Raw genomic sequence first — 57,671 nt, forward strand, 5'->3', positions numbered from 1 at the left:
TCCCCGGCCGCTGCTGCGGCGACCGCGCTCACGCGAGCATCCGTCCGACCCTGCGGTCTGGGTACTCGAGATCGACCGGACCCTCTTGGCGTCCTGAGGGTGCGGTCGCCTGGCGCCAGAGCCTCGATGATCCCGGCGTGTACGCGCTGCTCGCTGAGTTCCGGGCGGATCGCGTACTCCCTGGCACTCATCCCGCCGGACCGCGTGCCTCCTGGCGCTCATCCCGCCGGGTGGTCCGGTTCGCGCAGGTACGGCGGGCGGGCAGGACGCCGGGCTGGGGGCCGCCGGCGGGCCGCGGGCGGTATAGGCGGCGCCGAGGCCGACGCCGAGCGGTGCCGGTGTGACCTCGCGGATCTCCGCATCGGACGCGGAACAGAGGGCACATGTCCCACACGCCGCCGTTCCCCCTGGAGCCGTCCGGCGCGCCGCCCCGGGCGCACGCCCGTACGGCGTCGCGGACGTCGGCCGGACAGGCAGGAAAGGCCGGACAGGCGGGAAAGGTCGGACCGGTAGGAAAGGTCGGACCGGTAGGAAAGGCCGGACCGGTACGAGAGGGAGGGGCGGCAGGAGAGGGAGGGGCGCCATGAAAGTGGGACTCGGTCTGCCCATCGGGGACCCCGGCTCGCTGTCGGCCTGGGCGCGCCGTGCTGAGGACGGTCCGTTCACGACCCTGGCGATGCTCGACCGCCTCGTGTACGACAACCCCGAGCCGCTGGTCACCCTGGCCGCCGTCGCCGGAGCCACCGCGCGGATCCGCGTGATGACCGAGGTGCTGATCGCCCCGGCACGCGAGACGCCTCTGCTGGCCAAGCAGGCCGCGACACTCGACCGGATCTCCGGCGGCCGGTTCACGCTCGGCATAGGGGTGGGCGTGAGGGAGGACGACTTCCGGGCGGCGGGCGTCGATTACCGGCGTCGCGGTCGCCGTCTCGACGAGCAGATGGCGGTTCTGCGGCGGGTGTGGTCGGGCGAGCCGTACGGCCGGGACATCGGTCCCATCGGGCCCGCGCCCGTGCGGCCCGGTGGGCCGGAGGTGCTGTTCGGCGGGTTCGTCCCGGCCACCGCCGAGCGCGTCGCCCGATGGGGAGACGGGTTTCTGGGTGCGATGTTCTCGCCGGAGGAGATGGGCCGGTTCTTCCGCACCGTCGAGAGATCGTGGCAGGAGGCGGGACGTTCCGGCGGTCCTCGGCTGGTGGCCCAGGCCAACGTGGCGCTCGGTCCGGATCGGGTGGTGGATGAGGCCCGGCGGGCCGTCCAGGCGTACTACGCCTTCGCCGAGTACCGGGACCGCGTCGCCGAAGGGATGTTGACCACCCCGGAGGCGGTCCTGCGAGCCGTGGCCGCGTTCGGTGACATCGGCGCGGACGAGGTCATGTTGTACTGCTGGTCCGCCGACACGGACCAGGTCGACCGCATCGCCGAGGTGCTCCACCGCTGATGCGACCGGCGTTCACGGGGCCGGTCGCCGCGCCTGGCGCCGTCGGATCGACCTGGTGGAAAGGTTCGTGGTCGGTCCAGCGGACGAAAGCGCACGCACCAGCGGCAACCAGACACCGAATCTGCCCGATCAGCCGACTGGGCGGGGCGGCGGCGGTGCGTGGGGAAGCCTGGCCACGCCAGTAGCCCAACGGACGGGATCACGGCGACGAACGTGGTCGAAGCGCTCCTGGTGGAGTCGATCGGGAGCCGTCGCCGTCTGCCAGAATCGGGATCATGCTGAGGTTCGGATCCGTCGTGCTGGGTGTCTCGGATGTGCCGCGTGCGGCGGCGTTCTGGATGGAGGCGCTGGGATACGTCCCGCGTGAGGAGATGAAGGACGACTGGGTGGTGCTCGTCCCGGCGGACGGGGCGGGGCCGCACCTGTCGCTCGGGCTCAGTGAGACGCCCGTCCAGGACCAGCCGCGGGTCCACCTGGACCTGTACGCCGGGGACGCGGCCGACCAGGCCGCCGAGGTCGAGCGCCTGGTGGCCTTGGGTGCGCAGCGCGTCGATTGGGACCTCTATCCGGACGACCCCGATTTCGTGGTGCTCGCGGACCCCGACGGCAACCGCTTCTGCGTCATCGACACCAGCCGCGGCTGACCGTACGGGCCGCCGACAGGGGATTTGTCCGGAAATACCCCCGGGGGTAACTTGAGGTCATGGAGATGAACGAGTCGATGGTCGGCGACGCGGTGACGCGACTCCGGCGGGCGCACGGCCAGCTCGCCGGCGTGATCGCGATGATCGAGGCGGGGGAGGACTGCACCAAGGTGCTCACCCAGCTCGCCGCCGTCTCCAAGGCGCTCGACCGGGCGGGGTTCAAGATCGTCGCGAGCGGCCTGCGGTGCTGTCAGGCCGCCCAGGAGCGGGGCGAGCAGCCGCCGATGAGCGTCGCCGAGTTGGAGAAGCTGTTCCTGGCCCTGGCCTGAACCTCGGGGCACGAGCCGCCCCCGGTCCGGCCAGGACCTTTTTCGGACACGCACATACCCCGGGGCGTATGCAAGTGCCGCGCGGGGCGACATGCCCCGGTATGCGCTCAGGTATGGACGCCGTCGCGCAGCTGCGCGAACGCCCGGTCGGCGGCGGAGACGGCCGAGGGGTAGGCGTCGTCCGCGCTCGTGCCCTCGGCGAGCGCCGACCAGTTGCGGCGGGCGAGCACGCGCTGGACCGCGATCACCTGAGCGGCCAGCAGTCGCGCCGCGAGGTCGTCCGCGTCCTCGCCGAGCGCGACCGCGAGGGCCTCCTCGTCGGCGGCCATGTGATGGAACAGACGGGCCACCAGCGAGGGGGTGGAGAAGACCATCCGGTGGTATCCGATGACCTCGGGATCGTCGTTCAGTCCGGTGACCGGGTCGCGCCGCGCGAGGCCGTCGAGGAAGTGCGTGTGGAGCGCGTCCAGCGGGTCGCCCCCGGGCGTGCGGTGCCGTACGACCCGGGCGGCCTCGCCCCTGTGGTCGGCGATGCGGTGCAGGACGAGGTCTTCCTTTGTCGCGAAGTATTTGAACAGCGTGGGCTTGGACACCTCCGCCGCCGCGGCGACCTCGGCGACGGACACCTCGTCGAAGCCGCGCTCCAGGAACAACGAGATCGCCGCCGCGGAGATCGCGTCGTGGGTCCGCTGTCGCTTCAGCCGCCGAAGTCCTGTCACGCCGCCAGCATAGCAACGTGTTAACCGGGTTAATGTATTAACTCGGTTAACCTAGGGTGGTGTGATGAACGGACTCGACGAGGAGAAGGCGTACGCCGAGCGCTGCGACGAGGCGCTGCGCGCGATGCTGGACGGCGCCCGGCTGAACGTCGTCATCGGTGAACAGGTGGCGGGCGACCGGTACAGCGCGGAGCGGCTCGGGCGCCACCTGAAGAGCCTGGCCAAGGAGCTGGCCGAGGAGCCCGGCGGGCCGCCGTTCTTCGGCCGGCTGGACTTCGGCTCGGACGCGGACGCGGGCGACCACCGGGGCCGGCGGTACTACATGGGCCGCCGGCACATCTCCGGCGGGCCGGGCGAGCCGCCCATGGTCATCGACTGGCGGGCGCCGGTGGCGCGGGCGTTCTACCGGGCCGGCGCGGGCGCCACCCACGGCATCGCCGTACGCCGCAGGTTCGGGTGGGCGGAGCGCGAGCTGACCGGATACGAGGACGAGCACCTCGACCGGGGCGAGGACGTGGGAGCCGCGAGCCGGATCGTCGCGGCGGAGATCGAACGCCCCCGCGTCGGTCCCATGCGCGACATCGTGGCCACCATCCAGCCCGAGCAGGACGAACTGGTACGGGCCGAGCTGGAGGAGTCGATCTGCGTCCAGGGCGCGCCGGGCACCGGCAAGACCGCCGTCGGCCTGCACCGCGCCGCGTACCTGCTGTACGCGCACCGGCAGCGGCTCTCCCGGTCGGGGGTCCTCGTGCTCGGGCCGAACCCCGCGTTCCTCCACTACATCTCGGCGGTGTTGCCCGTGCTCGGCGAGGTGGACGTCGCGCAGACCACCATGGAGCGCCTGCTGGCCCGCGAGGCGGCGCCGGCCCGCGCCCGGACGGGAGCCGGGGAGGCTCAGAAGGACGACGTCGCGGCGGCCGCCGTCAAGCACGACGTCCGCATGGCGACCGTCCTGCGCCGGGCCCTGTACGCGCGGGTGCGCCGGCCCGAGGGACCGGTCACCGTGACCGACGGCTCCTACCGGTGGCGGGTGCCGGAGGAGGAGCTGCGCCGCATCGTGGACGACACCCGCCGTGAGGCCGCGCCGTACGCGGTGGGGCGCGAGCGTGTCATCGCCCGGGTCGTCTCCGCGCTGGGACGGCAGGCCGAGGCGCGCGGCCGGAACCTCGACGGGGTGTGGACGCGCCGGACGTCCCGCGCCGCGACGCCGTTCGTCGACGCGGTGTGGCCGGACGTGCGGCCCGAGGAGGTGGTCGCCGAGGTGCTCGGCGACCCGGAGGCGCTGGCACGGGCCGCGGACGGCGTCCTGACGCCGGAGGAGCAGGCGGCGATCCGGTGGGCGCGGCCGCCGCGTACGTACCGGAGCGCCCGGTGGTCGGCCGCCGACCTGGTGCTCCTCGACGAGGTCGCCGGCCTGCTGCGGCGCGCGCCCGGGTACGGCCACGTCATCGTGGACGAGGCGCAGGACCTGTCGGCGATGCAGTGCCGCGTCATCGCGCGCAGGAGCGAGTACGGCTCGATCACGGTGCTCGGCGACCTCGCGCAGGGGACGACACCGTGGGCGGCCCGCGACTGGCGCGACCTGCTCGCGCATCTGGGCAAGCCGGAGGCGCGGGTGATCGCGCTGACGACCGGCTTCCGCGTCCCCGGCGCGGTCGCCCGGCTCGCCAACCACCTGCTGGACGTCCTGGACGTGGACGTGCCGCCGACCCGCTCCTTCCGCGCCGACGGCCGGGTCCGCGTCACGCGGACGCCCGACCTGCCGCGCGCGACGCTGGACGCCGTAGGCGAGGCGCTGCGGCACGACGGGTCGATCGCGGTGATCGCACCGGCCGGAGCGGTGGACGCGCTCACCGCCGGCTTGCGGGAGGGCCTGCCCGGCGAGGCCGTCGGCACGCTGACCCCCGGTGAGCCCACGGACGGCCCTGCCCGGGTCACGGTGCTGCCCGCGTCGCTGGCCAAGGGCTTGGAGTACGACCACGTGATCGTGGCCGAGCCCGCCGACATCGTCGAGGGCGAGGAGCGCGGGCTCAACCGGCTCTACGTCGTGCTGACGCGCGCCGTGTCGCGCCTGGACGTGCTGCACGCGCGGCCGTTGCCGGCCGGCTTCCCCGAGCGGGCCGACCGCTGACCCGCGACTCGCGTCCCGGAATCGCGGCGGTTGGAAATCCGGCGGCGGTTGCGCCATCGTGGACAGGCTCGCGATCATCGGCACCGCACCCGGGGGAACGACGTGAAGAGGCTCATCGCCCGCCTGTGGCGGGCCATCCACGGCCCGATGCAGTGGCGCCTGCTGTGGCTCGTGCACGCCACGTTCATGGTCGGCGTCACCGGGATCGTCCGCGACTCCGAGGGGCGGGTGCTGCTGCTCAAGCACCGCCTGTGGCCGGAGGGCCGCCAGTGGGGCCTGCCGTCCGGGTACGCGAAGCGGTCGGAGACGTTCGAGGACACGGTCGCCCGCGAGGTGCGCGAGGAGACGGGGCTGGAGGTCCGCGCGCACCGGCTCGTCCTGCTCAAGAGTGGCTTCCGGCTGCGGGTGGAGGTGGTCTACGAGGCCGAGTTCCTCGGCGGCACGCTCAGGACCGACGGCTTCGAGATCCTGGAGGCCGGGTGGTTCTCACCCGACGACCTCCCCGAAGGGCTGCAGGAGGGGCACCGCCTGCTGATCAGGGGTGAGACCACCCGGCCCGCCACACCGTGAGGGCCGGTCCCGGACGCGAGGTCCGGTCCCGGCCGAGGTGATCGTCACGGAGCGGCGGCGGGCGTCAGTACTCGACCTTCACCGAGGCCCCGGAGAAGCCCTGGGTGGCGTACAGGCTGACGTAGTGGTAGCCGGTCGCCGGGTTGGTCACCGTCAGGGTCTCGTCGTTGCCGGACCCCGCCGACCGCTGCGTGTACGCCGACGTCGTGGCCCACGAGCCGGCGCTGTAGTAGAGGTCGGCGTTCCCGGTGCCGCCCGACGACGTGATGACGAGCCTGGCCGTTCCAGCCGGGACGTACAGGTAGAAATAGGCGTAGTTGCCGGTGGTCGCGGACACGCCGCTCCGCCGGCAGTTCTTGCCCAGCTCTCGCGTGTCGGCGGAGGTGCACTCCGGCACGGACTGCCCGGAGGTCACGGTCACCTGCCGGGTGGTCGTGCCGGTCGCGCCGCCGTTGTCGGTGACGGTCAGCGTCACCGTGTACGTGCCGGTCGCGCCGTACGTGTGCGAGGGGTTCGCCGAGGTGGACGACGAGCCGTCGCCGAAGTCCCAGCGGCGCGCGGCGATCGTGCCGTCGGGGTCGGTGGAGGCGTCGGTGAAGTTCACGGCGAGGCCGTTCGCGGTGAACGTGAACGCGGCCTGCGGCGCGCGGTTGCCGCCGTTCCCGCCGCCCGCGCAGGCCCCGGACGCGCACGCGGCCAGCCACGTCCACCAGTCGGCGTCGTAGCGGGCGCCGATCGTGCTCGTCAGGAAGGTGCGCGCGCTGTTCCAGCTCCCGGACCGATAGTGGCCGAGGACGGTCGCGACGTCGGCGGCGTGCTTCTCGAACATGTACCGCACCGCGAGGTAGCCCCAGCGGTAGATACGCGTGGTGTCGTGGGAGTAGCTGGTGTCCCACAGCGTGCTCAGCGCGTACGTCCGCTTCGCCGCCTCGGCGATCGCGGCATCGTAGGCGACGTTCCGGTAGGAGTAGGAGACGTATTCGGCGAAGCCCTCGATCCACCAGATGGTCGGGGTGGTGACGCCCGCCTCGAAGTCGCCGTACATGTCGAACCGGCCGTCGAGGTAGTGGGTGTACTCGTGGTTGAGGTTCCAGATCTGGAACGCGGGACGCACCCACTCGGCCTCGTAGGCGATGAAGCGGGGCTGGTTGCCGGCGGCGGCCGGGTCGCCCTCCAGGTACATCCCGCCGTTGTCGGTGTCGATGCCGAAGATCGCCCCCGCGTAGGTCTGGTAGTCGGTGCTCGAGTCGAACACGCAGACCTCGATCGTCGTGTTGTTGTCGTTCGCGACCGGGCGGCCACCGTCCTTGACGAGGTTGTGGAAGTACGCGTCCTGGTTGGTGAGGCTGGCGCAGGAGTCGGCGAGCTGTGCCGCGGTCATGTCCTGGGCGCGGATCCTGATGCTCGGCCCGCAGTCGTGGGTGATGGCGAGGACGGTCGCCGCGAGGCGGGCCTGCAGGTCGCAGGTGCCGTAGGAGGAGCAGTCGCCCTTGTCGTAGCTGTCGGCCATCTCGGCCACGCCCACCCACAGGGGTGCCGTCGGCCCGGTCATGGAGCTGCGCTGGAGGAGGTTCCTGACCAGGGGCCGCACCGTTGCCCGCAGCGGCGCGTGCTGGAGGAAGCGGCCCAGTTCACGGCCCGCGTTCGAGGTCAGGTACGCGCGGTCGGTGCCGAGCAGGTCGAGATGGTTCGTCGCGAAGGCGTTCAGGGTGTCGAGCACGCCGGGGTCCGCCTGAACGGCGGTCACGAACGCCGGGACCTGGTGGCCGCGGAAGAGCACCGTGTAGACGTTGTTGACCGCGGTCAGCATCCACCAGTACGCGTCGTAGGCGCTGGTGTAGCCGTTCAGCAGCCGCTTGACCACATAGAGGTAGCGGTCGTTCTCCTCGGCGCTGTCGATCAGCGTGACGGCCTCGGCGAGCACCTCGCCGTTGGCGTCGCCGACCGTCGAGGACCGGGAGTTCGCGAAGAACGCGTCCAGCCCCGACTGGATCGCCGTCTTCAGCGCGGGCCCGTACGCGCCCACGGTCGAGGGGTTGTACCAGTGCACGTAGTAGCCCGCGCGCAGATAGAGCACGAGTTGGGCGGTGCCGGTGCTGTTGTCGCCGGGATAGGTGGCCGCGTTGTCGCGCAGGCCGTAGGCGACGCTCGTCATCTGCGATTCCCGGAACGCGGCGGCAGCGTCGGAGCCGGTCAGGGTGAAGAGCGTGTTGACGCACTCCGTGGTGGACGACCTGATCTGCTGGACGAGGGCGTTTCCGGTCCGGCCGGTGAAGTCGCTCACGTTGCACGCGGCGGCCGCCTTGGCCTGCGCGGCGGACGTCGCCTTCTCTTTCAGGGACGGGCGCGGGTGCGCCGGGGCGGGCTGGGGCGAGTCGTAGTCACGCCGCAGCCGCTCGGAGGAGGAGGGGAGCGGCGGCCGGTCGCTGACCGGGAGTGGCGAGCGCCGGACGTGGTCGGCGCCGTCGCCTCCGAGCAGCGCCGGCGCGGGGGGCGGGTTTTCGCCCGCCGACACGGTCGTCGCCGGTGCTTCGGCGACGGCGACGGCCGCCGGTTGGAGGGCGAGCCCCAGACCGAGGACGGGGGCGAGGGCGAGTGCGGCCAGTGACAGCCTTCTGCGTGCGCGCAGGGGTGGGGTGACTCCCACGTGCGACCTCCGGGGGGTGTCGAGGAACGAGCGTGAGGTTGGATGTGACGGGGGATGTCGCGGCGGCCCGGAACGCGCCGGGGCGCGGCGGGACGCGGCGGGGCTCCGCTGTGGGCGGGCCAGGTGGCTCCGGGGGATTCGCCGCCGGAGAATCGAAGGGGTGTGCCGCCCGTAGTTTGATGACGAAATCGCGCCGGCGGCCATAAGCGGGCACATAAGTCTTCGTTATGGCCGAGGTATGGCCGGGGGTATGGCCCGGGGCATGGCCGAGGTATGGCCCGGGGCATGGCCGCTACCACGCGCGCCGCGGCCTGACCTGTGGCGGGAGCGGATCGGGGTGGCCCGTTCCAGATGGGGGGCCGCCCGGTCCGCGCGGCGTACCTCCCGGCGCTACATCGGGCCGATGAGGCGGTGCTCCCAGGCCCAGGCGGCGATCTCGACCCGGTTGCGTACCTTGAGCTTGGCCTGGACGGCGGACACGTGGCTCTTGACCGTGCTGAGCGAGATGAACAGCTCGGCGGCGATCTCCTGGTTCGTACGGCCCCGGGCGATCGCCCGGACGACCTCGACCTCCCGGCCGGACAGCGGCCGGTCGGGCGCCGCGCCGGCGGTCAGGTCGGCCTTCAGGTCGGCGGTCAGGTCGGCGGTCAGATGGCGCAGCAACCGGACGGTGACCGACGGGGAGACCAGGGCGTCGCCGGCGTGCGCCGCCCGCACGGCCTCGACCAGCAGCGCGGGGCCCGCGTCCTTCAGGAGGAAGCCGACCGCGCCGCCGCGCAGCGCGCCGTAGACGTACTCGTCGAGGTCGAAGGTGGTGACCACGACGACGCGGAGCGGGTCGGCGACGCCGGGGCCGGCCAGCGCGCGGGTGACGTCGATGCCGTCGAGACGAGGCATCCGTATGTCCACCAGGCACACGTCCGGGCGCAGCCGCCGGGCCAGCTCGACCGCCTCGGCGCCGTCCGCGGCCTCCGCGACCACGCTGATGTCGGGCTGGTCCTCCAGGATGAGCCGCAGCCCGCCGCGGACCATCGCCTGGTCGTCCGCCAGCAGGACCCTGATGGTCATCGCCGCTCCCGCGCCGGGACGGGCAGGGTGGCGAGCACGGACCAGCCGGCGTCCTCGCGCGGTCCGGCGCGCAGCGTCCCGCCGAGCACCTCGAGGCGCTCCCGCATCCCGACGAGGCCGTACCCGCGGCGACGGGGGTACCGGCCGGGTGGGCGCGGCGCGTCGTCGGTGACCTCGACGGTCACGGCGTCCCGAGCCTGTGTGACGCCGACGGTGACGGTACGGGCCTGCGGGGCGTGGCGGGCGATGTTGGTCAGCGACTCCCGCACGACCCGGTAGACGGTGCTCGCCACCTCGGGCGGCCACGTCGCCGCCTCGTCGTCGTCCGGCAGCCGCAGGCGTACCGTCCTGCCGTCGCCGCCGAAGCGGCCGACCAGATCCTCCAGACGCTCGGGGGAGTACGTCGCGGGGGCGGCGCCGTCGGCGTCCCGCAGCAGGCCGACGACGCGGCGCATCGCGGCGAGCGCCTCGGAGCCGGCGGCCTCGATGCCCGCGAGCGAGGCGTCCACCTTCTCGGGACGCTTGCGCGCCACGAGCTGGGCCGCCTGCGCCTGGAGCACGATGCCGGTGACGTGGTGGGCGACCAGGTCGTGCAGCTCCCTGGCCAGCGCCAGGCGCTCGTCGCGGCGTACCTTCTCCGCCGCCGCCCTCCGGCGGGCGCCGAGCAGCCGCGGCGTCAGCCCGGCCGCGACGGCGGCGAGCCATCCCGCGCCGTTCAGCATCGTGACCGCCGGGACACCGAGCGCGAGCGTACGGGCGCTGAGCAGGCTCGCGGCGACCACCGCCAGCCCGCCGGCCGCGACCGCGCCTGCCGATCGGGCCGGGAGCGTCCTGACCGCGGAACCGACGAGCACGGACAGGCCGAGGGCCATCGCGGGGCCGGGCTCGGCGGGCAGCCCGCCGAACAGGGCGGCCGGGATCGCGACCGCCGCGACAGCCAGCCCGGCGATCGCCGCCCACGCGCGCTCGCGCCGGCGCAGCAGGGCGATCAGGCACACCACCGCCCCGGCGGCGCAGTCGAACTGCCAGTAGCCGCCTCCCCAGCTCTCCGCGATCCGGGACGCCCAGAACGCGAGCACCGCGGCGAACACGACGGCGAGCCCGATGTCGGACGCGTTCCTGGCCCGCCCGGCCAGCCACTCGGGAACGTTCACAAGCGTCGAGGCTACGAGATGACCACCGGCGGGCCGTACCGGCCGAAAGTACGATCCCGCGGCGGAGAACCCTGCTTTCGGCCGGTCCCGCCGCCGGGCGGCGGCACTCAGGATGAACGCCATGTCAGATGCAGATCGTTCTCCGGCCATCCGGATCGAAGGTGGTGCGTACAGCGGCGGACGTCCGGCGGACCCCGCCCGCGCCGACGCACAGGACGGCCCCGCGACCGCCTCTCCCAGTACTTCTCCTGGGCGTCCCCGCATCGCCGCGCTCGACGTCGTGCGCGGGTTCGCCCTGTGCGGGATCCTGCTCGCCAACGTCCAGCCGATCGCGAGCGTCGTCGACCTCCTCGCGCCGGGGTCGGCGGGCGGCCCGGTGGAGGAGTGGATGGGCCTGCTCGTCGAGCAGCGCTTCTATCCGATCTTCTCCCTGCTGTTCGGGATCGGGTTCTCGCTGCTGCTGGAGTCCGCCGCGGGTCGCGCCGCCCATCCGCGCGTGCTCCTGCTCCGTCGGCTCCTGGTCCTGCTCGTGATGGGCGTGGCGCACTTCCTGCTGCTGTGGCGGGGCGACATCCTGAGCACCTACGCCGTGCTCGGCCTGCTGGTGCTGCTGCCCTCGACCTGGCTGCCCCGATGGGCGGTGGCCGCCCTCTCTCCCGTGCTCGTCGTGGCGTCGTGGTTCATGCACGGCGACCGATTCCTGCTGATCGCCGGGCTGTTCCTGCTGGGCTCGGCACTGGCCCGATATGGAGTGATCGACCGGATCGAGCGGTCGACCCGGGTGCCCGCCGTGCTCGGCCTGGTCTTCGCTGTCGCGGCGGCGCCCGCCCTCTGGTGGCAGGTCACGTCGCGGCTCGAGGACATGGACCTGTGGGCCCCCTCCTCCCTCGCCGTGTCCGGGACGCTGCTCGCGGGCGTGTACGTGTGCGCGATGCTCGTCCTGCTCAGGACGCCGCTGCGGGCCGCGCTGCAGGTCGTCTTCGCGCCGCTCGGCCGGATGGCGCTGACCAACTACCTGACCGCCACGGTCCTCGTCCTGGTGGCCGCGCGGCTGCTCGGCGTGCCGGTCGGCCGGTCGTGGACCGCGATGCTCCTGACCGCCGGCGCCATCCTCGCGCTCCAGTGGTTGTGGTCCACCCTCTGGCTGCGCCGGTACCGCTTCGGCCCGCTTGAGTGGCTCTGGCGGTGGGCCACCTGGGGGCGCCGCCCGGCCCTGCGCGTCCGTTGATTCTCTCGCGGGGCCCGCGGCGGGTCTGTCACAGGGAGCAGACCGCCGGGATTTCCTCGGTGTGCCGGACGATCCGCTCGACGACCTCGATCACGTCCGAGGCGGGAAGCCGGACGGCCTCGCCGTCGAGCAGCCGGTAGGAGATCCACTCCTCGCGCACCCACACCTGCCACGCGCCGCGCTCCTGCCGCAGGCTCCCGTCGCAGGACAGGTGCGCGCGCAGGCCGCGGGCGGCGAGCAGCGCCTGGATCCGCTCGGCGCACCGGCGGCGCGACCACGGCCGGGGCCGTTCCGAGGGGAGGCGCGGGGCGTACTCCGGGACCGGGAGGGGGACCGGGGCGGCGAGCGGGACGGGGAGCGGGACGGGGAGCGGCACGGGGAGAGGCACGGGGAGAGGCACGGTGAAGAACACCGCCTTCCCCGGCGCAGGCGACGCTCCGAGGCGGCCGCGGGTCGGGTGGACGCCCCAGCGGCCGCCGTGCTCGGTGGTCAGCACGTCCACCAGATGCAGGCCGCGCCCGCCGGCGGAGTCCGTGGGCGGCGACTGTGGCGGGCGGCGCAGCGGCCCCTTCCACGTCACGGGGTCGAACACCTTGAACACGATCTCCGGCCCGGCGTGCCGCCGCAGGTAGGCCCACATCTCCGGGCGACCTCCGCCGGGAGGCGTGGTCCGGTACGCGTGCAGGAGGGCGTTGGTGGCGAGCTCCGAGGCCATCAGCGTGACGTCGCAGGTGACGTCGCGCGGCAGGCGGAACTCGCGGCACAGGGCGCGCGCGATCGACCGGGCGAACTCGGCGCAGGTCGCGTCCAGCGGCAACGGCCAGGCGGGGAAGCCGCCGTCGCTCAGCCTCGTCGAGATGTCCATGGCACGTTTCCGGTACGGACGTCACCCCTGATCGGCATCATGTCGGGCTCCTTGGTGCTGTTCGGGGCGAAACGGTGGTGGGCAAAACGGTGGTGGGCAATGGGAGAGACAGCCGGAAGTTTCTCCCGAGAATCAGGCCGCCGGTTATTCATTGCCGCATAATTTCCCGTTATGGATCTCGATATCCGGCATCTCCGTATGATCTGTGCCATAGCGGAGTCGGGCAGCCTGACCAGGGCCGCGGCCCAGGTGGGGCTCTCCCAGCCGGCCATGACGAACCTGCTGCGCCGGGTCGAGACCCTCATCGGGGGCGAACTTTTCGTCCGCAGCCGCACCGGGGTGGAGCCGACGCCGCTCGGCGACCAGGTCATCGCCCGCGCCCGGATCGTCCTTTCCGAGGTCGACGTGCTGTTCGGCGACCTGCGCGGGCCGTCCGAGACCGGATCGCTGCGGCTGGGCTCGGTCCACGTCGGCTGCGTGGGCAGCATCGTCAACCAGGTCGGCGACGTCCTGCCCGGACGCGAGATCTCACTGCGCATCGAGCCCTCCGCGGTGCTGCTGGCCGAGGCGCTCACACACGGGCGGCTCGACGCGGCGCTGCTCGGCGTCATCGAGGGGTTCGGCGTCACGCTGGCGCCGCCGGTCGCCAGCCGGACACTGGTCCCCAGGTATCCGATTTTCGTCGCGCTGTCGGCGGCGCACCCGCTCGCCGGAAACGAGGAGATCCGGCTGGCCGACCTCAGGGACGAGGCGTGGATCAGCCCGCCGGGGGCCGACGACGGTTCCCTCGCCGCGCTGCGGGCCTCGTGCCGGGCGGCCGGCTTCGAGCCCGACGTGCGCTTCGAGGCGCCGAGCGGGGCCGCCCGCCCCCTGGTGGCGGACGGCCACGGCGTGCGGCTCGTCGATCCCTGCTGGCCCGCGCCGGAGGGCACCGCCGTACGGCCGCTCGCGGGGGAGCCGCAAGTGGCACGGCTGCTCGTCGCGTGGCGCAGGGACCGCCTGGGCGACGCGACCGCCGGGGCGCTCTATCGCGGCCTGGCCGCGGCGTTCATCGACCATGTGCACGACAACCCTGTCTTCGGACGCTGGTGGGAGGCGCACCCCGAGGTGCATCCGCTGGTGTGAGACCGCTCGCCGGCCGGGTCTCCGTGACCGCGTTCAGCGCCGTTCCACCCGGAGGGAAATGATCGTGCCCGGAGGGATGTAGGCCGAGGAGACGACCCCGGCGGGCTCCCAGGGGCCGACGTTGTAGGCGTAGCCGACGGCCGGGTTGACGTGCAGCACGGTCACGGCCACGCGGTGCTCGCCGGTGCCGCTCGTGCAGTAGCTCGACGCCGTCGATCCGCTGACGGAGGTCGTGCAGTTGTCGGGAAGGGCGTTGGCCGCGGGCGCGGTACCGGCGAGCAACGCCGACGTGAGGAGCGCCGCCGCGGGGAGAGTTAAAGCCCACTTCCTAGATGTCACGTTCCGCCTCCGGATCCTGTGAACAGCGGGAAAGCAGTTTTCCATTAGGAAACTTTCCTAATCAAAACGCCATTGGAGGTCCGCCGTCAAGAGCCCGCGGCATCTCGTCCCGCTCGTCTCGGGTCCGGAGCGGTGGATGATCGTAGGGTTCCAACCGAGCGGTGATGCGGGGTGCGCCGATGCGGGCCAGGTTGCGGAAGCTGTGGATCGGCGGGCGGGCGTTCCTGTGGCGCGCCCGGATCCGCTGCGTGCGCGGCGAGGGCGACTGCCATCGGTGCATCCGGGTGCGGATCTGGGGCGCGGGCAAGAACAGCCGGGCGCTGCAGGCCGACCTGTTGTCGAAAAGCTGGCCTGCGCCCTGGGGCGCATGTGCCGCCGACGGCGCGTACCCGACCTCACAGGACGTGCGGGCACTCGTCGTGTATGCCATGGAGCACGGTTGGGAGCCCGATGTCCGTGGTGGCACGCACATCCTGACCGAGAGCGAGCATGCGTCCACGCTGGAGCTGTCCGGCTTCCTGATCACCGATCGTCTCCGCCTGCCGGAGGCGCCGGATCCGACCGCGCGGGTGATCCGCGCCTTCGTCGATGACCAAGGCGCGGCACACCCGTCTCACCGCGATGGAAGGCGTCGGGAATCACGCGTCGACGGCGGAGATCGTCGTGGCGGTGGCTCCGAAACCGGCCCGGCTCCTACCGGCTGATCTGACGTGGCGCCGCCAGTGCGAGGAGTTTGTCCGGATTGCGGATGGCGTAGAAGTGGGTGATCTTCCCGCCGGCGACGTCGGCCAGGAAGATCCCCTCCAGGTGGTCGCCGCTGTAGGCGACGAGCGCGGGCGTGTTGTTGCAGTTCACCGACTCGATCCGCGTGTCCGCGCGGAAGATGCCCAGGAGGAGCGCGGCCACCTTCTCCGCGCCCACCACACGGACCGTCGCCAGGTCCACGTCCGCCCACCGGAGATAGCTGGTCCTGCGGCCGACGGGGGAACCTCAACCAATGTCGAGGTCGGTCGGTAGGCTTCCGGCATGCCGAAGCTTCCCCTGGACATCAAGGAGCTCACCGTCGGGCAGCTCGCCGAGCGGTCGGGCGTCGCGGTGAGCGCGCTGCACTTCTACGAGGCGAAGGGGCTCATCCGCAGCCGCAGGACCTCCGGAAACCAGCGCCGCTACCCCCGCGAGACCCTGCGCCGGGTCGCCGTCATCCGCGTGGCGCAACGCGTCGGCATCCCGCTGCGCGTCGTCGCCGAGGCGCTGGACACCCTTCCGGAGGGCCGTACGCCGACGATGGAGGACTGGGCGCGGCTGTCCACCGAGTGGCGGGCCGAGCTGGACGCCCGCATCGACCAGCTCACCCGCCTGCGCGACCGGCTGTCCGACTGCATCGGATGCGGCTGCCTGTCACTGGACCGGTGCGTGCTGCGCAACTTCGACGACCGGCTGGGCGACGCCGGCCCCGGCCCGCGCCGCCTGCTCAGCCGGCGCGTCGCGCACGAGGACCCGTTCACCTCGTCCTGACGCTCACTGGGGAGCGGTGACCGGCCGCCACGGCACCGGGCTGGACAGGACCATGGTGCTGGACGGCCTGCCGTACTGGGCGAGCAGGTCGATCAGCCCCTCGAACTCCTCCATCGACGGCACCGCGACCAGGAGCAGGCAGCAGGTGTCGCCGGTGACCCGGTACACCTGGAGGATCTCCGGCCGGGTCAGTGCCTCCTCGTCGCGGAGCACGCACCGGGGGCCGTAGCAGGACATGCGGATCAGCGCCCGCACCGTACGCCCGGCGAGCCCCAGGTCCACGTGGGCGTGGTAGCCCGAGATCACCCCGGACTCCTCCAGCCGCCGGACCCGCTCCGCCACGGCGGGCGCCGACATGTGCACCCGGCGGGACAGCTCGCTGTACGACAGCCGCGCGTCCGCCTGCAACTCGGCCAGGATCGCCCAGTCCATCGCGTCCACGACCGCGCCTCCCGATCACTCCGCGCCGCAGCGCCCGACGATGTGCGAACCGCCGAGCGGCTACGCAAAGCGAACCGCCGATCTGGCTTCCGAACGGAAGGTCCAAACGGCATATCGCCTTTGTCATGTTATTTCATGCTTTGCCGGGGAGGCGGATCATTGGAGGTGGAACGAGGAGGGAGCCATGAGAACGCCCACGGTGGACTTCTCTCACCGCACGCCGTATGACGAGTACGTCGGCACCGACGTCTTGCACGCGCTCCTCAGACCGCGGACCGACGTGCCCGAGGAGCCCGCGTTCCTGGTGACCACGCAGGTCATGGAGCTGTACTTCGGACTGATCAGAACCGAGCTGCGGTTGGCCGTGCGACGGCTGGACGAGGACGACGCGGTCGGGGCGACCGCCGTCCTGCGCCGGGTCACGCGCTATGTGGACGTGCTGAACGCGGCCTGGTCGGCGCTGGGCACGCTCACCCCGCCCCGGTTCAACGCCTTCCGCGAGAGCCTCGGCGAGGCGTCCGGGTTCCAGTCGGCGATGTACCGCCATGTGGAGTTCCTTCTCGGGAACAAGTCCGAGCCGCTGACCCGCCCGCACCGGGGGAGCCCGGAGGCCTACCGGGAGCTGCTGGCCGCCCTGCGCGCGCCGAGCCTGTACGACGCCGTGCTGGCCCTGCTGTCCCGGAACGGCCACCCGATCCCTTCGGCGACCCTCGCCCGCGACCCGGCCGAGCCGTACGAGCCGAGCCCGGTGGTGGAGGCGGCGTGGGTGCGTGTCTACACCGAGCTCGGGCCGGGCGACGCCCTGTGGGAGCTGGCCGAGGCGCTCACCGACGTGGCCGAGCGGTTCTCGGAGTGGCGGCACCGCCATCTGATGGCGGTGCGGCGCACGATGGGCGCCAAGATCGGCACCGGCGGCTCCAGCGGCGCGGGCTGGCTGGAGCGCTCGATGGGGCGGGACGTCTTCCCCGAGCTGTGGTCCGCCCGCACCGCCATGTGACACAGCCGCAGAGCACGCACCGGGCCCGGGCCGCCTCGGAAGGGGAGGCGACCCGGGCCCGGTGTCCGGTCACCGCGCCAGCGCGTGCCGGTCGGCCTCGTCCTGCAGCTCGTCGAGGTCGGTGCTGATCGTCGCCGTCGGCAGCGCGTCGGGCAGCTCGTCCTCGATGTAGCGGAGCCGCCTCATCCGGAGCCCGGCGACGCCCCACAGCGTGAGCAGCACGCCCGACACGGCCATCATCGCCCCGATCGCCGGGCCCGTCGCCGCCCCGGTCAGCGACTCCGACCACGAGGTGAGCGGCGCCGCCGTCAGGTAGCCGATCGGGGTCATCGCGGTGGCCAGCATCTGGTTGGTGGCCAGCACCCGGCCCTGCAGCTCGCCCCTGACCTTGAGCTGGATGATCGACAGCCAGTGGGCGTTGATCACGCTGGTCGAGCCCCAGCGGAACGCCAGGCCGACCGCGATCAGCGGGACCACCGCCAGCCAGCCGGTCACGCCGACGAGCACGGTCGCCAGGCCCGCGAGGGCCACGAAGCCGACCATGCCGTCGGCGAGGCGGCGGGTGCCGCCCCAGACCATCATCACGACGCTGCCGAGCACCGCGCCGAGACCACCGGCCGCCGTCACCACGCCCAGGTCGGCCGCGTCCCCGAGCGACAGCACCATGGGCGAGACCACCGCGAGCGTGAGCGCGGTGAAGTAGTTGACGGCCATGAAGTACCCGGCCATCACCATCAGCGGGGGCCGCCGCGTGAAGAACCGCCAGCCGCCGGCCACCGCCGCACGGAACGACTCCTCCCTGCGCCGGAACATCCGGTTCGGGATCCGTACGGCGAGCAGTGAGAGGAACGCGATCGCGAACGTCACCACGTCGGCGCCGACCACGACCGGCAGCCCGGCGAGCGCGACGAGCGCGCCGCCCGCCAGCGGGGCGACGAGGTTGCCCAGGCCGAGCCCGGCCTGCGCCAGCGCGTTCGCCTGTGGCAGGTACGGCTTGGGCACGAGCTGGGCGATGGCGGCCAGATAGGCGGGCCGGTGGAACGCCGTGACCACCGAGGTCAGCGTCACGACCGCGCAGACCATGACGAAGTCGAGCCGGTCCAGCCACAGCAGCGCGGCCACCGCCGCCATGGCGAGGCCGTTGACCGCGTCGCAGGCCAGCATGATCCGCCGCCGGTCGTACCGGTCGGCGATCGCGCCGCCCATCGGGCCGACGAGCACGGTCGGCAGCAGCGCCAGCATCGTGACCAGGGCGAAGTCGAAGACCGCGCCGCTGCGCTGGAAGGTCCACACGCCCAGGCCGAACGAGCTGAGCGAGCTGCCGACCATCGACACGAGCTGGCCGATCGCCACGGTGTAGAAACCGCCCAGGCCGCGCGGTCCCGGTCCGGCCGCGCGCTCCGGCGTGCTCGCGGGTTCGGCGTCCGGCGCGCCCTCGGCGGGCCGCTCGTCCGGATCCGTCCAGCGGCGCAGCGCCTCGGTCAGGTGGTCGCCGAGCTGGTCGGGCTGGTGGCGCAGGAAGTAGTGACCGGCGTTCGGGATCACGGCGAGCTCGACGCGGTCCGCGAACGCCGTCCACTCCCGGTAGCGCTCCTCGTACAGCTCCGTGGCGCGGTCGGAGCCGCCGATGACGACGAGCACCGGAGCCCGCAGCCTGGGGCTCTCCGGCTCCGCCAGCCGCCGGGTGAACCACGCCTGCGCCTGGCGGGCGTCGTGCCTGAGCGCCTTGACGGCGGTCTCGACCGCCGGGCCCTCCAGGTCCTCGGGCAGGCCGCCCATCGCCCGCAGCACGTCGCGGTAGGCGCGGTCCGACAGCCACCGGTCGGCCGGCAGGCGCCGGTTGAACCACGCGGACAGCTTTCCGGGGAGCCGTGCGGTCGGGAAGCTCCCGCCGAGGAAGACGCCGGTGACCGCCACCCCCGTCTCCTCCAGCCGCAGGGCCAGGGCGGTCGCGAGCGCCGTGCCCACGCAGTGGCCGTAGACCGCGATCGGCCCGTTCTCCCTGGCGGCGAGCTCGGCCACGCAGCGCTCGACCACCTCCTCCACCGGCTGCGGCTCCTCGTCGGGACGGGCCGGGTCGTGGCCGGGCAGTTCGAGCGCCAGCACCTCGACGCCCTCCGGCAGCGCCTCCGCGAGCGGGCGGTAGACCGCCGCCGAGCCGCCGCCGTACGGCACGCAGACCACGGTCGCGGTCGCCGTGGCGCCCGCCTTCGGGCCGCGGAGCCGGTGCAGCAGGCCGCCCCCGCCGCCCTCACCGGAGGCGCGGCCGTCGAGGAGGGCGGCCAGCTCGCGCACGGTCGGGTTGGTGAACAGGTCGATGACCCGCAGCCCGGCGTCGATCTCGTGGACGGCCTTGACCGCCACGAAGGAGTCGCCGCCCAGCGCGAAGAAGTCGTCGGTCGCGCCGACGGCCTCCACACCGAGCAGCCGCGCCCAGACCTCCGCGACGCGCCGCTCGGTGTCCGTGGCGGGCGCCACCTGCTCGCCCGCGCTCGCCGCGCCCAGTTCGGCGACCAGCCGCGTACGGTCCACCTTGCCGTTGGGGTTGAGCGGGAAGGCGTCCAGCAGCGTGATGACCGAGGGCACCATGTAGTCGGGCAGCGCGTCGCGCAGCGCCGCGCGGACGCCGTCCACCGTCGGCCCGTCCGGAGCGGCGGGGACCACCCAGGCGGCGAGCCGCCGTCCGGTGCCCTCGCCCACCGGGAGGACCACGGCGTCCGCGACCCCCGGGAGCGCACGGCAGACCGAGGCGACCTCACCCGGTTCGACCCGGTATCCCCGGATCTTCACCTGGTCGTCGATCCGGCCGAGGAACTCCACGTACCCCTCGGAGGTCACCCGGGCTTGGTCTCCCGACCGGTACCACCGGCCGTCGTCCCGGGTGACATAGCGCGGGTCCTCCGGGTGCCCCAGATAGCCCCGCGCCACCTGCGGGCCGCCGATCCACAGCTCGCCCGCCACGCCGTACGGCAGGGCCCGCCCGGCCCGGTCGGCCACGAAGCAGCGCGCCTCCGGCAGCGGCAGGCCCAGCGGGACGTTCGCGGTCGCCCGGGTGGCGTCCCGGACCGAGCAGCCGAGCACGGCCACGGTCGTCTCGGTCGGGCCGTAGTGGACCTGGACCTCCAGGTCGGGCCGTACCTCGGCGATCCGGTCCACCAGCGTCCACGGCACGGCCTCGCCCGCGAGGACGAGCACCCGGCGCGGCAGCACCGCCGACAGGTCGCCGTGCGAGGCGAGCAGCTCCAGATGGCTCGGCACGCACTTGAGGAAGTCGACGCCGTGCTTCGCCATGTGGGCGGCGAAGGCGGGCGGGTCGGTCGCCGTGTCCCGGTCCAGCAGGTGCAGCGCCGCGCCGGTGGTCAGCGCGCCGAACACGTTGAGGATGCCGAGGTCGGCCGCGGCCGTGGACGCCAGCGCCCACGACGCGAGCGGCCCGGCCGGGGCGAGCCGGGACAGGATCCCGTCCAGGTAGGCCGTGATGTTCCGGTGCTCGACCGCCACCCCCTTGGGCGTGCCGGTCGAGCCGGACGTGAAGATCACGTACGCGAGGTCCTCGGGGCCGGCCTCGACGTCCGGCTCCTCGGCGCCGGCGGCCGTCCCGTCCGGGGAGTAGGGCGGGACGGCGGTGACGTCCTCGGGCACGCGGGCCGCGAGGTCCGGGGCGCAGACCACCACGCGGGCCCCGGCGGTGGACAGCACCGCCGCGATCCGGTCGGCCGGCGCGGCGTCGTCGATCGGGACGTAACCCGCGCCCGCCTTGAGTGCGCCGAGCATGGCCACCGGCAGGTCCCGGGTCCGCTCCATCAGGACCGCCACCCGGTCCCCGCGTGCCACCCCGGCCGCGCGCAGCCGGCGGGTGAGCAGCCGGGCCCGCTCCTCCAGCTCCGCGTAGGTGAGGGCGCCGTCCGCCGCCACGACCGCGGTCGCCTCCGGGGTCCGCGCCGCGTGCGCGGAGATCCGGCCGTGCAGGGTCGGCCCGCCGAGCGGCGACCGCTGCGGCCCCGTCAGCAGCGCGTCCGCGCCGGGGTCGAGGTCGAGGTCGCCGATCCGGCGGCCGGGATCCGCGGTCATCTGGTCCAGGACCGCCACGAAGAACCCGGCGAGCCGCCGCGCCGTCGCCTCGTCGAACAGCTCGGGCCGGTACGCCAGGCCGCCCCACAGGCCCGCGCCGGTGTCCTGGACCGTCCAGCTCAGGTCGAACTTCGCGGTGACCGGCCGCATCTCCACCGCCTCGGCGGCGAGGCCGGGGAAGCCGGTGATCGGGCCGGCCGCGTCGTACACGTTGAGCAGCACCGGGGGCAGGACCTGCGACCCGCCCGGGCCGAGCGACTCGTCCGCGTGCGCGAAGGCGTCCAGCGTCTCCGCGCGGGCCCGCTCGACGAGGTCCCCGCCGGTCAGGCCGTCCTCCACCGAGGTGCGGATCACCAGGGTCTGCAGGAAGCAGCCGATGAGCCGCTCGGTCTCGGGGTGCCGCCGGCCGGACTCGGGCACCGCCACGCCGATGTCGGAGCCGCCCGACACCCGCGCGAGCATCGCCTGCAGGCCCGCGAGCAGAACCATGAACACCGTGGCGCCGTGCGCGGAGGCGAGACCCCGCACCCGGGCGGCCAGGTCGTCCGGCAGCTCCAGGTCCAGCAGGCCGACGCCGGTTCCGGGGGCGGCGGGCCGCACCCGGTCGGCGGGGAGCGCGATCTCGGCGGGCATGCCGTCGAGTTGGGTCGCCCACCAGCCGGATTCCGCCGACTCGGCGGCCATCCGCTGCCACTCCGCGATATCCGCGAACTGGCGGTCGAGGGGAGCGGGCGCGGGCCCGGCCCCCGTACGCGCCGCGTAGAGGTCGGCGAGGTCCCGGAGGAGGACGCCGCGCGACCAGGCGTCGCTCGCGATGTGGTGGAGCACCAGAGAGAGCACGTGCTCGCGCGGACCGAGCACCAGGATCGCCGCGCGCAGCGGGTACTCCTCGGCCAGCCGGAACGGCCGCCGGGCCAGCTCGTCCAGGCGCGCCGCCACCGCGGGATCCGGCAGGGAGCGGCCGTCCAGGTCGGCGACCGCCTCCACCACGACCCGCGACGCCGGGCCGGTCACCGCGTACGGCTCCGCGTCGCGGACCTCGACGGTCGAGCGCAGCACCTCGTGCCGCTCGGCCAGGTCCACGACGGCGAGCCGGAGCGCCTCCACGTCCAGCTCACCCTCGAACCGGATCACGACCGGCACGTTGTAGGCCGCGCTGTCCGGGTCCACCTCGCCGGCCAGCCACATCTGGCGCTGCAAGGGGGAGAGCGGGACCGGGCCGTCGCCCGCGCGCCGGGGGATCCCGGCGGGCGCGGGGGCCGCCTCGCTCCGGGGCAGGGCGTCCAGCGCGGCGGCCAGGTCGGCGAGCACCGGGTGCTCGAAGATCAGCCGCAGCGGGACCGTGACCCCGAGCCCGACGCCGAGCCGGCCGGCCACGCGTACGGCGGTGAAGGAGTCGCCGCCCAGCGCGAAGAAGTCGGCGTTCACTCCGATGGCGTCGCCGTCCGCGCCGTTGCCGGCGGCGGCCTTGGACGCGAGCAGCTCCGCCCAGACGCGGGCGATCAGCCGTTCGGTCTCCGTCGCGGGCGCGGGGCCCGATCCGTCCGAGGCCGGCGGGTCGGACCGGTCGGCCGCGAGCGCGTCGAGCAGGCGGGCGCGGTCCACCTTGCCGTTCGCGTTGAGCGGCAGCGCGTCCACCAGCGTGATCGCCGAGGGCACCATGTAGTCCGGCAGCACGCGCCGCAGGGCCGCGCGGATCTCGTCCACCGTGGGCCCGTCCGGAGCCGCGGGGACCAGCCAGGCGGCCAGCCGCCGTCCGGCGCCCTCGCCCGCGGGCAGGACCACCGCCTCCGCCACGCCCGGCAGCGCCCGGCAGGCGGCGGCGATCTCGCCCGGCTCGACCCGGTATCCCCGGATCTTCACCTGGTCGTCCACGCGGCCGAGGAACTCCACGACGCCGTCGCGGGTGATCCGCACCCGGTCGCCGGACCGGTACCACCGGCCGTCCGCCCGCTCCACGTAGCGCGCGTTGCCGGGGTCGCCCAGATATCCCCGGGCGACCTGCGGGCCGCCGATCCACAGCTCGCCCGCCACGCCGTACGGCACGGCCCGCCCGGCGGCGTCGGCGACGAAGCAGCGCACGCCGGGGAAGGGGGTGCCGAGCGGCGCCACCGAGCCCGTGCGCGCGACCGCCCCGGCCGCGCAGCCGAGCACCGAGACCGTGGTCTCGGTCGGCCCGTAGTGGATCTGGACCTCCAGGTCGGGCCGCACCTGCGCGATCCGGTCGACCAGCGTCCACGGCGTCGCCTCGCCGGCGAGCACGAGCAGGCGGCGGGGCAGCACCGCCGCGAGATCGCCGTGCGCCGCCAGCAGTTCGAGCTGGCTCGGCACGCACTTGACCGCGTCCACCTCGTGCCGGCGCAGCCAGGCCGCGTACGCCTCCGGATCGACGGCCGTCTCCCTGCCGAGCACGTGCAGCGCCGCGCCCGTGGTCAGCGCGCCGAAGACGTTCAGCAGGCCGAGGTCGGCGGCGATCGTCGAGACGAGCGCGTACGAGCGGGGAGCGGCGTCACCCTGCCCGACCCGGGTGAGCACGGCATCCAGGTACGCGGTCAGCTGGCGATGCTCGACCGCCACCCCCTTCGGCGTGCCGGTCGAGCCGGAGGTGAAGATCACGTAGGCGAGATCCGCGCCGTCTCCGCTTTCCGCGGCCGCGTCCGCGACGTCGTCGCCGGGGACGACCGCGACGACGCCCTCGGGCAGGCGATCCGCCAGTTCGGGCGCGCAGACCGCGACACGCACCCCGCCGCCGGCCACCATGGCGGCGATCCGGTCCCGCGGCGCGGCGTCGTCGATCGGGACGTACGCCGCCCCGGTCTTGAGCACGGCGAGCAGCGCCACCGGCAGGTCCCGGGTCCGCTCCATGAGGAGGGCGACCCGGTCGCCGCGCGCCACCTCGGCGTCGCGCAGCCGCCCGGCCAGGCCGTTCGCGCGCGCGTCCAGCTCGGCGTACGTGAGCGTGCCGTCCGCCGCCACGACGGCGGTCGCCGACGGCGTACGGGCGGCCTGGGCGGAGATCCGGCCGTGCAGGGTGGGCGCGCCGAGCGCCGGCGGCGCGGGCTCGGCGAGGGCGGGGTCGGCGCCCGGCTCCAGCTCCAGCTCGCCGACCGGGCGGTCCGGATCCGCCACGAACTGGGCGAGCAGCGCGCCGAACCAGCCCGCGAGGCGGGCCGCCGTGTCCGGTTCGTACAGGTCCGAGCGGTAGGTGAGCTCGCCGCGCAGCGCGCCGCCGTCCTCGACGAAGGCCCACGCCTGGTCGAACTTCGCCGCGAACGGCGGCACCTCGAACGGCTCGGCGGTCAGGCCGGGGAAGCCGGCGACCTCGCCCGGGGCGTCGTAGACGTTGAGCAGCACGTCGAACAGCGGCGCCGCCGTGCCCGAGCGCGGCGGGCGCACCCGCTCCACGACGCGGTCGAACGGGACGTCCGCGTGGCCGAACACGTCGAGCGCGGCGGAGCGGGCCTGCCCGACCAGCTCCCTCCCGGTGCGGGCGCCGTCCACCGTCCCGCGTACGACCAGGGTCTCGACCAGGCAGCCGACCAGCGACTCGGTGTCGGGGTGCCGGCGGCCGGACTCCGGCACGCCCACGGTCACGTCGGCGCTCGCCTCGGAGCCGCCCGACACCCGCGCCACCGTCGCCTGCAGCGCCGCCAGCAGCACCATGAACACGGTGGCGCCGCTCTCCGCCGCGAGCGCGCGCAGCCGCGCGACCGTCTCGGGGGCCAGCGGCACGTCCACCACGCCGGCCCGCCACGCCGCCCCGGGAGGGGACGCACGGTCGGGAAGGAGGCCGGGGACCGGTTCCAGCCCGGCCAGCCGGTCCTCCCACCAATCCAGCGCCCGTTCCGCCTCGGGGGAGGAGGCGCGGGCGGTCGCCCACGCGGCCACGTCCGAGTAGCGCGTCGCGGGCGGGTCGAGCGCCGGACCGCTCCCCAGCCGGTGCCGGTACAGCGCGGCCAGGTCACCGAGGAGCAGCGGCTGCGCCCATGCGTCGATCGCGACGTGGTGCATGAGCAGGAGCAGCACGTGCTCCCCGGGACCGGCGGCGAGCAGGGTCGCCCGCAGCGGATACTCCTCCGCCAGCCGGAACGGCACCCGCGCCAGCTCCGCCACCCTGCTCGGGAGCGCCTCGGGGGCGACCTCCTCCACCGCGACGTCGATCCGGTCCGCCTCGCCGGTGACCGCGTACGGCTCGCCGTCGCGGACCTCCACCGTCGAGCGCAGCACCTCGTGCCGCTCGGCCAGGTCCACCACGGCCCGCCGAAGCGCGGCGACGTCCAGCTCGCCGCGCAGCCGCAGCGCCACGGGCACGTTGTAGGCGGGGCTGTCCCGCTCCATCTCGGACGCGAGCCACATCCGCCGCTGCACGGGCGACAGCCGCCAGGGCCCGTCGTCCGCACGCCGGGGGATGCCCGCCGGCGTCGCCTGGCGCGCCTGGGCGATGCGGCGGTTGAGCAGCTCGCGCAGCCGGTCCTCGCCGGAGACGACGGTCATGAGCTGGCCTCCTGTCCGGCCATCTCCGCGATGACCTGTCGTTCCACTTCGGCGGCGTACTCGGCGAGCACGGGATGGTCGAACAGCGCCCGTACGGCGAGGTCGCAGCCGAGCGCCTCGCGCAGGCGGACCGTCACCCGGGTCGCGAGCAGCGACGTGCCGCCGAGCGCGAAGAAGTCGTCGCGCGCCCCGACCAGAGGGACGCGCAGCACCTCCTGCCAGATCTCCGCGGCGAACTCCTGCATTGGGCCCTCCGGCGGCGTGTGCGGCGCGGCGGCCACCTCGACGCCCTCCAGCGCCCGCCGGTCGAGCTTGTCGCTGACCGTGTGGGGCAGCGCGTCGTGCGCGGCCCACCGGCGCGGCACCATGTAACCGGGCAGCCGCTCCCGGGCGTGCTCCTCCAGCTCGGCGGCGCGGGCCTCGCCACGCCAGACGACGTGGCCGATCAGATGGGCGTCCGGCCCGGTCGTGGCGACCACGGCGGCGTCGGCGACGGCCGGGTGGGCGCGCAGCACCGCGTCGATCTCGCCCAGCTCGACCCGATATCCGCGGACCTTGACCTGGCCGTCCACCCGGCCGGCGAAGTCGAGCACCAGCCCGCCCGCGCCGTCCGGGACCCAGCGCACGATGTCACCCGAGCGGTAGCGCCGCGCCGGCGCGCCGGGCGGAGCCTCCGGGTCGGGGACGAACGCGGCGGCGGTCAGGTCGGGGCGGCCGCGATAGCCGCGCGCGACGCCCGGACCGCCCAGCCACAGCTCGCCCGGCACGCCGGGCGGGAGCATCCGGCCGAGCGGGTCCACCACGTACAGCCGCTCGCCGGGGATCGGGTGTCCGATGGGGACGCTGTCCCCGATCGAGCCGGTCACCGGATGCACGGTGGACGCGACGGTCGCCTCCGCCGGGCCGTAGGCGTTCCAGAGCCCGGCGACCCGGGTGCGCAGCTCCCCGGCCAGGGCCGGGTCGAGCGGCTCGCCGCCGGCCAGGAGCCGCATCTGCGGCCGGCCGCGCCAGCCCGCCTCCACCATCAGCCGCATCCGGCTCGGGGTGGTGAGCACCAGCGTGACCTCCGCGGTGTCACACAGCTTGCCGAGCGCGCGGCCGTCGAACGCGGTCGCGGTGTCGGCCACGACCACCCGGGCTCCGGCGGTCAGCGTGGCCCACAGCTCGAACGCCGAGGCGTCGAACACCATCGGCGCCACCGCCAGCACGGCGTCGTCGCGGGTCAGCCCGGGATCGGCCTGGATGGAGGCGACGAACGCGGCCAGGCTCCGATGGGTGATCTCGATGCCCTTCGGGCGTCCGGTCGAGCCCGACGTGAAGATCACGTACGCGAGCCCGTCGGGGTCGGCCTCCGGGATCTCGCCGCGCGGCGCGTCGAGCAGCGCCGCCGCGTCGAGGACGGTCACGCCGTCGAGCCCGGCGACCGCGGCGTGCGCCTCGTCGCCGAGCGCGAGCACCCGCCGCACCCCGCCGTCCTCGACGATCGCCGCCAGCCGCATGGCCGGCAGGTCGGGGTCCATCGGCACGTACGCTCCGCCCGACCGCAGCACGCCGAGCAGGACGGCGGGCAACAGGGGGTCGCGCGGCAGGCTCACCCCGACCGGCTCCTCGGCCGTCACGCCGGCCGCGACCAGACCCGCGGCGACCCGGGCCGAGAGCTCCTCCAGCTCGCCGTAGGTCAGCCGGCGCCCGGCCGCCTCGACCGCGATCCGGCTCCGGTCCCGGGCGACGATCGCGTCCACGACGGTCGCGGGCGGCCGGATCTCGGCCCCCGTGCCCGCCGCGAGCAGCGCCGTACGCTCCGCAGGGGAGACCAGCGGCAGCGCGGAGACCGGCGTGGCCGGGTCGGCGAGGCCGCGGTCGAGCGCGGTCAGCAGCGCGTCGGCCACCCGCCCGGCGTCGGCCACGCCGAACCGCGACGTGGCGTACTCGACCAGGAGTTCCGCGCCGTCGGCCCCGGCGTTCACCAGGACGCTCAGCTCCGTGGCCGCGCCGCCGCAGTCCAGCTCGCCGACCAGCTCGACCCTGATCCCCGGTTCCTCCCGCCCGGGCTCAGACGCGATCTCGACGGCGACGGGCACGTCCTCCGGCTGGACCGACAGCACGACCGGCGCTGGACCGGACCCCGGAGGGCGCGGCAGCGCGGCGGCGACGGCGGCCCCCGCCTGCTCCTGGTGGGCCAGCGCCCCGGTGATCGCCGCGCCGGCCGCGGCCACCAGGTCGCCGAACGCCGGGTCGTCGCCGAAGCGCACGGGGACGGGCAGCACGCCGAGCAGCGGGCCCACGACCCGGTCGAGGCCGGGCCGGTCGCGTTCGGCCGCGGTCACGCCGATCATCGTCTCGGCCCGCCCGGTCAGCCCGCCGACGACGGTGGCGAGCGCGGCCAGGTGGACCGCCGCCGGGGTGACGCCGCGCTCGGCCGCGAACCGCCTGATCCGCGCCTCCAGCGCCGGATCAATGGGGCGGCTGAGCCGGCGCCCCTCGTGCGTCGCCGTCCCGGCCGCGCCCAGCAGGTCGTACGGCACGGCCGCGTCGGCCAGCGCCTCCCGCCAGTGCGCGCTCTCGCGCTCGACCGCCGCCTCGCGGCGCTCCTCCTCGCCCAGCGCGACGTCGCCCAGCTGGAGCGCCGGCTCGGGGACGGGACGCCCGGCGAGTCCGGCGGCGACCTCGTCGATGAGGATCCGGGCCGACCAGCCGTCGAACGCGATGTGGTCGGTGACCAGCACCAGCTCGGCCGCCGCCGGGCCGGTCCAGGCGAGCAGCGCGCGCAGCAGCGGCACGTCGCCGGTCAGGTCGAACGGCGTCGCCGCCCGGCCGGCGAGGTCGAGGATCGCGGACTCGCGCGCCGCCGGGTCCAGGCCGCGCAGGTCGTGCTCGTCCACGCGTACGGGCACGGGGGCGTGGACGCGGACGGCCGGCTCCCCGCCCCGGTGCTCGATCACGCCGCGCAGCGACTCGTGCCGGCGCACGACGTCGTCGAGCGCGGACCGGAAACGCGCCGCGTCCGCGACGCCGGACACGCGGAACCGCATCGCGATCAGCGTCGCGCGGGTGTCCGGCTCCATCTGCCGAAGCGCCCAGAACTGGCGCTGCATGTCGGTCAGCGGGTAGCGGTCGCGGCCCGTGTGCCGGACCAGGGGGGCGCGCCCGTCGCCCCCGGAGCGTACGCGCCGGGCCAGAGCCGCCACCGTGGGCTCGGCGAGGAACGCGTGCAGCGGCACCTCGGCACCGAGGTCGGCGCCCGCCCGGGCCACCACCCGGGCCGCGGCGAGGGAGTGCCCGCCGAGGTCGGCGAACCGGTCGTCCACGCCGACCCGGGCGACCTCGACGCCCAGCACGCCGGCGACGATCGCGGCGAGCCGCCGTTCGAGGTCGTCGCGCGGCGCCGTGGTCGCCTCGTGCGCGGCGGGCCGTACGGCGCCGAGCGCCTGGCGGTCGATCTTCCCGTTCGGGGACAGCGGGAGGCGGTCGAGCAGGGCCACCCGGTCGGGCACCATGTAGCCGGGCAGGCGCTCGCGCAGGAAGCCGAGCAGCTCCGGCTCGTCCACGCCGTCGGCCTGGGCGTATCCGGCCAGCCGCCGGGTGCCGTCCGCGTCGGGCAGCGCCAGCACGGCGGCGGCGGCCACGCGGGGATGCGCGGTCAGGGCGCGCTCGACCTCGCCCAGCTCGACCCGGTGGCCGCGGATCTTGACCTGGTCGTCGGCCCGCCCCGCGAAGTGGTAGACGCCGCCCTCGAACCGGACCAGGTCGCCGGTCCGGTAGGTGTGGCCGAGGCCGGGCAGCTCGACGAACCGGTCCTGCCCGGCCGGGACGCCGTCCGACCGGTTCAGGTAGCCGCGGGCCACCAGGGGGCCGCTCACCCACAGCTCGCCGGTCTCGCCCTCGGCGACCTCGGCGCCGTCGCCGTCCCGGACGCTCAGCACGGCGCCCGCGATCGGGAGCCCGATCGGCGGGACGCCGGTCGTGCCGCGCGGCACCTCGTGGGCCAGGCACTGGATCGTGCACTCGGTCGGCCCGTACAGGTTGAGGACCCGCTCGATCTGCGGGTTGCCGTAGATCGCGTCGATCAGCTCGGGCCACGCCGCCTCGGCGCCGGAGTGCACCAGCCGGGCGCGCGGAGGCAGCGGTCCGGAGCGCAGCAGCGCCGCCAGCACGGACGGCGGGCCGCCGAGGGACGTCACCTCGTCGCGCGCGGGCAGGCCGGGCAGCGCGAGCAGGTTGTCGGCCAGGATCACGGCGCCGCCGGCCAGCAGCGGCGCGAAGATCTCCATCACCGACGGGTCGAAGCAGACCGAGGTCGCGGCCAGCGAGCCGGCGAGTGCCTCGGGCCCCCACGTCTCGACGATCCAGGCGAGCTGGTTCAGCACGTTGCGGTGCTCGACCGCGACGCCCTTGGGCCGGCCGGTCGATCCGGACGTGTAGATGACGTACGCCAGGTTCTGCGGGGTGACGGCGGCGCCCGGATCGGTGTCCGGAGCCGTCACGTCGTCGATCCCGGCGTTGATCACGCGCGCCTCGATCGCCCGGTCGAGGCCGGGGCGCGTGATCAGGGACTTCAGGCCGCTGTCGGCGGCGATGAGCCGCAGCCGCTCCGAGGGGTAGGCGGGGTCCAGCGGCACGTAGGCCGCCCCCGCCTTCAACACGCCGAGCAACGCCGGGATGAGATGCTCGCCCCGATCGAGCAGCACCCCGACCGGCTCCTCGCGGGCGACGCCGCTCCGCAGGAGCGTGTGCGCGATCCGGTTCGCGCGCCGATCCATCTCCTCGTAGGAGATCCGCAGATCACCGGCGACGTAGGCGAGCGCGTCGGGTGTGCGCGTCGCCTGTGCCGTCACCGCCACATGAATGGTCACGGGCGCTGACACTAGACAGCAATGATCATCCAGTCGATGATATGTCACATATCTGGTGCCAAAACGGTATAAGACTGCCTCGCGCACGCTATTGCGGTCTGCGATTTATCCGCATCTCGGCCGTTCTCGCCCTCGAATCCCGGTCGCCCTCCGGCCCTTGTTCGGCGAAAAATCTACATCGTAAAGGCGCGCTGCCCTTGCGCGTACGCCGGGACGTCTGATCGGCCACCCGCCGCCGCTTCGCCGGCCTGGGCGGGCGGCAGACCGGCGGATCTCGCCGGATTGTCGGAGGGTCTCCCTATTGTCGCGATCATGACGAACGCCTGGGATGAGGTCCGCGCCGCGATCGACGGGGAGGACGCCGCCGCCGTGGCGGCGCTGGTGGCCGGATTCGACGAGGAGCGGCGCCGGGAGGTCGCCCGTGAGCTGCCCGGATACCTGCCGGTCGCTCGGGCGGCCGGCAGGCGCAGGGACGAGGAACGGGAACGGCAGGCCCGGTGGATGGAGCTCCAGCGGCAGGCGGAGCGGATAGGCCGGCCGGTCTACGCGCTCGCCGAGGCGCGCACCTTCTACACCGAGCGGGTGGGCGATCTCTGGATTGAGCCCATGCGCGTCGCGGGGGCGGGCACCATCGTCGGCGCCGCGGCCGTGGTCACCTGGCTAAACAAGCGCGACTTCGCCCGCTTCTGGGAGCCCGACGAGATCGACGACACCGCGCCGATCCTCCAGGCCGTGGCGGCCAGGCCCGCCGCCTGGCAGCGGGACCTCGCGGTGCGGATGGCGCTGCGGCTGCGTGCGGCGCGCCCGGAGCCGGACCGGCGGGTGCGGCTGACCCTGGAACTGCTGCGCCGTACGGGGGCGGAGCCGCCCGAGCACGACCCGCTCACCCTGGCCTGGATCGCGGCCTCCCGGCCCGGAGAGCTGGACGGCGACCCGCTGCTGGACGTGATGGTGCCGAGATTGTTCGCGGCCGAGGGGGTGGGCAGGCTCCTGCGCGCCGACCGGGAGTGGCCCGCCGCCCTGGCCGCGCTCGCCCGCTCCGGGCGGATCGCGCGCGCGACCCTGCTCGACGGGTGCCGGGCCCGGTTCCTGCGCGGAGGCGAGGCCGCCGACCAGCGTTTCTTCGTCCGCCTGTACGAGCTGCTCGACCCGGCTCCCGACGAGGTCGCCCCGCACCTCGGCGACCATCTCGCGCTGCTCGCCTTCGCCCCGGCGAACGTGGCCGACCTGGCGCTCAAGCAGGTCAGGCGAGCAGGAGCGGTCCCGCCCGAGCGGGCCGGCGCAGCCGTCGAGGGGCTGCTGTTCCGCGGCGAGGGCAGGCTGGTACGGGCCGGGCTGGCCTGGCTCGACCGGCTCCTGAAGGATCCCGCGGGCGACCTGGACGCCTATGCGCCCGCGCTGGCCGCGGCACTGGTGTGCGAGTCGGGCGACGCGCGGGACCGCGCGGTGAAGCTGGCGGTCAAGCACGCGCCCCGGTTCGGCCCGCTGGGCGCCGAGACGATCAGGGAGGTCGTCGCCCTGCTGCCCGCCGGCCAGGGGGCGGAGCTGGCCGAGGTCTTCGGCGGCGAGCCCGCCCTCGCGCCCGCGCCCGAATCCGTGCGCTTCGCTCCCGTGCCGCTGCCCGACGTCCCGCCGCCCGCCCCGATGCCGCCGCGGGTGGAGGGCCCGGAGACGCTGGTCCGGCTCTCGCTCCAGCTCTCCGAGTTCGACTGGATGAGCTCCGAGAGATGGCTGGACGGGTTCGTCCGGCTGGCCGGATGCCCGGACGGCGCGGAGCGGGCCCGGCTGGCCGCGACGCTCGCCCCGCTCGCCGCGCGCTGCCCCGACAGGCAGTTCCGCTGGAGGCCGTGGTGGGGCACCGGCGACTGGGCCGCGGCGATGGCCAGGGAACTCGCCGAACCGGGGGCGGAGCGCCGCGCCCACCCGGAGGGCCGTCTGACGGTGGCGGAGCGCGTTCCCGGGATGACGCACGCCGGCCTCGGGAAGCTCATGCCGCTCTTCCGGTACGCCGAGGTGTACCAGGCGCTGGTGGAGGGGCGGCTGCCGCCGTACCTGCTGGGGACGCCGACCCGGGCGAACGGGCTGCTCGACGCAGAGACGCTGGTGGAGCGGCTGGAGGGGTACGAGCGCGACGGCGTCGCGGCGTTGCCGCTGGATCTGCGGCAGGCGCTCTTGCGGCTGGGCCGTACGGTCACGGACGAGGTCGCCGAGCGCGCGGGGCGCCTGAGCGGGGAGGCCGGGCGCACGGTCGCCCGCTGGCTCACCGACCGGCCCGAGGAGCCGCGCGTCGTGCTGACCTGGGGGACGCATCAGGGTGACACCCGCATCGCCTCCGAATTCGTCTCGGGCCCCGAGTATCGCGAGGTGCTGGGCGACCTGCTCGTCCCCCGGACGCACGACGAGTCGTGCGAGCGGCTGCTCGCCGTGCTGGCCGGGCACCGGGAGCCGGCCGCCGCCCGGTCCGTCTACACCTTGCGAACGAACTGGCCGCTGAACAAGCCGTCGCTGGAGGACCTGCGGCTGCTGGTGAGCGCGGACGGTCCGGCGGGGCCCGGCCTGTGCCTGCTGCTGGCCCACTTCCTCCTGCAGGGGCCGGACGGCGGGGCGGTGCTCCCGCTGCTGCAGCTGGCCGCCACCGGCGACCTGCCCGGCGAGGAGCTCGGCAGGCGGCTCGCCGATCTGCTCAGCCGCGACGGGAACGGCCACGGCGAGGCCCTCGCCGCGCTGCGGGCGGCGGCCGAGCAGGGTGCGCAGCGGGAGGTGTGGCAGGTGATGCGGGGACTGCTGCCCGCCTGCCTGCCGGGGCCGGACGAGCGGTCCACCACCGCGCACACGCGGCTGATGCGGTTCGCCGCGGATGTGGCGGAGTGGGCCGGCGCGCGCGGCGAACTCGCCGTGGTCGCGCGGCTCGCCGCCCGCACCCGGGGGAGCGAGCTGGTACGGCAGGCACGGCGCCTGCACGCCCTGCTGACGACGGAAACGCCGCCGAAAGCAGGGGATCGCCTTCCTGTGGACACCTCCGTCTGACCCGTCCGGCGGCCACACCGTCCGAGGTCAGCCGAGGTCCTTGACCGCCCGCCAGGCCGCGTCGATCGCCGCGTCCGCGTACGCGCGGGGCAGCGCGTCCGTGTTCGCGAACGCCAGGTTCCCGTACGGCTGCCGGGCCGTTTCGCTGGGCAGCGGGCCGTCAGGGAAGAAGGTCGCCCACGGCCTGCCGTACTCCAGGGCGTAGCCGTGCGCCCAGCGGTTGACCGTGATCGCCTTGATGTCGCGGGCCGGGTCGAAGCCGCCCTGGCCGAGGCTGCGCAGCAGCAGCTCCCTGGTGGTGCGTTCGATCTGCTCGAACGGCGTCCTGATCAGCTCGACACGCCCCTTAACCGCGCCGACGCGCGGGTCCGGGTCGGACACGCTGCAGGCCCGGTTGAGGTGCAGGACGATCGGCTCGTCGGGTGAGCGCGGGTGTGTGTAGCCGCCCATGCTGACCGGGAAGTCGAGCGAGGCGCCCAGCCAGTACGCCCCGGGGTAGCGGACGCCCTGGATGCCGAGCCGCTGGAACGCCTTCCAGTCGCGCAGCACCACGTTGGTGTAGAGCAGTGGCAGCCGCACCGCCCCCTTCAGCGCGAGGCGCTGCTCCTCGGGCAGGTCCGGCACCAGGTAGGGGATCATCTGGTGCTGGCAGGCGAGGATCATCTTGCCGCCGGTGACCGAGTGGAGCCTGCCGCCCTGGACGTAGGAGACCTCGCCGTCGCCCGTGACCCGGACGACCGGGCTGGACAGGCGCAGCCGCACCTTCGCGCCCTTCACATCGAGCCGGTCGTAGCGGACCTTGGCCGGGACTAGGTCCTCCATCGTGTGCCCGGGGACGGATCCGGGGATCAGCGCGCGGACGAGCGCCCTGGCCACCCCGGCGTTGCCGTCGGGGAAGTGGTAGATGTACTCGTCTTCGGCGTCCCAGAACCTCGCCTCGGTCGGCGCCATGAGCCGGTGCGCCTTGGACACGAGCTTGAGCCCGCCGAAGCCGGGGTAGCCGTCCGCCCACGCGTCCAGCGCGCCGACCGCCTCCGCGTCGTAGCCCCAGTTGCCGCTCGGCACGTGGCGCAGGTACTTGATCACGTCGGGGTGCGCCTTGACGACCGTGCGCAAGTAATCGGCGTAGGTCAGCTCGGCCAGCCGGAGCTTCTTCTTCTCGTCGGACAGCCCCTTCAGCCAGTCGTGGGAGTCGATCCTGGCCAGGTCCTTCAGCGCCTCCTTGTGCATCGGCGCCTTGGCCAGCCCGTCCTTGCCGATGGCCAGGTGGTCGCGGCCGAAGGTCTCCTTGTCGAAGAACGTCGCCCGGCCGAGGCCTTTGTACGTCTCCTCGTGGAAGTAGCGCTCGAACCGCTTCAGCTCGATGCCGAGGTCCTTCAGGAGGCCCTTGGCCTGGTTGGAGAAGGTGGAGGGAGTGTCCAGCGACTGCGAGCCGCCATAGCCGATCAGCCTCCGGCCGCGCACCTCGAACTCGTTGCGCACGGCATGGCCGCCGAAGTCGTCGCCCACCTCCAGCAGCAGGATCCGGGCGCCCGCGTGCTTCTGGCGGTAGAAGAACGCCGAGGCGAGGCCGCTGATCCCGGCGCCGACCACCACCAGGTCGTAGCGCTCTCCCGTCGGCTGGGGCTCGCCCATGTCGAAGGCGCCGTCGCGCAGCGCGTGCGGCACCTTCAGCATCGCGTCCGTCTGGCCGCGAAGCCCCTTCCTCGCCGGTGGGTACGGCCCGGCCGCCGCGGATCCGGCGGTCGTGGCCTGGGCGGCGGCGGGGCCGGCGGCGGCGCCGGCCGTGAGTCCGGCGGCGGCGGCGGTGAACACGACGCCGTTGATGAAGTCTCGCCGGTTGATCGACCGATCCATACCAAGCTCGCGGTCAGAGAACACGGCATCTCCTTGATCTTGGGGGGATGGCGTGGATTCAAGCACCTCGCAAATATGCCGACAAGAACGGGAATGTAAAAGAAAAGGGGTCGGCGAATACATGCTGTTAGTTACGCCAAGTAATCGCGGAATTCTGAAAGAAATTCGAAACTCAGAACGCCGACGACAGCACCGAGCCCGCGCCCGAGCCGGCCATCGCCCCCTGCGCATCGGTCAGGTCGAACCGCCTCGTCACCGCCAGGGCGGCCACGAGGTCTCCGGTAATTGGGTCGACCGCCCAATTACCGGAGACCTCTCGTTGTCGGTCTACGACCTCTCCGACACCCGGACCGGCTTACGCATCACCGCGGACTTCGATACAGGGCCTATGCGAGCGTCAGCGGGACGTGGTCGCAGTCGTAGCCGAAGTAGCGCGGCCCGGCCAGCGCCAGCCCGGCGGGCGTGGTCCAGCGCGGGTCGCAGGGCGCGGCGATCACGGTGACCCGCAGGCCGTACCTCATGTTCTCCGTGGTGACCGGCTCGCCGGTCTCGGTGTCGAGCACGCAGATCAGGTCGGGCGTCGTGGCGACCACCTCGCCGTCCCGGGTGGCGAGCAGGTGCTCGTTCTGGAAGTTGAGCCGCAGCGTACGGCCGGCGTCGGCTCCCAGCCCCTCAAGGGACGCCTGACCGCGGGCGAAGCCGCCGGAGGTGCGGCGCTCCACGTCGATCACCTTCCCGGTGAGGAGGCGCGTGCCGCCCAGCAGGTCACGCGCCGCGGCGACCGGGTCCGCGTGCTCGTGCCGCGCGAGCCGTACGGCACGGCCGAGGTCCTCGGCCAGGGTGAGCGTGGCCGGGACCAGGCCGTCGCGCAACTGGTCGCCGCGCAGCACGGTGTCGGCGCACGACACCTGGCAGCCCATCTCCACGCAGGCCGAGCGGGCGATCCGCTCCGACCACAGGTTGGAGACCGCGTCCACGACGAGCGTGTTCCCCTTGTCGTCGGCGAGGGCCATGGGCGTGGTCGACACGCCGATCAGCGTGGGCAGCACCATCTGGGCCTCGGGGAAGGCCCGCCCCATGGCGTCGCCGTCGACCAGCGGGAGTCCCGACTCCGCCGCGGCCGCGATGGGGATCATCGAGTTCACGCCGCCGATCTCGATCGGCACGATGTGCGTCGCGGGCCGTCCCAGCACGGCCTCCAGCGCGCGCAGGGCAGTGAGCTCCTCCGCGCCGGAGGGCAGCTTCTCCAGCAGGACCGTCGGCGCGCCCATCGCGGAGACCGGCACGACCGTCGCGTCGGCCGGCACCTCGTCGATGTCGGCGACCGTCACCGGGCCGTGGCGGCGGATCGCCTCCCGGGCCAGCAGCTTGCCGATGTAGGGGTCGCCGCCGCCGCCCGTGCCGAGGATGCCCGCGCCGCGGGCGATGTCGTCGAGCTGCTCGATTCCGATCTCACGCATCGATCTTCTCCAGGTCCAGGTCGCCGACGGCCTTCACCCGAACGCGGGTCGCGTTCCCGGGGAGGTACGCCAGCGGGATCTCCTCCACGTCCACGATCCGCACGCTGCCGGGGCGCGCCCCGGCCCGTTCGGCGCGGGACACCGCCTCGGCGCGGGCCTCGTCGAGCACGGTCTCGCGGGCGCCGGAGAACACCCGGTCCACCTCCCCGCCGACCTGCGCGATGGCCGCGCCGACGGCGTTGGCGACGGCGAAGTGGTCCGGCCGGCGTACGTCGTCGAAGCCGGGCAGCCGGTCGGGGATGAGGACGCTGCCGCCCCCGACGGCGACGACCGGCAGCGGGGCGGAGGAGGTGCGCATCCGGTCCACGGTGACGGCGACGCGCTCGGCGATCCGGCGCAGCGCGTCGCGCGGGTCGATGTGCGAGACGAGGGACGGGTCGCCGATCTTGGCGTACCCGGCGGCCACGGCGAGGTCGGTCGCGGTCAGGGTGGACCCGCCGAAGACCAGGGCCTCGGAGGGGAGCCGGTAGCCGACGCTGCGCGGCCCGGTCGTGCCGTCCTCGGAGACGATCGAGCCCCCGCCGATGCCGAGCGACAGCACGTCCGGGATGCGGAAGTTGGTGCGGACCCCGGCCAGCTCCGCCTCGCCCGCGGCCTCCCGGGGGAAGCCGCCCACCAGCACGCCCACGTCGGTCGTCGTGCCGCCGATGTCGACCACGGCGCAGTCGGTGAGGCCGGACAGGAACGCGGCGCCCCGCATCGAGTTGGTCGGCCCGGAGGCGAAGGTCGCCACCGGGTACCGCCTGGCCTGCTCGACGTCCATCAGCGTGCCGTCGTTCTGGGACAGGAACAGCGGGGCGTCGATGCCGGCCGCCAGCAGCGCGCCGCCGAACGCGTCGACGATGCCGACGGCCAGCGACCGCAGCGCGGCGTTGACGATGGTGGCGTTCTCCCTGGCCAGCAGGCCCACCCGGCCGATCTCGTGGGAGAGGGACAGGTGGACGCCGGGGCCGAGCTCGGCGGCGAGGATCTCCGCCGCGCGCAGCTCGAACTCGGCGCTCACCGGCGAGAAGACCGAGGAGATCGCCACCGAGCGCAGCCCGCGCGCCGCGATGTCCCCGGCGACCCGCCGGATCTCCTCCTCGTCGAGGTCGGAGATCGGGCGGCCGTCGAACTCGTGGCCGCCGCGGCACAGGTAGCTGGCGCCCTCGACGGCCGTCCGGAGCCGGTCCGGCCAGTCCACCATGGGCGGCAGGGCGGCCGTGGCGGGCAGGCCGAGCCGCACCGCCGCGACGGGCTCCAGCCGGGACGCCTCCACGAGGGCGTTGACGAAGTGCGTGGTGCCGATCATCACCGCCGAGACCTCGGTGGTGCCGAGCGCCTCCAGGGCGCCGGCGACGCCGGTGGTGACGTCCGCGGTAGTGGGGGATTTGACGGTCGCGAGCACCTCGTCCGCGTCGCCGATGAGTACGGCGTCGGTGTTGGTGCCGCCGACGTCGATGCCGATGCGCATGGTCGTCCGGTGGTCCTTTCAGCTTGTTACGGCGGGCGCGAGGGTGGCGGAGTGGGCGACGGGCCGCTCCCGGGTGGCGCGGACGAGGCCGAGCTTGCCGGCGACGACGTAGCCGAGCCCGGCGAGGACGAGCGAGTTGAGGGCCGGGATGCCGGGCCACTGGTAGTGCTCGCTCAGCCAGCCGATCACGGCGGCCGCGCCCCAGAGCACCAGGGTGGCGGGCACCCAGGTCGGCTCGGTGTCGGGCAGCCGCCCGGTCAGGCGCGAGGCGTCCAGGGCCGGACGCCAGCGCCGCACCACGAAGTACTCGGCGACCATGATCCCGGCGACCGGGGGCGTGATCACGCCGAGCAGGGTGAGGAAGTCGGTGAACCTGTCGAGGATGCCCGCCGCGGCGAGGACGCTGCCGAACGTGCCGATGCCGATCGTCACGGCGACCCGGTTGAGCCGGACGCCGACCGTGGACTCGACCGCGCTGAGCAGGCCGAGCGTGGCCGAGTACAGGTTCCAGTTGTTGATCTTCACGGTCGCCGAGACCAGCACGACGACGCCGAGGATCCCCGTGGAGGCGGTGATGATCGCGATGACGTCGGACGTCTTCACGGCGTACGCGAGCAGCACACCGGCCAGGCCGAGCACGTACTCGCCGAGGGAGATGCCGACGAGCGTCTGCTTGACCACGTCGCCGGTGTTGCGGTTGAACCGCGTCATGTCGGGGGTGGTGACCGCGCCGACGATGTACGAACCGGCGACGATCGTCGCGCCGCTCGCGATCGACATGGTGGCCCCGAACGGCGGCGAGGCGACCAGGTCGCCCAGGCTGTGCCGGGACACCTCCACCCACATGGCCCATCCGGCGAGGCCGAGGAACGCGGGCACGGTGATGAAGGCGGTGAGGCCCATCATCTTGAAGCCCCTGATCACCAGGGCGGTCACTCCGAGCCCCGCGACGAGGCACCAGCCCCACATGGGCAGGCCGCCGATCAGGGAGCTCAGGCCCCCGGCGAAGACCGCGGTCTGCACGCCGAACCAGCCGAAGAGACTGAGCGTGATGATCACGCCGATCAGCGTGGAGCCGTAGCGGCCGAACCCGGTCCACCGGGCGAGCATCGAGGTGGAGAGCCCCTCGCGCATCCCCGCGACGCCGACGAAGATGCAGACGATCTCCAGGATGACCGAGCCGAGGGTGAACGCCCAGAAGGCGCCCCAGAAGGACAGGCCCGCGCCCAGCGTCGCGCCGAGCAGGAACTGCGTCAGGTCGGAGAGCTGGCCGAATCGCTGCACGGCCACGTTGAACCAGGAGTAGCGGGCGGACGGAGGGACCCGCTCCAGCGGGTAGTCCTCATCGATCATTGCGGAGACCTTTCGGGGGAGGGGGTGCGAGCGGGGCGGGAGGTCCGGCGGCCCGGACACGGACGCGGACGAAGGAGCCGGGCAGGTACGCCAGCGGCGCGCGGTGCGTCTCGACGATCTCGATCGCGCGGGGGTCGGCCCCGGCGCGTACGGCGCTGGCGCGCGCCTCCTCGAGGATCTCGTCGAGCGCTCCCGCGTCCCGGGACCGGTCGTCGAGGCGGACGATCCGTTCGGCCTGCCCGCCGACGGGGCTGCCGATCGCCCCGATGGCGCCGGCGACCCGGCCGTGCGGCGGGTGCCGTACGTCGCCCACGCCGGACAGGCCGTCCGGCACGGCCGCCGCCCCACCGCCGACCACGACGAGGGGGAGCCGGTCGGCGGCGGGCTGCAGCCGGTCCACCGCCTCGGCGAGCTCCGCCAGTTCGGCGGGCGCCGGGCTGCCGGGCGAGCCGGGCGCGGCTCCGATCGGGACCTGGATCAGGTCGGGCATCCGGAAGGCGACCGGCACGCCGCCGATCTCGGCGCCGTGCGCCGCCTCCTCGGGGAAGCCGTCGGCGAGCGCGCCGACCCGGATCCGGCTCGCGCCCACGTCGGCGACCACCGCGTGGGTGAGGCCGGTCAGCAGACCCGCGCCGCGCAGCGCGCTCGCCGGACCGCTGCCCAGGCTGAGCCCGGGATGGCGGGCCAGGTGCTCCAGGCTCATGAGGGTGCCGTCGCCGCGGGTGACGAACACGGCCGCGCCGGGGAGGGCGGTGGAGAGCCGCGCGACGGTGTCGCGGGCGTGCCGGGACAGCGCCGCGTCCAGGACGGTCGTGTTCTCGCGCTCCAGCAGGCCGAGCGTGCCGAGGTCGGCGGAGAGCGAGACCGGCAGCGGGCCGAGCTCGGCCCGGACGATCTCGGCGGCCTCCCGCTCCTGGTCGCCGTCGAGGGGCGCGAAGACGCCGGTGACGGCGACCGCCTCGGCTCGCTCGGCGACCTGGCCGGCGAATCGCGCGACCGCGTCCCGGTCCAGCGGGCTGCGATCCTCCGGGTCGAGGCCGCCGCCGCCGTCGACGATCGCCGTGCCGGCGTGGACGGCGGCCAGCAGGTCGGCCGGCCAGCCGAAGAGGGGCCGTACGGCGCGGGTGGCGGGGCCGCCGATGCGCAGCACCGCGACCCGGCACAGGCCGCTGCGCCGGGCGATGGCCGAGGCCGCGCCGCGCAGCCCGATCGCGACCTGGGCGACGTCGGGGGCGCCGAGCGCGTCCAGCGCGGCGGTCACGGACGCCACGGGATCGCCCGGCACGGAGCTCACCTTGGCCGCGGTCAGCACGTGTCCGGCCGCGTCGACGAGGACGGCGTCGGTGTTGGTCGGGCCCACGTCCAGCCCGGCGCGGGGCCGGCTCACCGGTCCACGTCCAGTCCGAAGGCCGCCGGGCCGCCGAGCCGCAGCCCGCGCTCGGTGTGCCACACGGGCGCGCAGGGCAGGCGTACCACGCCCACGCGCAGGCCGTACCTGAGCTGGTCGACCCCGACGACCTCGCCGGTGCGGGTGTCGAGCAGGGAGATGATGTCGGGGATGGCGGCGACCGGCGCCCCGTCCTCGAAAAGCGCGAGGTATTCGGTGCGCGCCTCCAGCCGCACCAGTCGCCCGGCGTCCGGGCCGAGCCCCTCGACGACGACCGTGTCCGGTTCCACCACGGCGACCTTGCCGCTGATCAGCGGGGCGGGCGGGGCGCCGCCCAGCTCCACCGCCCGGGTGACGGACCCGGGGACGGTGACGTCGGGGAGCCGTCCGGCGCGGAACACGTACTCGGCGGTGGCGGCCTGGCCGCCGAACGCCTCCAGCGCCGCCCGCACCAGGCGCTCCAGCCGGCGGCCGTCGACGCCGTCGATCACCATCGTGCGGCCGCGCTCGTCGCACACCACCGCCGGAGCCGGGCTGACGCCGCGCAGCTCCATCACGGTCTGGTCCATCCGGGGGAAGGCGCGGCCCATGCCGTCGGCGTCCACCAGGGGCAGCCCCAGGTAGGCCGCCCAGGCGACGGCGACGCATCCGTTCGCGCCGCCGATCTCGCTCGCCATCAGCGCGGCCACGGGGGAGCGGTGCAGCTCCTCGACCTTGGCCCGCAGGTGGAACGGCTCGCGGGTGCCGCCGATCCGCTCGCTCAGCACCGCCGTCGAGCCGACGATGCCGCACGGCATGACGAGGTCGTCGGGGGCCAGGTCGCCCGGCTGGACGACCCGCACCGGGCCGTGCTCCTCCACGGCCTGCAGCGCGGCGGCGCGGGCGACGGTGACCGGGCCGCCGCCGCCCGATCCGAGGATCGCGCAGCCCCGCGCGTACGCGGGCAGCAGCTCGGCGTCGATTTCCACAGCACAAGGCTACGAACGGTAACGGGATGCTACGGTGTGCTCGCAGCACATCTTTTGGGGAGATCATGGTCAATCCGCCCACCGAGCGCCCGGTCTCGGCGTTGCTGGGCGCGCCCGGGCTGGACGGCGTACGGCATCTCGCCGGTCCGCTCGACGCCCGGCCGGTCATCGGGGTGCGGCTCGTGGAGGACCTGCGCGCGCTCGCCGGGCAGCCCGCCGGTTCCGTGGTGGTGCTGAGCGCCGCCGCCTCGGCGCGCGCCACCGGATACCGCCTCGACGTCGCGCTCCGCGACTGCGTGGCGGCGGGCGCGGCCGCGCTGGTCCTGACCTGCGCCGGAGAGCCGCTCGCGGCGACCGCCGCCGCCCTCGCCGACCGGGGCGCGCTCGCGGTGCTGTCCGCCGCCACGTCCCCCGGGGGCGATCTTGCCGGGCTCGTCGTGGCCGTCGAGCGGGCCGTCGCCGGGTCGGCGGCCGACGCGCTCGCCCGGGTAGAGGCCGCGACGTCCGCCGTCCTGCGCGCGGGCGGGGACCCGGAGCGGATCGCCGCGGCCGCCTCGCGCGCGCTCGGCGTCGCCGTACGGACCGGACCGCCGGGGAGTGGCCCGGGGCGAGACGGGGCCTTCTCCGCCGGCCTTTCGGATGTGGCCGACGGCGCACGAGACGGCGCGGCGGACGGGCACCTGGAGCGCGCCGTCCGGGTGGTGCTGGAGGTCGCCGCGCTGGCCGCCGCGCGCGGGGAGCCGGACGACATCCCGGTGCGCTCCCGCTCGCAGCTCCTCGCCGAGCTGCTGATCGCCCCCGAGGAGCAGGCGCTGCGGCTGGCCGCCCGGGCGCGGGCGCTCGGCATGGCCGTCGACTCCTGGCACATCGCGCTGCGGGTGGAGCCGGCCGAGCTGGCGGGCACCGAGCGGTACGCCGTGCTCGACGCGGCCGGGCCGCTCGCGATGCGGCTGCTCCGCTCGGCCGGAGGGCCCGACTGGAACCTCGCCCGCGCCGACGACGCGCTGATCGTCATCCGCACCCAGCCCGCCGACCCCGGCAGGCAGGGGCTGCGGGCGGCCGTGGCCGACGCCGAAAGGCTCCTCGGCCACCTGCGCGCGCGGCTGCCCGAGGCGGGGCTGCGCTGCGGTGTCAGCGGCGCCCATCGCGGCCCGCTGGGGCTGCGCACCTCCGCGAGGGAGGCGAGGAGCGCGCTGCTGCGCGACCCGGCCGCCCGGTCGCCGGTCACCGCGCACGACGTGGCCGGGCTCGACCGGATGCTGATCGAGTGGTACTCCTCCGAGGCCGCCCGGCAGGCCGTACGCGAGCTCCTGGCCCCGCTGACCGCCCTCGGGCCCACCCGGGCCGAGCCGCTGCTGCGCACATTGCAGTGCTACCTCGACCATCAGGGATCGCCCGCGCGGGTGGCCGAGGAGCTCCACCTCCACCGGAACGCGGTGAGCCAGCGGATCCGCAAGATCGAGGAACTGCTCGGCGCCGACCTCGACGACCCCCAGCAGCGGCTCGCCCTGCAGCTCGCCTGCCGTGCCGCCCGGATCCGCGCCTGACCGGCTCGCAGGTGCGTCTCACTCCAGGGCCGTGAGCGGGGCGGGATAGCCGCGCACCCCGCCGATCCGCCACGGCTCGCGCGCCTCCGCCGGCGCCAGGCCGGCGAGCTCGGGGACGTACCGGTGGATGTAGCCGGAGACGGGGTCGAAGCGGCGCGCCTGCCGGAGCGGGTTGAGCACCCGGCCGGGACGAGGCGAGTTGCCGGTGCCCGCGATCCACTGCCAGTTGCCGCCGTTGTCGGCCACGTCGCCGTCGAGCAGCAGGTCGAAGAAGTGCGCGGCGCCGACCCGCCAGTCCACGCCCAGGTGGTTGACGAGGTAATCGGCCACGATCATGCGCGCTCGGTTGTGCATCCAGCCCTCGGCGAGGAGTTGGCGCATGCCCGCGTCCACGATCGGGATCCCCGTCATGCCCGCCTTCCACGCGCTCACCGCGTCGGCGTCGTCCCGCCACCTCCGTGGGCGCGGGCGGTAGTCGCGGCGGCCGATCGCCGGGAAGGCCAGCGTCACCTGGTGGAAGAAGTCGCGCCAGCAGAGCTGCCGGACGAAGGGGTGCTCGACGGGCGCGACGGATGCGGCCTCCAGCGGGGAGAGGCAGCCGAACCTCAGGTACGGGCTCAGCCGGGAGGTGCGGTCGCCGGCCAGATCGTCGTGCCCGTCCGCGTAGCCGTCCAGGCCCTCGCGCCGCCACCGCTCCAGCCGCGCCCGCGCGGCCGACTCGCCGCCGCGCAGCGCCGGGTGGGGCGCGTGGCGGGGCAGATCGCCGGGCTCCAGGCCCGGCTCCAGACCCGGCTCCAGACCCGGCTCCAGACCGGGCGGCAGCGGGACGCGCGCCGGGGCCGGGAGCACCGGGCGGCGCGGGTGGCCCGCCCACGCCCGCCAGTAGGGCGTGAAGACCCGGTAGTGGTCCCCGCCCCCGGACGGCAGGAGTTCGCCGGGCGGGACGATCGTCAGGCCGGGGAAGAGCCGCAGGCCGATCCGCTCCCCGGCGAGCCGGCGCTCCCGCCCGCGGGCGAGCGCGCTGACGTCGGCGCTCGCGTAGACCTCGGACGCGCCCACCGCGGCGGCGAGCCGCATCGTCTCGGCCACCGTGTCGCCGTGCCGTACCAGGAGGTCGCCCCCGCGGGCCCGGAGCGACGCGCGCAGATCGGCCAGGCAGTCGGTCAGGAAGCCGGCGCGGCAGCCGGCGGGCACCCTGGGGTCGAGCACGAACAGCGGCACGACATGGCCGCCGCGGGCGCAGGCGGCGGTCAGCGCCGGGTGGTCGCGCACGCGCAGATCCCGCGTGAACAGCACGATCACGGTGTCCATCAGATCAGCGCGGAGGGGACCGCCTGCTTCAGCCGGCGGGGGAGTCCGCGCTCCCTCCCTTCGGGTTTCGTCGGTCGTGGCCCCCTGAAGTCGCATCCGGCGCAGTTTTTGCGGTGTTCCTGCGCTGAGCTGGTTGTTTGTCCATCAGATGCCTCCGTATGAATAGGTTTGAGTGGGTTCGGCGTCCGGAGCCGGGGGGATCGGTGGACGATACGACGGCCATCCGCCTCACGCGGGGCGAGCCCGGGGCGCTCGGCGAGTGCCACCGGGTGTACCCCGCGATGGGGTGCTCCTATCCGCGGCGGCCGGCCCCGGCGCAGGACGTCGAAGACGTGGCGCGGGTCGGCTTCGCCGAGGCGTGGCGATCACGGCGCCGGTTCGATCCCGACAGGAGTCTTCCCACTTGGCCGGTGGGCATCGCCCACGGACACGAACACGCCCGGCGCGACCGTGTCGCGGCCTGAGCGGGCGGCCCGCTGCCTGGTGACGGGCGCCACCGGTTACGTGGGCGGGCGGCTGGTCCCCGAGCTGCTCGCCGCCGGGTACGGCGTGCGCTGCATGGCCAGGTCGCCGGGACGGCTGCGCGACCGGGCGTGGCACGGCGACGTGGAGATCGCGAAGGCGGACGCCATGGACCAGGGGCAGACCGTGCGGGCCCTCGAGGGGACGGACGTCGCCTACTACCTGATCCACACGATGGGGTCCGCCCGCGCATTCGTGGAGCGGGACCGGAAGGCGGCCGCGGTGTTCGCCGCGGCGGCGCGGGAGGCGGGCGTGCGGCGGGTCGTCTACCTCGGCGGGCTCACGCCGCCCGAGCGGCCCTCGCCGCACATGCGCTCCCGGGCCGAGGTGGAGCGAATCCTTCTCGGCTCCGGCGTCCCCACGGCGGTGCTCCGGGCGGCCGTGATCATCGGCTCGGGGTCGTTGTCGTTCGAGATGCTGCGCCACCTCACCGAGCGGCTGCCGGTCATGGTCACGCCCCGCTGGGTGCGCACGCTGACCCAGCCGATCGCGATCCGCGACGTGCTGCGCTACCTCGTGGGGTGCGCGGAGCTGCCCGAGGACGTGCACCGGGGGTTCGACATCGGCGGCCCCGACGTCCTGACGTACGCCGAGATGATGCGCGGCTACGCGGCCGTGGCCGGGCTGCCGCGCCGAGTGATCCTGCCGGTGCCGCTGCTCACCCCGCGCCTGTCCAGTTACTGGGTGGGGCTGGTCACGCCGCTGCCGGCCAGGGTGGCCCGGCCGCTGGTCGAGTCGCTCCGGGGCGAGGCGGTCTGCCGGGAGCACGACATCGCCCGGTACGTGCCCGACCCGCCCGAGGGGCTGATCCGGTTCACCCAGGCGGTGGACCTCGCGCTCCGCCGGATCAAGGAGGCCGACGTCACGACCCGCTGGTCCTGCGCCTCCACGCCGGGCGCGCCGAGCGACCCGCTGCCCACCGACCCCGACTGGGCGGGCGGCAGCCTGTACGTGGACGAGCGGAGCCGGACCCTGGACGTGCCGCCGGAGCGGCTGTGGCGGGTGATCGAGGGCATCGGCGGTGAGAACGGGTGGTACTCCCTCCCCGTCGCCTGGCGGGTACGCGGTCTCCTCGACCGGCTGATGGGCGGCGTGGGCCTGCGCCGGGGGAGGCGCGACCCGCAGCGGCTCCGGGTCGGCGACGCGCTCGACTTCTGGCGGGTCGAGGAGATCGTGCCCGGCTCCCTGCTGCGGCTCCGCGCCGAGATGCGGCTACCCGGCCTCGCGTGGCTGGAGCTGACCTGCCGGCGGGAGCGGGGACGCACGGTATACGGCCAGCGGGCGATCTTCCATCCCCGCGGACTGCTCGGCCACCTGTACTGGTGGGCGATCACGCCATTCCACGGGCTGATCTTCGGCCGGATGCCCCGCAACATCGCCCGCGCGGCGGCCCTTCCGCGGACGCGCTCCGGGTGACGGTCTCACGGGTGGTGGCAGACCGCCTCGTGTCCGGAGGTGAGGACGTGGAAGGTCACCTCGGGCGCGCGGAACAGGGTGTTGTGCACCGGGCAGTGCCGGATGACCGCGGTGAAGGACTCGCGCAGCCCCTCGGGCAGCCCGGGCGCCTCGACGTCGAGCGCGACCTTGCTCAACCGCGCCGGCTGCAGGCCGAGGTCGTACCGCGCGGTGACCGTGACGCCGGCGGGAAGCTGGCATCGGTGCAGGTAGCGCTCGGCGCAGTCCGCGACGCACGCGGCGAGGCTGCCGACGAAGAGTTCGGTCGCGGTGGGCCCGGTGTCGCTTCCGCCGAAGTCCTTCGGCTCGTCCACCCGCACGGAGTGCCCGCGGATCCGGATGTCGAAGCGATCACCGCCGTGCCACGCGACCCGCAGGGTTTCGCTCCGGCTCTCGGCCATGGCTGGCTCCACGCTCGTGACTGATGCTCCAAAGAAGCACCGCTGCCCACCCCTCGCGGAGAAAAACCACCATAAAAGGTGATATGTCGGGATTAGGGGGGTGGGTGAATGGAGGGGCGCGGACAGAGGGCCGTACGGATAGGTACGGACAGAGGGCGCAGTACGGCCCGCAGGAGAGGGGGCGCCATGAGGGAACCGATCGTGGTCGGCGTCGACGGGTCGCCGGTCTCGCTGCAGGCGGCCGAATGGTCCGGACGGGAGGCCGCGCTGCGCGGCGCGCCGGTACGGGTCGTCCACGTGGCCACGCAGTGGGCCCATCACATCCCGCTGGTGCCCGAGCCCGGCCGCTGGGGCGCGGAGCGGTCGGCGGCCCTGGAGGAGATGCTCCAGGGCGCGGTCAACCGGGTCAGGGCCGGCCACCCGGACGTCCAGGTCACCACCGAGATCCTGGAGGGCGGCGCGGGCGAGACGCTCGTCGCCGAGGCCAAAGGGGCGCAGCTCCTGGTCGTGGGGAACCGGGGGCGCGGCGGCTTCGCCGAGCTGCTGCTCGGCTCCGTCAGCCGCTACACCGCCTCCCGGTCGCCGTGCCCCCTGGTCGTCGTCCGCGAGCAGCATCCGCACGTGCGCGGCCAGATCGTCGCGGGCGTCACCGGGCGGGCCGACCGCAGCGCCGTCCTGGACTTCGCCTTCCGGGAGGCCGAGCTGCGCGGGGCGGTCCTGCGCGTCCTGCACGCCTGGACCCACCCGACCAGCACGGGGCCGGGCGACATGCTGCCCGTCGTGTACGACGTCGAGGCCGTCGGGCAGGAGGAGGAGACCCTGCTCGCCGAGGCCGTCGCGGGATGGCGCGAGAACCGGCCCGACGTCGAACTGGTCCAGCAGGTCGTGCGCGAGCACCCGGCCAAGGCGCTGATCGAGGCCTCCGCCGAGCACGACCTCACCATCCTGGGCGCGCACGAAGGAGGCCGCTCGCTGCTCGGCCTCGGCTTCGTCGCGCACGCCGTCCTGCATCACGCGCACGGCCCGGTCGTGGTCGTCCGCCCGTGACCGGCCCGCCCGGGGCGGGAGGGCGGAGAGGGGGAGAGATGGCCGAGCCGATCATCGTCGGCGTGGACGGATCCCCGGCCGCCACGGCCGCGGTCGCCTGGGCGGCCGACGACGCGGCCAGGAAGGGCAAGCCACTGCGCCTGGTCCACGCCGTCCACCGCCCGCCGTACGGGAGCCGGCCGTACCCGATCCCGGGGCTGGACGACGCGCTGAGCCGGGCCGGCGGCCAGTTCCTGCGCGAGGCCGAGGAGATCGTCCGGGAGCGGCACCCCCTCCTCGACGTGTCCGCCCGGCTCCTCGAAGGCGCCCCGGCCCGCATGCTGCTCCGCGAGGCGGAGGGCGCCTCCGAGCTGGTGGTCGGCAGCCGCGGCCGGGGCGGCTTCGCCGGGATGCTGCTCGGCTCGGTGAGCGGGGGCCTCCCCGGCCACACGGCCGTCCCCGTCGTCGTCGTACGGCCCGGCCGCACTGCGGCGGACGCGACCGAGGTGGTCGTCGGCGTGGACGAGTCGGAGGGGTGCGAGCCCGCCCTGGGATACGCGTTCGAGCAGGCGCTGCTGCGCCGCGGACGGCTGCGCGCCGTGTACGGGTGGCGGCCGCCACCCGAGATCTACACGGGGTACTTCGTCTACGACCCGGAGGAGGCGCGGCAACTCCGGCAGGTCCTCGACGTCGGCCGCATCGCCGCCTGGCGGGCGAGGTTTCCGGAGGTGCGGGCGGAGGTCGAGGTCGTCTGCGACCACCCTGTCAGCGCGCTGGTCGACGTGGCCGCGTCCGCTGCCGTTCTCGTCGTGGGCTCCCGCGGCAGGAGCGGGATCGCGGCGATGGTGCTCGGCTCGGTGAGCCGCGGCGTGCTCCACCACGCCCACTGCCCCGTCGCGGTCGTGTCCTCCTGACCCTCGCGCCGGCGCGGATGGGGCCGGTCTGCCGATGGGGTGCCGTGTCAGCGGCCGTGTCAGCACGGCGACGGCCCGATATCAGGGCGGTCGGCGATCGTGGATGCCACGAACGGTTCAGCGATCGCGGCCTCGGGGCCGCGAAAGGCATCCAGAAACACGACCATGCTCGACGGCCGATGAGAGGAATGACCATGGAACACATCGTCACGACGCTGCCGACGGCGCGTCAGCCCGGCTGCCCCTTCGACCCGCCGGCAGAGCTGATCGACGCCCGCCGGCACGGCCCGATCAGTCGCTACCCCTTCCCCGATGGGCACCAGGGCTGGCTGGTCACCGGCTACGACCTGGTCCGGTCGGTCCTGGCCGACTCGCGGTTCAGCTCACGCAAGGAGCTCATGCGCCACCACCCGCTGATCGACTACGGCGACATCGAGGTCCCCCCGGCGCCGCCCGGCGAGTTCCTCCTCATGGACGAGCCACAGCACAGCCGCTACCGCAAACCGCTGGTGGGCAAGTTCACCGTACGGCGGATGCGACTGCTCACCGAGCGCATCGAGCAGATCACCGCCGAGCACCTGGACGCCATGGAGAAGGCCGGGCCGCCGACCGACCTGGTGACCGCGTTCGCCAAGCCCATCCCCTCCATCGTGATCTGTGAGCTGCTGGGGGTGCCGTATGAGGACCGGGGCCGCTTCCAGGACCAGATCGACACGTTCCTCGGCGGGGAGACCAGCGACGAGGACCTGATCGCGGCCTATACTGCGACCCAGCAGTACCTGGCGGAGCTGGTGGCGGCCAAGCGCGCGAACCCCACCGACGACGTGCTCAGCGACCTCACCGACAGCGATCTGACCGATGAGGAGCTGAGGGGGATCAGCCTGATTCTGCTGGCGGCCGGGTTCGACACCACCGCGAACACGCTGGCGCTGGGTACCTTCGCGCTGCTGCGCAACCCGGCGCAGCTGGCCGCGCTGCGCGCCGATCCCGCGCTCACCGACGGGGCCGTGGAGGAGCTGCTGCGGTATCTGTCCGTCGCCAAGACGTTCATGAGGACGGCACTGGAGGACGTCGAGCTGGGCGGCCAGACCATCAAGGCCGGCACGACGGTCATCCTGTCGTACAACACCGCCAACCGGGACCCCGAGCGCTTCACCGATCCCCACGTACTCGACATCCAGAGGCAGGACGGCGGGCACCTGGCCTTCGGCCACGGCATCCACCAGTGCCTGGGCCAGCAGCTGGCCCGCGTCGAGATGCGGGTCGCCTTCCCCGCGCTGCTCAGCCGCTTCCCCACGCTGCGCCTGGCCGTACCGGCCGAAGAGGTGGCCCTGCGCCCGGAGACCGCCGACATCTACGGGGTGAAGAGCCTCCCGGTCGCCTGGGACGTGTGACCGCGAGCCGGTGACGGGCGAGGTCGCGTACGGTCGCCGCCGGTGCCCACATGGTCAGCTCACCGAGCGGGCGTGGTCGCGGTGGGGTGCACGCCGGTTCAACGGAGGAGGTCGCGCCGGCTCAGTGTGCTGCCGAGCGCGGCCGCCGCCGCGCGCACCGCCGTCACATGTCCCTCGGGCCGGAACCTGTGGCTGGGGCCGGCCACGCTGATCGCGGCGAGCGGCTCGTCGCCGCGCCCCAGCACCGGCGCGGCGACGCACACGAGCCCGACGGCCGACTCCTCCTGCTCGAACGCGACGCCGGTCTCGGTGACGCGCTGCAACTGGCGCCGGAGGATGCCCGGCGCGACGACGGTGTGCGGCGTGCGCCGCTCGAGCGGCCCGGCCAGCACCTCGCGCCGCAGGTCGGCGCCGGCGTACGCGAGCAGAGCCTTGCCGATCGCGGTGCAGTGCAGCGGCATCCGCCCGCCCGGGCGCGAGGGCGCCTTGGCTTGGCGGTGGCCGCCGATCTTGGCGACGTAGACGACGTCGTGACCCTCCCGCACCCCGAGGTGGACGGTCTCGTGGGTGCGTTCGTAAAGGTCTTGAAGGAACGGCATCGCCACCTCGAGCAGGCTGCGCTCCAGCGAGGCGAGCATCCCGAGCTCGAAGAGGCCGCCACTGAGCCGGTAGCCGCCGTCGGCGCGGTCGAGCAGGCGGTTGGCGACCAGATCGCCGGACAGCCGATGCACGGTCGCCTTGTGGAGGCCGGTGCGCCGCACCAGCTCGGCGAGGCTGACGACCCGGTCCTCGGGCCGGAAGGCGCGCAGGATCGTCACCGCCTTGCCCAGCACGGTGTCGAGGTCGGCAGTCTCCGTCACCCCCGCAGCGTATCGCTGAGCGAGACGAAGTGCTGGTCGGCGCCCGAGCCCGACCGCACAGTGGGGGCGTGACCGAAACCACCGGGCTCGCCGTCGCGAGCCAGTCCGACATCGCCGCCGCGGTCGAGCGGCTCGCCGGGGCGTCCGCGTCCGGCGTGCCGTGCGCCCCCGTGCGGGACCTGATCGGCCGGGACGACCTGGCCGCCGCGTACGCCGTCCAGGCGGCGCTCACCGGCCGCCGGCTCGCCGCCGGCGCCCGGATCGTCGGCCGCAAGATCGGCCTGACCTCGGAGGCCGTGCAACGGCAGCTCGGCGTCGACCAGCCCGACCTCGGCGTCCTCTTCGACGACATGGCGTACGCCGACGGGGACGCGATCCCGGCCGGGCGGGTCCTCCAGCCACGGATCGAGGCGGAGATCGCGTTCGTGCTCCGTTCCGACCTGGCCGACGGCCCGCTCGGCGCCCCGCAGGTCCGGGACGCGATCGAGTACGGCGTCGCCGCGCTCGAGATCTGCGGCAGCCGGATCGCCGGGTGGGACATCGCCTTCGGCGACACGGTCGCCGACAACGCGTCCTCGGGCGCCTACGTGCTCGGGACGGAACGCCGCACCCTCGACGAGTTTGAGCCGGTGGACGTCGTGATGTCGATGAGCGTCGACGGCAAGGAGGTCTCCACCGGGACCGGCGCTGCCTGCCTGGGCGACCCGATCGAGGCGGTCGTGTGGCTGGCCCGGATGGCCCGCGACCTCGGCGAGCCGCTGCGCGCGGGGCAGGTCGTCCTCTCCGGCGCGCTCGGTCCGATGCGGCCGGTCGCCGCCGGCGACACCGTCACCGCCACCCTGTCCGGCCTCGGCACGGTGACGGTCCGCTTCACCGAAGGAGCAGCATCATGAGCAGGACGAAGGTCGCGATCATCGGATCGGGCAACATCGGCACCGACCTGATGATCAAGGTGTTGCGCGGGGCGCACCACCTCGAGATGGGCGCCATGGTCGGCATCGACCCCGAGTCGGACGGCCTGGCCCGCGCCGCCCGGTTCGGCGTCCAGACGACGCACGAGGGCGTCGACGGGCTGATCGCGCTGCCGGACTTCGGCGAGATCGAGATCGTCTTCGACGCGACCTCGGCCAAGGCGCACGAGATGAACGCCGCGAAGCTGATCCCGCTCGGGAAGCGGCTGATCGACCTGACCCCGGCGGCGATCGGGCCCTACGTCATCCCCGCCGTCAACCTGGACGAGCACCTCGACGCGCCCGACGTCAACATGGTCACCTGCGGCGGCCAGGCCACGATCCCGATCGTCGCCGCCGTCAGCCGGGTGGTGCCGGTCGAGTTCGCCGAGATCGTCGCGTCGATCGCGTCGAAGTCGGCCGGTCCGGGCACCCGCGCCAACATCGACGAGTTCACCGAGACCACCTCGGCCGCCATCGAGCAGGTCGGCGGGGCGCGCCGCGGCAAGGCGATCATCATCCTCAACCCCGCCGAGCCGCCGATGATCATGCGGGACACGGTCTTCTGTCTCGTCACGGCGCCGGACCCGGCCGTGCGCGAGGAGATCCGGCGATCGGTCGAGAAGATGGTCGCCGACGTCGCCGCCTACGTCCCGGGCTACCGGCTCAAGCAGCAGGTGCAGATCACGGAGATCCCCGCCGACCAGCCGGTCGGGACGCTCCTCGCCGACGGCGCCTCCCGGCCAACCCACCAGGTGTCGGTCTTCCTCGAGGTCGAGGGCGCCGCGCACTACCTCCCGGCCTACGCCGGCAACCTCGACATCATGACCTCCGCCGGCCTGCGGGTCGCGGAGCGCATCGCGGCAGGGAAGGCGGACCTCTGATGGGCACCCCGATCTTCGTCCAGGACGTCACGCTGCGCGACGGGATGCACGCCATACGCCACCGGATCACCCCGGAGGACGTCAAGCGCATCGTCACCGCGCTCGACCGGGCGGGCGTCGACGCGCTCGAGGTCGCGCACGGCGACGGCCTCGCCGGAGGGTCGCTCAACTACGGTCCCGGGTCGCACACCGACTGGGAATGGATCGAAGCCGCGGCATCGGTGCTGGTGAACGCCCGCCTCACCACGCTGCTGCTGCCGGGCGTCGGCACCGTCCACGAACTGAAGCGGGCCCACGACCTCGGCGTACGCTCCGTCCGGGTCGCCACGCACTGCACCGAGGCCGACATCTCCGCGCAGCACATCGCCGCGGCGCGCGAGCTCGGCATGGATGTGTCCGGCTTCCTGATGCTCTCCCACATGGCCCCGCCGGAGGAGCTGGCCCGGCAGGCGAAGCTGATGGAGTCCTACGGCGCGCACTGCGTCTACGTCACCGACTCCGGCGGCCGGCTCACGATGAACGACGTGGCCGCACGGGTCCGCGCGTACCGGGACGTCCTCGACGACGGGACCGAGATCGGCATCCACGCTCACGAGAACCTGTCGCTGTCGGTCGCCAACTCCGTCGTCGCGGTCGAGAACGGCGTCTACCGGGTCGACGCGTCGCTGGCGGGTCACGGCGCGGGCGCGGGCAACTGCCCGCTGGAGGCGTTCATCGCGGTCGCGGACCTCTCGGACTTCGAGCACCGATGCGACCTGTTCCAGCTCCAGGACGCCGCGGACGACATCGTCCGCCCGCTTCAGGACCGTCCGGTGCGGGTCGACCGGGAGACCCTCACCCTCGGGTACGCCGGCGTCTACTCGTCGTTCCTCCGCCACGCGGAGACCGCCGCCGCGCGGTACGACGTCGACGTCCGCGACATCCTCATGGAGTGCGGCCGCCGCCGGCTCGTGGGCGGCCAGGAGGACATGATCGTCGACATCGCGCTCACGATCGTCGCCGAGCGCGAGAAGCGGCCCGCCTGACCGTCGCGCCGGCCGCGGGTCCGCCTCAGCGGCCGGCGATCAGCGCCTCGCCGATCGCCACCATGGCGTCGGCGAGCTGGTCCATGAACTCCGAGATCGGCCTGCCGTCCCCCGACTGGAGCGAGACGAACGCTCCGTCGAACCCGGCCATGCCGAAGTGGGCGAGGGCGTCCGCGACCGTGTTCGCAGCGTCCTCGCCCTCGCTCATGAACGACGAGCGGATCATGTGCCGCATGTGGTCGCGGCCCTCGTCGCGGACCGCGATCACGGTCCGCGTCGCCTCCGGCGCCTCGGCGGCCTCGTTGCTCATCACCAGCACCAGCAACAGGCGGAGGAACTCCTCCCGGTGCACGAAGACCTCGCCCGTCTTCTGCAGGTACCACCCCAGACGCTCACGCGGGGTGCCGCCCGCCGGCGGGTTCCGCTGGGCCTCGCGCATGGCGTCGAAGAAGCCCTGCGCCCCCTCGGCCATGACCGCCGAGAGCAGCCCCGCCTTGGACTCGAAGTGGTGGTAGAAGGCGCTCTTCGGCAGGCCCGTCTCCTTCACGAGCGTCGAGATCGACGTACCGGCGTAGCCGCGCACGGACATCACCCGGGCGGTCGCGTCGAGGATCTCCTGCCGCGACCGTCGGCCGCGGCGGTTTCCGGTTTGCGCCTCCTGCGCGGGCTTCTCCACCCGCCGAAGTCTAGGGACCCGGCGATGGCGCCTCATCCCGCAGGCCCTGCCGCTGTGCATCTCGGTTCCCGATGACCTCTTGACATACGGCCGCGGCTCGTTGTTACTCTCCTCCACGATTGGACCGAACGTTCGGTCCAAAAGTGCCACATGGGGCACGTGCGGCCGAGAACGGAGTCAGCGCATGACCGAGAGCTACGACGCGGACGTCGCGATCGTCGGGTACGGCCCGACCGGCGTGATCGCCGCACTGACCCTCGCCAGGTACGGCGTCTCCGCCGTCGCCCTCGAGCGGGACAAGGACCTCTATCCCCGGGCCCGGGCCGTGACCGTCAACGACTGGACGATGCGGATCTTCCAGGACCTCGGCGTCGACGAGCGGGTCGACAAGAAGATCGACCCCCAGCGGGCCCTGCGCTGGGTGACCTACGGAGGCACGGAGATCATGCGGGTCGAGCACCCGCCCTCGACGCTGGGCCGCAAGCCGCGCTTCTACAACATCTACCAGCCGACCATGGAGGCCGAGCTCCGCGCGGCCGCGCAGGAGTACGGCGACCGCATCGCCGTCCACTACGGCGCCGAGGTCACGGGGATCGACCAGGACGCCGACGGCGTCACCGTCACCTCGACGGACATCGCCACCGGCGAGACCCGCACCACCCGCGCCCGATACGCGATCGGCGCCGACGGCGGCAGCAGCACCATCCGGGGCGAGGCGGGCTGTCGCCTGCTGGGCGACACCAACGACGTCACGTGGGTGGTCATCGACTGCCGCGTCAAGCGGTGGTGGCCCGACCGGGACTTCCTGACCTTCTGGTCCGACAAGGAGCGGCCCGTCGTCGACATCGCGCTCTCCGCCGGCAACCACCGCTGGGAGATCCCGCTCAAACCCGACGAGTCCCCCGAGGACTACCCGACCAGCGCCGAGGTCTGGCCGCTGCTCAAGGCGCTCGGTGTCACCGAGGAGGACGTCGAGATCCACCAGCACGCCTTCTACAAGCACCACGTCCGGATGGCCGACACCTGGCGCAACGGCCGGGTGTTCCTGGCCGGGGACGCGGCCCACCTGATGCCGCCGTGGGCCGGCGCCGGGATGCAGACCGGAATGCGTGACGCCCACAACCTGGGCTGGAAGCTCGCCCGCGTGATCAAGGGCGAGCTGCCCGAGAGCTGGCTGGACACCTACGAGGCCGAGCGGCGCCCGAACGCCGCCTTCTACACCGGGCTCGCGGTCCAGCTCGGGCGGGTCATCAAGCAGGAGCTGTCCGAGGAGGAGCAGGCCGCGATGAACGCGGTCCCTCAGGACACGGTCACCCCGTTCGAGCCGCCGCTCATCGCCCCGCCGGTGCTCGAGGGCGGATGGATCCGGGGGCCGCTGGGCGACGCCAGCATCGTCGGCCGGATGGTCCCGCAGCCGATCGCCGGCGACGCCGTCGGCCGGATGGCGCGCCTGGACGACCTCCTCGGCGACGGCTTCGTGCTGCTCGGCGACGACGTCGACCCCGCGACTCTGCTGACCGCGGAGGAGAAGGCGGGCTGGGACGCGCTCGGCGCCCGCTACGTCGCGATACGGCCGAAGACGGCGTACACGCAGGGCCCGGACGAGCTGGTCGACCTCGACGAGGTCCTCCTGCCGTGGCTGCGCCGGTACGGCGCCCGCGCCGTGGCGCTCCGCCCCGACAAGTTCGTCGCCGCCGCGGACGTCAGCGGCCTCGCCGTACCCGCCTGAGATCGCTTACCTGAGAAAGAGAAGAGAGATGTCCGGAGTCAAGGAACTCGGTTACGTCGTCTACGAGGTCGGCGACCTCGCTGACTGGGAGCACTTCGCCGTCGAACTGCTGGGCATGCGGTTCGGAGAGAAGACCGATGGCGGCTTCACGCTGCGCACCGACGAGAAGGCCCACCGCTGGATCATCACCAGGGGGCCCACCGACGACCTGGTGGCCACCGGCTACGAGGTCTCGGACGCCGCCACGCTCGACGCGCTGGTCGAGAAGGTCCGTGCGGCCGGGGTCGAGGTCACCGAAGGCGACGACGCCCTCGCGGCCGCCCGCAAGGTGGAGCGGATCTTCGTGACCACGGACCCCATGGGCAACCGGATCGAGCTGGTCACGGGCCTGGCCGACGCCGCCACGCCGTTCGAGTCCGCGAAGCTGCTCGGCGGGTTCGTCACGGGTGCCGGTGGCGCGGGCCACCAGGTCCTCCTGGCGCACGGTGTCCCGCGAGAGACCTACCTGCACTTCTACATCGACCTGCTCGGCTTCAAGATCAGCGACGTCATCGTCGAGGAGCTGGCCCCGGGCGTGGTCGCCGACCTGATCTTCCTGCACTGCAACGGCCGTCACCACACCGTGGCCTTCGGCGATCTGCCGTCGCCGAAGAAGACCCATCACTTCATGGTCGAGGTGACCGACATCCGCGACGTCGGCCTGGCCTACGACCGGTGCATGGACGCCAAGCAGCCGTTCGAGATGACGCTCGGGATGCATCCGAACGACCACATGTTCAGCTTC

42 protein-coding genes (1 of these 42 running past the window's edge) are annotated in these 57,671 nt (G+C 73.9%); 22 read left to right on the forward strand and 20 right to left on the reverse strand.

Translation table 11 applies throughout. The features are described from left to right. The first annotated feature begins 583 nt into the window (after window positions 1-583). The 3 genes from AWQ68_RS33105 (at window position 584) to AWQ68_RS33115 (ending at window position 2,411) form a co-directional block, all read left to right on the forward strand. Complete coding sequence (locus AWQ68_RS33105) at window positions 584-1,438, forward strand: LLM class flavin-dependent oxidoreductase (protein ID WP_066948309.1); 855 nt, start codon at window positions 584-586, stop codon at window positions 1,436-1,438. A gap of 275 nt (window positions 1,439-1,713) precedes the next feature. Then, window positions 1,714-2,082, forward strand: coding sequence for a VOC family protein (locus tag AWQ68_RS33110; protein WP_066948312.1), 369 nt, complete (start codon window positions 1,714-1,716; stop codon window positions 2,080-2,082). A gap of 59 nt (window positions 2,083-2,141) precedes the next feature. Then, window positions 2,142-2,411 (forward strand): metal-sensitive transcriptional regulator, encoded by a 270-nt coding sequence (locus AWQ68_RS33115; protein WP_066948314.1) that lies wholly within the window; start codon window positions 2,142-2,144, stop codon window positions 2,409-2,411. Window positions 2,412-2,518: 107 nt separating this feature from the next. Here AWQ68_RS33115 and AWQ68_RS33120 read toward each other — a convergent pair whose 3' ends face one another. After that, complete coding sequence (locus tag AWQ68_RS33120; RefSeq protein ID WP_066948317.1) at window positions 2,519-3,130, reverse strand: TetR/AcrR family transcriptional regulator; 612 nt, start codon at window positions 3,128-3,130, stop codon at window positions 2,519-2,521. A gap of 64 nt (window positions 3,131-3,194) precedes the next feature. Here AWQ68_RS33120 and AWQ68_RS33125 point away from each other — a divergent pair, with 64 nt between their 5' ends. Both AWQ68_RS33125 and AWQ68_RS33130 read left to right on the forward strand, forming a co-directional pair. Then, window positions 3,195-5,261, forward strand: coding sequence for a HelD family protein (locus AWQ68_RS33125; protein ID WP_066948320.1), 2,067 nt, complete (start codon window positions 3,195-3,197; stop codon window positions 5,259-5,261). Between the two features lie 102 nt (window positions 5,262-5,363). Then, on the forward strand, window positions 5,364-5,831 hold the full coding sequence (locus AWQ68_RS33130; protein ID WP_066948323.1) for an NUDIX domain-containing protein: 468 nt from the start codon (window positions 5,364-5,366) through the stop codon (window positions 5,829-5,831). A 64-nt stretch (window positions 5,832-5,895) separates the two neighbouring features. On the opposite strand, the gene AWQ68_RS33135 is transcribed toward AWQ68_RS33130, so the two are convergent. From AWQ68_RS33135 to AWQ68_RS33145, 3 genes are all read right to left on the reverse strand, one after another. Beyond that, window positions 5,896-8,478, reverse strand: coding sequence for a collagenase (locus tag AWQ68_RS33135; protein WP_218007134.1), 2,583 nt, complete (start codon window positions 8,476-8,478; stop codon window positions 5,896-5,898). A gap of 390 nt (window positions 8,479-8,868) precedes the next feature. Next, window positions 8,869-9,546 carry a response regulator gene (locus AWQ68_RS33140; RefSeq protein WP_066948326.1) on the reverse strand — a complete coding sequence of 226 codons (678 nt, stop codon included), beginning with the start codon at window positions 9,544-9,546 and terminating at the stop codon, window positions 8,869-8,871. Next, window positions 9,543-10,700 carry a sensor histidine kinase gene (locus tag AWQ68_RS33145; protein ID WP_245656346.1) on the reverse strand — a complete coding sequence of 386 codons (1,158 nt, stop codon included), beginning with the start codon at window positions 10,698-10,700 and terminating at the stop codon, window positions 9,543-9,545. Before AWQ68_RS33145 ends, AWQ68_RS33140 begins: the two co-directional genes overlap by 4 nt. Before the next feature lie 121 nt (window positions 10,701-10,821). Between AWQ68_RS33145 and AWQ68_RS33150 the strand changes: the two genes are divergently transcribed. After that, window positions 10,822-11,928, forward strand: a complete 1,107-nt coding sequence (locus AWQ68_RS33150; RefSeq protein ID WP_084464677.1) for a DUF418 domain-containing protein — start codon at window positions 10,822-10,824, stop codon at window positions 11,926-11,928. Between the two features lie 28 nt (window positions 11,929-11,956). Here AWQ68_RS33150 and AWQ68_RS43000 read toward each other — a convergent pair whose 3' ends face one another. Then, window positions 11,957-12,793, reverse strand: a complete 837-nt coding sequence (locus tag AWQ68_RS43000) for an ATP-binding protein (RefSeq protein WP_066948329.1) — start codon at window positions 12,791-12,793, stop codon at window positions 11,957-11,959. 171 nt (window positions 12,794-12,964) lie between these two features. On the opposite strand from AWQ68_RS43000, the gene AWQ68_RS33160 reads away from it, so the two are divergent. Then, window positions 12,965-13,918: a LysR family transcriptional regulator gene (locus AWQ68_RS33160; RefSeq protein ID WP_066948332.1), complete on the forward strand. Its 954-nt coding sequence runs from the start codon at window positions 12,965-12,967 to the stop codon at window positions 13,916-13,918. A 33-nt stretch (window positions 13,919-13,951) separates the two neighbouring features. Here AWQ68_RS33160 and AWQ68_RS33165 read toward each other — a convergent pair whose 3' ends face one another. After that, on the reverse strand, window positions 13,952-14,200 hold the full coding sequence (locus AWQ68_RS33165; protein ID WP_066948334.1) for a hypothetical protein: 249 nt from the start codon (window positions 14,198-14,200) through the stop codon (window positions 13,952-13,954). Window positions 14,201-14,505: 305 nt separating this feature from the next. Between AWQ68_RS33165 and AWQ68_RS33170 the strand changes: the two genes are divergently transcribed. Next, window positions 14,506-14,961, forward strand: a complete 456-nt coding sequence (locus AWQ68_RS33170; protein ID WP_218007135.1) for a hypothetical protein — start codon at window positions 14,506-14,508, stop codon at window positions 14,959-14,961. On the opposite strand, the gene AWQ68_RS33175 is transcribed toward AWQ68_RS33170, so the two are convergent. Continuing rightward, on the reverse strand, window positions 14,951-15,202 hold the full coding sequence (locus AWQ68_RS33175; RefSeq protein ID WP_066948338.1) for a sigma-70 family RNA polymerase sigma factor family protein: 252 nt from the start codon (window positions 15,200-15,202) through the stop codon (window positions 14,951-14,953). The genes AWQ68_RS33170 and AWQ68_RS33175 overlap by 11 nt on opposite strands. Before the next feature lie 81 nt (window positions 15,203-15,283). On the opposite strand from AWQ68_RS33175, the gene soxR reads away from it, so the two are divergent. After that, on the forward strand, window positions 15,284-15,772 hold the full coding sequence (soxR, locus tag AWQ68_RS33180) for a redox-sensitive transcriptional activator SoxR (RefSeq protein WP_066948339.1): 489 nt from the start codon (window positions 15,284-15,286) through the stop codon (window positions 15,770-15,772). Between the two features lie 3 nt (window positions 15,773-15,775). Here the strand turns inward: soxR and AWQ68_RS33185 are convergent, their stop codons facing one another. Continuing rightward, on the reverse strand, window positions 15,776-16,204 hold the full coding sequence (locus AWQ68_RS33185) for an Lrp/AsnC family transcriptional regulator (protein WP_084464683.1): 429 nt from the start codon (window positions 16,202-16,204) through the stop codon (window positions 15,776-15,778). A 193-nt stretch (window positions 16,205-16,397) separates the two neighbouring features. On the opposite strand from AWQ68_RS33185, the gene AWQ68_RS33190 reads away from it, so the two are divergent. Further along, window positions 16,398-17,210, forward strand: coding sequence for a tryptophan 2,3-dioxygenase (locus tag AWQ68_RS33190; protein ID WP_066948343.1), 813 nt, complete (start codon window positions 16,398-16,400; stop codon window positions 17,208-17,210). Window positions 17,211-17,279: 69 nt separating this feature from the next. Here AWQ68_RS33190 and AWQ68_RS33195 read toward each other — a convergent pair whose 3' ends face one another. Both AWQ68_RS33195 and AWQ68_RS33200 read right to left on the reverse strand, forming a co-directional pair. After that, window positions 17,280-25,775 (reverse strand): non-ribosomal peptide synthetase/MFS transporter, encoded by an 8,496-nt coding sequence (locus AWQ68_RS33195; RefSeq protein ID WP_066948345.1) that lies wholly within the window; start codon window positions 25,773-25,775, stop codon window positions 17,280-17,282. After that, complete coding sequence (locus AWQ68_RS33200; protein ID WP_066948348.1) at window positions 25,772-30,628, reverse strand: non-ribosomal peptide synthetase; 4,857 nt, start codon at window positions 30,626-30,628, stop codon at window positions 25,772-25,774. The genes AWQ68_RS33195 and AWQ68_RS33200 overlap by 4 nt, the downstream gene beginning before the upstream one ends. A 312-nt stretch (window positions 30,629-30,940) precedes the next feature. Here AWQ68_RS33200 and AWQ68_RS33205 point away from each other — a divergent pair, with 312 nt between their 5' ends. After that, on the forward strand, window positions 30,941-33,655 hold the full coding sequence (locus AWQ68_RS33205; protein WP_066948351.1) for a DUF6493 family protein: 2,715 nt from the start codon (window positions 30,941-30,943) through the stop codon (window positions 33,653-33,655). A 27-nt stretch (window positions 33,656-33,682) separates the two neighbouring features. Here the strand turns inward: AWQ68_RS33205 and AWQ68_RS33210 are convergent, their stop codons facing one another. The 6 genes from AWQ68_RS33210 to AWQ68_RS33235 form a co-directional block, all read right to left on the reverse strand. After that, window positions 33,683-35,536, reverse strand: coding sequence for an NAD(P)-binding protein (locus AWQ68_RS33210; RefSeq protein ID WP_245656348.1), 1,854 nt, complete (start codon window positions 35,534-35,536; stop codon window positions 33,683-33,685). Between the two features lie 362 nt (window positions 35,537-35,898). Further along, window positions 35,899-36,972 (reverse strand): S-methyl thiohydantoin desulfurase family protein, encoded by a 1,074-nt coding sequence (locus AWQ68_RS33215; protein WP_066948356.1) that lies wholly within the window; start codon window positions 36,970-36,972, stop codon window positions 35,899-35,901. After that, the gene (locus tag AWQ68_RS33220; RefSeq protein ID WP_066948357.1) at window positions 36,965-38,485 is read right to left on the reverse strand and encodes a hydantoinase/oxoprolinase N-terminal domain-containing protein; all 1,521 of its coding nucleotides are present in this window, start codon (window positions 38,483-38,485) and stop codon (window positions 36,965-36,967) included. Before AWQ68_RS33220 ends, AWQ68_RS33215 begins: the two co-directional genes overlap by 8 nt. 18 nt (window positions 38,486-38,503) lie before the next feature. Continuing rightward, complete coding sequence (locus AWQ68_RS33225; protein WP_066948360.1) at window positions 38,504-39,838, reverse strand: purine-cytosine permease family protein; 1,335 nt, start codon at window positions 39,836-39,838, stop codon at window positions 38,504-38,506. Beyond that, the gene (locus tag AWQ68_RS33230) at window positions 39,828-41,225 is read right to left on the reverse strand and encodes a hydantoinase/oxoprolinase N-terminal domain-containing protein (protein ID WP_066948363.1); all 1,398 of its coding nucleotides are present in this window, start codon (window positions 41,223-41,225) and stop codon (window positions 39,828-39,830) included. Before AWQ68_RS33230 ends, AWQ68_RS33225 begins: the two co-directional genes overlap by 11 nt. Then, the gene (locus AWQ68_RS33235) at window positions 41,222-42,193 is read right to left on the reverse strand and encodes a DUF917 domain-containing protein (protein ID WP_066948365.1); all 972 of its coding nucleotides are present in this window, start codon (window positions 42,191-42,193) and stop codon (window positions 41,222-41,224) included. Before AWQ68_RS33235 ends, AWQ68_RS33230 begins: the two co-directional genes overlap by 4 nt. Before the next feature lie 65 nt (window positions 42,194-42,258). Between AWQ68_RS33235 and AWQ68_RS33240 the strand changes: the two genes are divergently transcribed. Beyond that, on the forward strand, window positions 42,259-43,740 hold the full coding sequence (locus AWQ68_RS33240; RefSeq protein ID WP_066948368.1) for a PucR family transcriptional regulator: 1,482 nt from the start codon (window positions 42,259-42,261) through the stop codon (window positions 43,738-43,740). 18 nt (window positions 43,741-43,758) lie between these two features. On the opposite strand, the gene AWQ68_RS33245 is transcribed toward AWQ68_RS33240, so the two are convergent. Continuing rightward, on the reverse strand, window positions 43,759-45,051 hold the full coding sequence (locus AWQ68_RS33245) for a cryptochrome/photolyase family protein (protein ID WP_066948371.1): 1,293 nt from the start codon (window positions 45,049-45,051) through the stop codon (window positions 43,759-43,761). A gap of 203 nt (window positions 45,052-45,254) precedes the next feature. Here AWQ68_RS33245 and AWQ68_RS33250 point away from each other — a divergent pair, with 203 nt between their 5' ends. Both AWQ68_RS33250 and AWQ68_RS33255 read left to right on the forward strand, forming a co-directional pair. Beyond that, on the forward strand, window positions 45,255-45,515 hold the full coding sequence (locus AWQ68_RS33250; protein ID WP_066948374.1) for a sigma factor: 261 nt from the start codon (window positions 45,255-45,257) through the stop codon (window positions 45,513-45,515). Then, the gene (locus tag AWQ68_RS33255) at window positions 45,502-46,989 is read left to right on the forward strand and encodes an SDR family oxidoreductase (protein ID WP_066948375.1); all 1,488 of its coding nucleotides are present in this window, start codon (window positions 45,502-45,504) and stop codon (window positions 46,987-46,989) included. Before AWQ68_RS33250 ends, AWQ68_RS33255 begins: the two co-directional genes overlap by 14 nt. Window positions 46,990-46,994: 5 nt before the next feature. On the opposite strand, the gene AWQ68_RS33260 is transcribed toward AWQ68_RS33255, so the two are convergent. Beyond that, entirely contained in the window at window positions 46,995-47,429 is a 435-nt protein-coding gene (locus tag AWQ68_RS33260; RefSeq protein WP_066948377.1) for an OsmC family protein, read from the reverse strand. A 186-nt stretch (window positions 47,430-47,615) separates the two neighbouring features. Here AWQ68_RS33260 and AWQ68_RS33265 point away from each other — a divergent pair, with 186 nt between their 5' ends. The 3 genes from AWQ68_RS33265 to AWQ68_RS33275 all read left to right on the forward strand — a co-directional run bounded on the left by AWQ68_RS33265 (window position 47,616) and on the right by AWQ68_RS33275 (window position 50,763). Further along, window positions 47,616-48,476, forward strand: coding sequence for a universal stress protein (locus AWQ68_RS33265; protein WP_066948378.1), 861 nt, complete (start codon window positions 47,616-47,618; stop codon window positions 48,474-48,476). A 38-nt stretch (window positions 48,477-48,514) separates the two neighbouring features. Continuing rightward, window positions 48,515-49,369 (forward strand): universal stress protein, encoded by an 855-nt coding sequence (locus AWQ68_RS33270; RefSeq protein WP_066948380.1) that lies wholly within the window; start codon window positions 48,515-48,517, stop codon window positions 49,367-49,369. A gap of 194 nt (window positions 49,370-49,563) precedes the next feature. After that, complete coding sequence (locus AWQ68_RS33275) at window positions 49,564-50,763, forward strand: cytochrome P450 (RefSeq protein WP_174554172.1); 1,200 nt, start codon at window positions 49,564-49,566, stop codon at window positions 50,761-50,763. 98 nt (window positions 50,764-50,861) lie between these two features. Here AWQ68_RS33275 and AWQ68_RS33280 read toward each other — a convergent pair whose 3' ends face one another. After that, a complete protein-coding gene (locus tag AWQ68_RS33280) occupies window positions 50,862-51,623 on the reverse strand; it encodes an IclR family transcriptional regulator (RefSeq protein ID WP_066948383.1) in 762 nt (253 codons plus the stop codon). Between the two features lie 68 nt (window positions 51,624-51,691). Here AWQ68_RS33280 and AWQ68_RS33285 point away from each other — a divergent pair, with 68 nt between their 5' ends. Genes AWQ68_RS33285 through dmpG form a run of 3 tightly spaced genes read left to right on the forward strand, consistent with a single transcriptional unit; the run spans window position 51,692 to window position 54,482 of the window. Next, window positions 51,692-52,516, forward strand: coding sequence for a 2-keto-4-pentenoate hydratase (locus tag AWQ68_RS33285; RefSeq protein WP_066948385.1), 825 nt, complete (start codon window positions 51,692-51,694; stop codon window positions 52,514-52,516). After that, the gene (locus tag AWQ68_RS33290) at window positions 52,513-53,457 is read left to right on the forward strand and encodes an acetaldehyde dehydrogenase (acetylating) (protein WP_066948386.1); all 945 of its coding nucleotides are present in this window, start codon (window positions 52,513-52,515) and stop codon (window positions 53,455-53,457) included. The genes AWQ68_RS33285 and AWQ68_RS33290 overlap by 4 nt, the downstream gene beginning before the upstream one ends. After that, the gene (dmpG, locus tag AWQ68_RS33295) at window positions 53,457-54,482 is read left to right on the forward strand and encodes a 4-hydroxy-2-oxovalerate aldolase (protein WP_066948389.1); all 1,026 of its coding nucleotides are present in this window, start codon (window positions 53,457-53,459) and stop codon (window positions 54,480-54,482) included. The genes AWQ68_RS33290 and dmpG overlap by 1 nt, the downstream gene beginning before the upstream one ends. A gap of 25 nt (window positions 54,483-54,507) precedes the next feature. On the opposite strand, the gene AWQ68_RS33300 is transcribed toward dmpG, so the two are convergent. Further along, a complete protein-coding gene (locus tag AWQ68_RS33300; protein ID WP_218007136.1) occupies window positions 54,508-55,158 on the reverse strand; it encodes a TetR/AcrR family transcriptional regulator in 651 nt (216 codons plus the stop codon). A 184-nt stretch (window positions 55,159-55,342) separates the two neighbouring features. Between AWQ68_RS33300 and AWQ68_RS33305 the strand changes: the two genes are divergently transcribed. After that, window positions 55,343-56,887: a bifunctional 3-(3-hydroxy-phenyl)propionate/3-hydroxycinnamic acid hydroxylase gene (locus AWQ68_RS33305; RefSeq protein WP_066948393.1), complete on the forward strand. Its 1,545-nt coding sequence runs from the start codon at window positions 55,343-55,345 to the stop codon at window positions 56,885-56,887. Window positions 56,888-56,915: 28 nt separating this feature from the next. Beyond that, window positions 56,916-57,671, forward strand: the 5' portion of a protein-coding gene (locus AWQ68_RS33310; protein ID WP_066948395.1) for a VOC family protein. The gene runs 177 nt beyond the window's last position; 756 of the gene's 933 nt are visible here — the first part of the coding sequence; it begins with the start codon at window positions 56,916-56,918; the stop codon falls past the right edge of the window.

The organism is Microtetraspora fusca, from assembly GCF_001570365.1.
GTDB lineage: Bacteria > Actinomycetota > Actinomycetes > Streptosporangiales > Streptosporangiaceae > Microtetraspora > Microtetraspora fusca.

Bases quoted from the DNA above. Each gene is read 5' to 3' on its own strand.
- AWQ68_RS33105 (WP_066948309.1), top strand. From the start codon at position 584: ATGAAAGTGGGACTCGGTCTGCCCATCGGGGACCCCGGCTCGCTGTCG.
- AWQ68_RS33110 (WP_066948312.1), top strand. From the start codon at position 1,714: ATGCTGAGGTTCGGATCCGTCGTGCTGGGTGTCTCGGATGTGCCGCGT.
- AWQ68_RS33115 (WP_066948314.1), top strand. From the start codon at position 2,142: ATGGAGATGAACGAGTCGATGGTCGGCGACGCGGTGACGCGACTCCGG.
- AWQ68_RS33125 (WP_066948320.1), top strand. From the start codon at position 3,195: ATGAACGGACTCGACGAGGAGAAGGCGTACGCCGAGCGCTGCGACGAG.
- AWQ68_RS33140 (WP_066948326.1), bottom strand. From the start codon at position 9,546: ATGACCATCAGGGTCCTGCTGGCGGACGACCAGGCGATGGTCCGCGGC.
- AWQ68_RS33150 (WP_084464677.1), top strand. From the start codon at position 10,822: ATGTCAGATGCAGATCGTTCTCCGGCCATCCGGATCGAAGGTGGTGCG.
- AWQ68_RS43000 (WP_066948329.1), bottom strand. From the start codon at position 12,793: ATGGACATCTCGACGAGGCTGAGCGACGGCGGCTTCCCCGCCTGGCCG.
- AWQ68_RS33160 (WP_066948332.1), top strand. From the start codon at position 12,965: ATGGATCTCGATATCCGGCATCTCCGTATGATCTGTGCCATAGCGGAG.
- soxR (WP_066948339.1), top strand. From the start codon at position 15,284: ATGCCGAAGCTTCCCCTGGACATCAAGGAGCTCACCGTCGGGCAGCTC.
- AWQ68_RS33185 (WP_084464683.1), bottom strand. From the start codon at position 16,204: ATGGACTGGGCGATCCTGGCCGAGTTGCAGGCGGACGCGCGGCTGTCG.
- AWQ68_RS33190 (WP_066948343.1), top strand. From the start codon at position 16,398: ATGAGAACGCCCACGGTGGACTTCTCTCACCGCACGCCGTATGACGAG.
- AWQ68_RS33195 (WP_066948345.1), bottom strand. From the start codon at position 25,775: ATGACCGTCGTCTCCGGCGAGGACCGGCTGCGCGAGCTGCTCAACCGC.
- AWQ68_RS33205 (WP_066948351.1), top strand. From the start codon at position 30,941: ATGACGAACGCCTGGGATGAGGTCCGCGCCGCGATCGACGGGGAGGAC.
- AWQ68_RS33215 (WP_066948356.1), bottom strand. From the start codon at position 36,972: ATGCGTGAGATCGGAATCGAGCAGCTCGACGACATCGCCCGCGGCGCG.
- AWQ68_RS33220 (WP_066948357.1), bottom strand. From the start codon at position 38,485: ATGCGCATCGGCATCGACGTCGGCGGCACCAACACCGACGCCGTACTC.
- AWQ68_RS33225 (WP_066948360.1), bottom strand. From the start codon at position 39,838: ATGATCGATGAGGACTACCCGCTGGAGCGGGTCCCTCCGTCCGCCCGC.
- AWQ68_RS33240 (WP_066948368.1), top strand. From the start codon at position 42,259: ATGGTCAATCCGCCCACCGAGCGCCCGGTCTCGGCGTTGCTGGGCGCG.
- AWQ68_RS33245 (WP_066948371.1), bottom strand. From the start codon at position 45,051: ATGGACACCGTGATCGTGCTGTTCACGCGGGATCTGCGCGTGCGCGAC.
- AWQ68_RS33260 (WP_066948377.1), bottom strand. From the start codon at position 47,429: ATGGCCGAGAGCCGGAGCGAAACCCTGCGGGTCGCGTGGCACGGCGGT.
- AWQ68_RS33265 (WP_066948378.1), top strand. From the start codon at position 47,616: ATGAGGGAACCGATCGTGGTCGGCGTCGACGGGTCGCCGGTCTCGCTG.
- AWQ68_RS33270 (WP_066948380.1), top strand. From the start codon at position 48,515: ATGGCCGAGCCGATCATCGTCGGCGTGGACGGATCCCCGGCCGCCACG.
- AWQ68_RS33275 (WP_174554172.1), top strand. From the start codon at position 49,564: ATGGAACACATCGTCACGACGCTGCCGACGGCGCGTCAGCCCGGCTGC.
- AWQ68_RS33290 (WP_066948386.1), top strand. From the start codon at position 52,513: ATGAGCAGGACGAAGGTCGCGATCATCGGATCGGGCAACATCGGCACC.
- dmpG (WP_066948389.1), top strand. From the start codon at position 53,457: ATGGGCACCCCGATCTTCGTCCAGGACGTCACGCTGCGCGACGGGATG.
- AWQ68_RS33305 (WP_066948393.1), top strand. From the start codon at position 55,343: ATGACCGAGAGCTACGACGCGGACGTCGCGATCGTCGGGTACGGCCCG.